The following is a 57,671-nucleotide window of genomic DNA, read 5'->3' as shown; positions in this document are numbered from 1 at the left end:
TCGAGCTGCGCTCCGCTGGAGGCCAGCACCGTCAGCCGGTGCGGAAATGATGCGCGCCCCGTCGCGGCCGTGAAGCAGACATCCGCAAGCGGAACGTCCTTGCCCGGCCCCTGCCTCCAGGTGAGGTAGCGCCGCGTGAGCTCCTGCAGCGCCTCCTCGCTTCGTGCGGACAGCGCCAGCAGCTCGGGACCGGGCACCGGTGCCTCCGGCACTCTTTGCTGTGTGACAGCGAGTGGGGCCTCCTCGATGAGGACGTGCGCGTTGACTCCAGAGAGTCCGAAGCTGCTGACTCCCGCGATGCGAGGTCGCGTGCCACGCTTCCATGGCGTGCGCTCCGTCGTCACCGCGATGCGCGCCGGGTCCCACGAGACCTGCGGGTTCGGCGTGCGGAAGTGCAGGTGCGCGGGGAGCTCCTCGTTCTGGAGCGAGAGCACCAGCTTCATGATGCCCGCGACACCGGCCGCTGCTTCCAGGTGACCGATGTTCGTCTTCACCGAGCCGATGAGGAGCGGCGCGCCCGGCGCTCGCTCGGGACCGAAGACCGCGTCGATGGCGCGGACCTCTATCGGGTCTCCCAGCGGCGTCCCCGTGCCATGGGCTTCCAGGTAGTCCACGTCGCGCGGCGACAGCCGCCCCGAGGCCAGGGCCTTGCGAAGCAGCTTCTCCTGGGCCGGGCCGCTCGGAACCGTGATTCCGCCGCTCTGCCCGTCGTGATTGACGGCCGAGCCCCGCACCAGCGCCAGCACCGGGTCTCCCGCGCGCACGGCGTCGGAGAGGCGCTTGAGCACCAACATCCCGCAGCCCTCGCCACGGCCGAACCCATCCGCCGACGCATCGAACGTCTTCGAGCGACCATCCGGCGCCGTCGCGCGCATCTTCGACAGGACGATGCTGGTGTCCGGGAACACCATCAGGCTGACCCCCCCCGAGAGCGCCAGGTCGCACTCACGAGCGCGCAGGGCCTGGCAGGCCAGGTGCGTCGTCGCCAGCGTGGAGGAGCAGGCCGTGGCGATGACCATGCTCGGGCCTTGCAGGCCGAGCACGTACGAGAGCCGACCCGCGGCGAAGCTCATGTCATTGCCCGTGCCCATGTACGGCAGGTCGGGCGGGTCGATGCGCTGGAAGGGGACTCGGCCGTAGTCGCCGGTGATGACGCCCACGTAGACGCCGGTGGCGCTGCCGCCCAGCCGGTCCGGAGCGATGCCCGCGTTCTCCAGCGCCTCCCAGCTCGTCTCCAGCAACAGGCGCTGCTGCGGGTCCAACATGGCCGCCTCGCGTGGCGACATGTTGAAGAACGGCGCGTCGAACAGGTCGATGCGCTGGTCCACGAAGCAGCCGTACCGCGTGTACATCTTCCAGAACCGGTCGGGGTCCGGGTCATAGAGCGCGTCCGCGTCCCAGCGCTCCAGCGGCACCTTGCGCGTCGCGCACTGCCCTTCGTGCAGCAGGCGCCAGTAGCTGGCGGGGTCATTGGCTCCGCCTGGATAGCGGCAGGACATGCCGACGATGGCGATGGGTTCTTCCTGGACCGCCTGGAGCGCGTCCAGCCGCGAGCGCATCTCCTTCAGGGCGATGGCGGCCTGTTGAAGCGGCGTGGGGACTTCGCGGGGAGGGGAGGAAACCGTCATGGGTCTGCCTCAACGGGAAACGAGTTGGAACTCATGGGTGATGAGCGCCTCCAGCTCCTGGTCCGACATGCCCTGAATCTCCTGGGCGTGCGGAATGGGAGGTGGGGACGAGGAGGGCGGGAGGTGCGGAGTCGCCACGGGCTCGGGTGGTGGGAGCACTCCCAGCACGTCGCGTCCCAGGTGCTCCACCAGCGCGTCGATGCGTGGGAAGTCGAAGACGAGCGTCGAGCGCAGCGGGCGCTCGAGGCTCGTGGACAGCCGGTTTTTCAGCTCGACCGCCGTGAGCGAGTCCATGCCCAGGTCGAACAGGCGGTGGTCTCCATCGACGGCGTCCAGGCTGCTCATCCCCAGCACGCGCGCGAGCTGGCTCCGGACGTGCTCGTCCAGCAGCACCCGTCGCTCGTGCACGGAGGCGACCTGGAGGCGTGCCAGCAGGCCCTCTCGCGCTGGCTGCTCCGGCTCCGCCTTCGTCTCGGCGAGCAGTCGCGACAGATAGGGACTGGCGCCGACCTTCCGTGCGAACTCCGACCAGACGATGGGCATGACACCCAGCTGCGCGGCCCCGGACGCGAGGATGCGTTCGAGCAGCTCCAGGCCTCGCTCGGGGCTGATGGTGCTCATGCCCAGCTCGCCCATGCGCGTGCCCGCCTCCGCGCGGTTCGCGGCGCCGACTCCCTCCCACGCGCCCCAGGCGATGCAGGTGCAAGGCAGTCCGAGGGCCTGGCGATGGTGGGCCAAGGCATCGAGGAAGGTGTTGGCGGCCGTGTGGTTCGCCTGTCCCCAGGCTCCCAGCAGCGACGTCGCCGAGCCGTAGATGACGAAGAGGTCGAGGGGCTTTGTCCGGGTGAGCACATGGAGGTTCCAGGCTCCGTCGACCTTCGGCGCGAGCACCGTGGCGAAGCGCTCCCAGCTCAGTCCCGAGAGGACGCCATCCTCCAGCACACCCGCGGAGTGGAAGACGCCTCGCAGCGGCGGAAGGCGCCGCTCCAGCTCGGCCAGTGCCTGTGTGAGCGACTCTTCGCGCGAGACGTCGCACGGCAGGGCCAGCACGGTGGCTCCTCGCGCCGTGAGCTCCGCCATCGCCGTCCGGGCTTCGGGTCCCGGCGGCCTGCGCGAGAGGAGCGCGAGGTGGCGTGCTCCCCGCTCAACGAGCCAGCGTGCCGTCAGCAGACCCAGTCCACCGAGCCCACCCGTGATGAGGTACGTGGCATCGGGGCGGATGGAGACGGTGTGCGTTGGCGCGAGCTGGCCGGCGCGCACGAGGCGGGCCACCCTGCGCTCCGCGCCTCTCAGCGCGAACTCCTGCTCGTCGCTCGGGTCCAGCACCGCGTCGAGCAACGCCTCGGGCTCGGAGGTCGTCGGCGTGTCTTCCAGGTCGATGATGCGGCAGCGCAGCTCCGGATGCTCACGGGCAATCACGCGGGCCAGCCCCCAGAGCGTCGACTGCGCCACCCCTGGCACCGCGCCGCCCGCGGGCTGGGCTCCTCTCGTGATGAGCGTCAGGGGTGGAGGCGGTGACTGCGTTCCCTGCGTGAGCGCCTGGACGCACTGCAAGACGCTGCCGCAGCCTGCCTTCGAGGCTTCGCGCAGTTGTTGCGTGGACAGGTGGGCGGCGGACGTTCCATCCAGCGACCACAGGTGGATGACGCCCCGAACGTTGGCGACCTTGGCTTGGAACAGGGCAAGGGAGGCGGCGGAACGAGGGTCGATGTCGGACCCCGTCTCGTGAACGAGGAAGCACTCGCCTCCCTGGGCCTGGAGCTGATGGGCCAGCGCCTGACCCACGCCCCCTCGGTCCGCGAGGATGAGCCATGCTCCGGCCGCGCGAGTCTCCTTCGGAGTTCGAGGCGTCTGCGCGACGATGACGGCCTGCTGTCCCAGGAGGGGCGGAAGAGTGTCGCTCGGAGATGCGATGTCCGCGTGAGCGAAGCCTTCTTCATCGAGCACTTCACACCAACGTGCTGGTGGCAGAAGCGGGCAGTCGGTGCGCAGGGCGGTGTCCTCGAAGCGCCACCAGCCGTCCGTGAGCCCGAAGGTGAGGTCCACCCAGCGCAGCGCGACGGTCCCTTCCAGCAGGACAAGTGTGCCTCCCGGTGCCAACAGCTCGCGAAGGTTGCGCAGGGTTCGTCGCGCATCCCGCGTCGCGTGCACCACGTTCGATGCGAGCACCAGGTCGAAGCGCTTGTTGCCGACCGGAGTCCGCTCGACGTCCAGCACCTCGTAACGGACGAAGGGAAAGTCCGTGAAGCGCTCCGCTGCCCGCTCCGTGAAGAACGCGGAGACATCCGTGAAGAGGTAGTCGCTCCGCTCGGCGGGAAGTCGCGGCAGTACCCAGGCCGTGGTTTCACCTGTCCCCGCGCCGACCTCCAGGATGCGCAGCCGACGCTCGGGTGGTGCGCCCGCGAGCGCGCGCGTGACGACCTGCTGCGCGACGGTGTTCATCATTCGGATGACCGGAGTGCCTCGGTAGAGTTCCGCCACCGCGTCTGGATTGCCATCGGGGAAGAGCAGCTCGAGCGCGTCGCGCTCTCCACGAAGCACGGCCGCGAGCTCCATTCCGCAGCGCTCCAGCATCGCGAGCTGGGCCCGTGTGGAAGACGAGTCCTCCTCGGAGATGGGCAGTTGCTCCGCTCGTGCGTGCGGGAGCTCCTGGAGGACATGCCAGCCCTCGTTGGTGCGCTCCAGGATGCCTTCCTCGGAGAGAATGGCGAGCAGTCGCCCGAGCAGTCGCTGATGGGGCGGGGCGACCCGGAGCCGCTCCGCCAGCTCGCGGGTGCTGAAGCGCTGGCCGGGCCCGAAGCCCGCTCCCAGCCGGTGGAACGCGGCGAGGATGTAGCCGAGGCTCGCGGCTTCGAGGCGCCCAAGGACCGCCGTGTACCGCGTGACGTCGTCCTCGGGGATGATGGAGCCCAAGCCCTCGCGCACGGCGTCACCGAGGATGCGCGGCGCGGGGATGAAGTCGGCTTCGGCGTCGACCTGGGGCGCAAGAGGCCAGTCGACTGTGTAGAGCCAGTCGGAGGCGGGCTGTCCTCCCAGGAAGGCCTCGCGCCGTGCGAGGCGCAGCTCCAGGCCCTCGACGACGACGAGCACCCGGCCGTCTTCCGCGCGGAGGCACGCGTCGACCTGGAGGCGACCCTTTCCGAGAGAGGGGCGCTCTTGCGTCTCGCAGAAGGCGGCTTCGCGGGGTGCCTCGTGGACCGTCAGTCGCTCCAGGCCCACGGGCAGCCACGCCTCGCCCTCCACTGCGTCACCGAAACCGACACTCAGCGCCTGGAGACAGGCATCCAGCAGGGCAGGGTGCAGGACGTAGTTCCCCGCTCGATTCGGAAGGACGACATGCGCACCCCCTCCGCGCTCGGTGCGCCAGAGCGACTGGATGGAACGGAAGAGTGGGCCGAGCGCCAGGCCATGCTCGCGGGTCCGCTGGTAATGGGACTCGACGGAGAGCAGGGCTTCTCGCGCGGGAGGAACGACGACAGTGGCCTCGGGGCGGCGCGTGTCCTCGCGACGAACCTTGCACGTGACGTGGATGCGCCACGCACCCTCGGCTCGGCTGAAGATGCGCACCCCACGACGCCCCGGACCTTCGGGCGCGAGCACGGTGTGCACCACGATGGTGCCCTCTTCGGGAAGCAAGAGCGGCTGGGAGAGCTCCAGCGCCTCCACGCGCAGGGCTCCCTCGCCAAGAGTCCTCTGTCCGGCCGCGAGCGCCAGCTCGATGAAGGCCGTGGCGGGGACCACCGCGCGCCCGAAGACGCGATGCTGTCCCAGCAGTGGTGGCGAGGCAGGTCCCAGGTGTGCCTCGAAGTGGGCGTCCTCAGGACCCTGCACGGGTGAGTGCAGCCGATGTCCCAACAGGGGATGCGTCGTCGTTGCCGCGCTGGAGGCTGGCGTGCGGCCGGACCGGAACTGGAAGGTCTCCTCCTTGAGCCAGTAGCGGCGGCGCTCGAAGGGGTACGTCGGCAGGGTGATTCGGCTCCGGGCTCCACGGGCTTCGAGCCCCGCCCACCGCACGGGCGCGCCGCGCACATGAAGCCGCGCCAGTGTCTCCATGAGTCCGCGTGAATCGGACGAGCCTTTCAGCAGGCTGGGCAGGTACAGGCCCCCGTCGTTTGGCAGGTTGCTCTTCGCCAGGTCGAGCAGCGCCGACCCCGGGCCCACCTCCAGGAAGACCTCGCAGCCGGTGGCACGAAGCGCGCGCATTCCGTCCGCGAAGCGCACCGGGCTGCGCACGTGCCCGACCCAGTGGTCAGGTCGAGTGACCTCCGAGCCCATGGCCCGGCCCGTCACGCTGGAGATGAAGGTGACCCGAGGGTCCGTCGTCCGAAGCCTCGCGGCGACGGCTCCGAGGCCCTGCAGCATCGGCTCCATCAGCGGGGAGTGGAACGCCTGAGACACGTCGAGGAGCCGGGACCCGGTGCCTTCCGCGAAGATGGCGGCCATATGCCCCTCGTCCATGAGGGACTGCATGATCCGGCCTCGCTCTGCGACGAGCGTCAGCCCGTCCTCCAGCGAGAAGACTCCGGCGGCACACGCCGCGGCGAGCTCACCGACGCTGTGACCCATGACCGCCGCGGGCTCGATGCCGAAGGACTTCCACAGCTCGACCAGCGCGTACTGGAGCGCGAAGAGCGCGGGCTGCGCGTAGGCGGTTCGGGACAGCGGCGCGGACCCCGCGTCCTCGTCGAAGAGCACCGAGAGGAGGGAGCGCTCCATGCGCGACGCGAGGACGGCGTCACAGCGCTCCAGCGCCTCGCGGAAGCGCGGCTCGGAGGCGAACAACTCCTTGCCCATTCCCGCGTACTGGGCGCCTTGGCCGCTGAAGAGGAAGGCGATGCGCGGAGGCTCGTCCGGGACGACTCCTCGGATGACGGACTCCCTGTGCTGGAGCTGGCTCGTGAACTCCCCGGTGTTCCGGGCGATGAACGCGGCACGGTGACGGAAGTGGGTGCGTCCGCTGTTCGCGGTGGCGGCCACCTGGGCGAGCGGCAGCTCAGGATGCCGAGCGAGGTGTCGGTGATACTGCTCGACCTGAGCTTCAAGGGCCTCCGGTGAGGCGCCAGACAGCGTCAGGAGCGTCCAGGGGCGCTCGGGAGCGGTGAACTGTTCATCTCGGGCGGGGGCCTGTTCCACGATGACGTGGGCGTTCGTTCCCGAGAAGCCGAAGGAGCTGACTCCACCGATGCGCCGGCCATCGATGAGCGGCCAGGGAGTCGGCTCCGTCACGACGCGCACCCCGAGGGAGTCCCAGGCAATGCGCGGGTTGGGCGTGGTGAAGTGGAGGTGGGGCGGGAGGGTGCCGTCCTCAAGCGCGAGCACCAGCTTCATCAAGCCCGCGATGCCGGCCGCTGCCTCCAGATGCCCGATGTTGGGCTTCACGGAGCCAATCAACAGAGGGGCTTCTGGCGCGCGCCCCGTCGACAGCACGGCGCCCAGGGCCTCCACCTCGATGGGGTCTCCGAGCGAGGTGCCCGTGCCATGTGCCTCGACGAAGCCGACCTGCTTCGGTGCGAGGTCGGCCTGCTCCAGGGCCCGGCGGATGACCGCCTCCTGCGCGGAGCCGTTCGGCACGGTGAGTCCCGCGCTGCGACCGTCCTGGTTGACCGCCGAGCCTCGGATGACCGCGAGGATTCGATGGCCTGCTCGCTGAGCGTCGGACAGTCGCTCGAGCACGACCACTCCGCAGCCCTCTCCCCGCACCACTCCATCCGCAGCCGCGTCGAACGTCTTGCAGCGCCCGTCCGGCGCGAGCATGCGCGTGCGCGACTCAATCATCGCGAGGATGGGTGCGAGCATCAGACTCACGCCGCCCGCGAGCGCCAGGTTGCACTCGCCCAAGCGCAGTGACTGACAGGCGAGGTGGACCGCGACCAGGGACGACGAGCAGGCTGTGTCCACCGAGAGCGCGGGCCCTCGCAAGCCAAGGACATACGAGAGTCGCCCCGCCGCCACGCTCAGCGCCGTGCCCGAGCCCGTGTAGGCGTCGATGGACTCCGGCGCGCTCGTGGACATCTCGAAGTAGTCGTGACTGGCGACGCCCACCATCACCCCGGTCGCGCTTCCCATCAGCGAGTCCGGTGCCACACCTGCTCGCTCCAGCGCCTCCCAGCTCACTTCGAGCAGCAGCCGTTGCTGCGGGTCCATCCGCGCGGCCTCGCGTGGGCTGATGCCGAAGAAGGCCGCGTCGAAATGGTCTGGCTGGTCGATGAAGCAGCCCTTGCGCGCGGTCAGGGCACCTTGCGCATCCGGATCCGGGTCATGGAGCGCTTCCGCATCCCAGCGCTCGACGGGCACGTCGCGCACGGCGTCGCGCCCCGAGGCCAGCAGCTCACGAAAGGCTTCGGGACTCGTGGCCCCTCCGGGGAAGCGGCAGCTCATTCCGATGATGGCAATGGGCTCGCGCTGGCCTCGCTCCAGGGTGCGGAGCTTGGACTCCGTTTCCTCCAGCTTGCGCAGTGCGCGCCGCAGGAGGGCTTCCTGACCGCCACTGGGAATTGATGTGCTCATCTAGCCCATGTCCTCGAGCTTTCGCTCCAACCGGCGGACCACTTCGTCGAGCGGCAACTCCTCGCCGGCTGCCTCCTGTGAGCGGGGTGTCGCCGAGGCGAGTCGCAGTACTTCGGTGGCGAGATACGTGGAGAGTTGGTCGACGCTCGGGTGTTTGAAAACCACGACGGATGGCAGCGTGCAGGGCAGCGAGGCCTGGAGGCGGTTGCGAATCTCCAACGAGCCGAGCGAGTCCAGGCCGAGGTCGAACAATCCCCGGTCGACGCCGACGGCGGACGGAGTCAGGCCCAGGACCGCGGCCACCTGCTCACGCACGTGGGCGCGCAGGAGCGGTTGTTGCTCCGACGCTGGCGCGGCCTCGATTCGCTGGCGGAAGCCTTGCTGCGCGGCGCCGCTCTTCCGGAGGGAGTCACCTCGGCTGACAAGCTCCATGAGGAACGTGGAGGACGCAGTGCCGCTGATTTGCTTCCAGTCGATGGGCACGACGGCGATGTTGGGACGAGCGTGGGCCCACAGTCGGTGCAGCGCGGTGAGGCCGTGCATGGGTGAGAGCAGGCCGAGTCCCTGTCTGCGCAGACGCTCCGCGAAGACGTCGCTCGCGGCCGTGCCCTCTCCGGACCACGGGCCCCAGGCGATGCTCAGACCCGGCAATCCGAGCGAGCGGCGGTGTCGCGCGAGGCCATCCAGGAAGGCATTCGCCGCGGCGTAGTTCGCCTGTCCCGCATTCCCGAGCAGGGAGGACACGGAGGAGAACAGGACGAAGAAGTCGAGCGCGTGTCCCCGGGTCGCGGTGTGGAGGTTCCAGGCTCCCTGGACCTTGGGAGCAAGGACCTGGGCGAAGGACTCCCACGACTGTGTCCGCAGAGGCCCATCGTGGACGGCGCCCGCCGCATGTACGACGCCTCGAAGTGGCGGAAGCAAGTGGCGCACCTCGTCGAGCGCCGCGCTCACGCTCTCCGAACGGCTCACATCCGCTTCGAGGCAGAGGATGCGCGCGCCCGCGGACCGGAGCGCGGCGATTCCCGCGTCATCATCGGAGGGCACGTGTCTGCCCAGGAGGGCCAGGGAGCGCGCGCCCCGGTCGACCATCGACTGCGCGACGAGACGACCCAGGCGCCCGAAGCCTCCGGTGATGAGGTAGGTGGCATCGGGACGCAGAGCGCCCTCCGCGCGAGATGCCTCCGCGACGCGCAGCCGTGCGACCTGTCGTGACCCACCTTCGAGCCGGACCTGCGCCTCCTGGCTCTCACAGCGAAGCTCCGCGAGGAGTTCGCGGCTCGCCTCGGGCCCTGTTGAGGGCGCGAGGTCTACCCGCCGACAGCCAAGCTCCGGATGCTCCAGGGCGATGACCTGCCCCAGTCCCCACAGCAGCGAGCCAGTGCCAGGGTTGCCTTCCTGGACTCCTCGCGTGACGAGCTGGAGGGCCGGAGGAGGTTCGTTCCGCGCGACCAACGCCTGGACGAGATGGAGCACGCCGCCACAGGTCCGGTGAAGGTCCTCACCCAGTGTCTCCGTTTGGAGTGCCTGATCGGGCGGCGCGTCGAGCGAGCCCAGGTGGATGACCTGACGCAACGGTCGCTCTTCGTGAGCCAGCTCCGCCAGCAACCTCGTCAAGTGCTCTGGGTTCGTGGGGTCGAGCTGGAAGCGATGGGCTTCCTGTCGCTCGTAGTGTGGGCCGGCGCGGGCGATGACGCAGGCGTCTCGTCCATCCTCTTCCACGCGTGCACGAAGGGCTTCGGCGACACCCTGTTCGTCCGCGATGAGGAGCCATGTCGAGGGGCGATGGGTGACCTCGCCGACGGGACGAGGTTGCTCGCGCCAGGCGGGCTCATAGAGCGCGTCCTCGAGCCCCGGCCGTGCGCCTTGGAGGAAGGCCTCTCCTCGGACGCGCTTGAGCTCGAAGCCCTCGACGCGGAGCACTTCGTCGCCTGTCTCGTCGTAGACGAAGACGTCCGTCAGGAGTGGCGAGCGGGGGATGACACGACTCACCAGCCTGTTGGGCAGTGACGCTCGGTGGACGCGCACCCGGCCGAAGCTCGCGGGCAGCATCCATTCGCCTTCCTTCAGCTCCGGGCCCACCGCGCCGATGAGCTGGAGGCATGCATCGAGCACGGCGGGATGGACGTGATGGGGCTTGGGCTCGTCGCGCAGTTGCTCCGGGACTTCGATGCGTGCGCAGGCTCCGGCGTCGTCACTCCACAGCTCGACGAGGCCTCGGAACGACTCTCCGAACTCCGCCCCGAGCTTTCGGGCCCGCGTGTAGTGCGCTTCTCCAGGCTGCGTCCCGAGGCCGGAAGGCTGAAGGAGTGAGGCTTCGAGCCGTGTCGGCACCAGGGTCTCGGCGCCTGTCGGCCGGACCTTGCCGGAGGCATGGCGTATCCACCGCGACTCTCCCTCATGGGTCTCCTCGCGTCGGAAGACCTCGATGGAGAGCACCTGCTCGCTCGTGGTTCGCACCACGGTCTGGAGGGTGACTTCACCTTGCTCCGGCAGGATGAGGGCCTGTTCGAGCGCCAGGTCCTCGACGACGAGGGCTTGATTCGGAAGGGCGACCGCGCCGGCCGCGAGGGCCAGCTCCAGATACGCCGTGCCGGGTAGCAGGGCCGTTCCGAGCGCGCGGTGGTCGCCCAGATAGGAGGGCGAGGTGGCACCGACTCGCGACTCGAACAACAGCTCTCCCGGCTGCAGGGTCGCCGCCGCCACGCGTGCTCCGAGCAGCGGATGTGTGGTCCGGGTGTCGTCGCGGCGCGCGGTGCTGCGGGGACCGGCCTCGTCGGACCAGAACCGCTGTCGCTCGAACGGGTACGTGGGAAGCGCCACGCGTCGGCGTGCCTCCGCCTGCTCGTAGCCGCGCCAGCTCACCGGTGCGCCGTGCGTGTAGAGCGCCGCCAGGCACTCCAGCAACTGGTGCCAGTCTTCATGTCCCTTGCGCAGGCTCGACAACCACTGTGCCTGGGCCACGGGCAGACACTCGCGCCCCATCCAGACCAGGGTCGGCTTCGGGCCGATCTCCAGGAACACCTGCGTCCCCTGTTCGGCCAGGGTCCGCATCCCCTCCGCGAGTTGCACGGGCTCACGCAGGTGCCGCACCCAGTACTCGGGCGTCGCGACCTCTGCTCCCGCGAGCCGGCCCGTCAGGTTCGAGATGAGGGCCCGCGTGGGCGAACGGTAGGTGACCGTCCGCGCGACCTTCTCGAAGGCCGGCAGCATGGGGTCCATCAGGTGCGAGTGGGCCGCACGCGAGGCCTCCAGCTTCTTGACCTCGATGCCCTGCGCCACCAGCTCGTCCGTGAGCTGCCGCACGGCGGGTCCTTCACCGGAAACGACCACGTTCTGGGGCGCGTTGATAGAGCCGATGGACGCGCGTCCACCATGCTTCGTCAGGGCTTCGCGGACGCGAGCCTCATCCGCGAGGACGACGATGGTCTCGCCCTCCAGCGCGAGCTGCTCCATGAGCCGTCCGCGCGCTGAGACCAGTCGCACGGCATCTTCCAGCGAGAAGACACCCGCGTTCATCGCGGCGACGTACTCGCCCAGGCTGTGTCCCAGGACGGCGTCAGGCTCGATGCCCCACGAGCGCCACAGCTCCGTCAGCGCGTACTCCACCGCGAAGATGGCGGGCTGGGCGTAGGCCAGCTCCGTGAGTCGGTGGGACTCGCTCCCGTACAGCACCGCGAGCAGAGGTGTTTCGAGTTCCGTGCGAAGCAGCGCCGCCACTCGCTCCAGGGCCTCGCGGAACACGGGACTCGCGTCATGGAGCGCTCGCCCCATGCCCTCGTACTGCGCTCCGTGGCCGGTGAAGAGGAACGCGACGCGAGGGGGTTGCTCGGCCTGGGCCTGACCTCGGGACACACCCGGTGCCAGGGCCCCATCGAGGCTCGCTCGCAGTCGCTCCCGCAGCTCCTCGGCGGTGCGTCCCACGACGGCCAGTCGATGGGAGAAGTGCGACCGGACCAGGCCCGCCGTGTAGCAGATATCCGCGAGCTCGGAGTCCGAGGCGCTCGCGAGGAAGCTCTCGAAGCGTCTGCCCAGGGCTTCGAGTGCGCGAGGACTGCGCGCTGAAAGCGGCAGCACATGGACGGGGCGTCGGGACGGCGAGGTGTCACGCCTGGGCGCTGCTTCAAGCACGACGTGCGCGTTCGTCCCGCCCACGCCGAATGAACTCACACCCGCGCGACGCGGATGCGGACCCTCCGGCCACGGCTGGAGCCGCGCGTTGACGTAGAACGGGGTCTGCTCGAAGCCGATGGCGGGATTCGGGCGCTCGAAGTGGAGGGTGGGCGGGATGAGCCCTCGCTCCACGGTCAGCGCGGCCTTGATGAGCCCCGCCACACCCGCCGCGGTGTCCAGGTGGCCGAAGTTGGACTTGGCCGAGCCCACCACGCAGAAGCCCTTCGCCGGAGTTCCCAGCCGGAAGGCCTGGGTGAGCGCGGCGATCTCCATCGGGTCTCCGAGCGGCGTCCCCGTGCCGTGCGCCTCGATGTAGCCGACCGTCTCCGGAGGGATGCCCGCCATCGCCTGGGCGCGAGCAATCACCTCCGCCTGTCCGTCGCGATTCGGCGCGGAGAAGCCGACCTTGTCTCCGCCGTCGTTGTTCACCGCCGCGCCGAGGATGACGGCGTGGATGGCGTCACCGTCGGCGAGCGCCTCGTCGAGCCGCTTGAGCACCACGACCCCCGCGCCACTCGCGGGGAGGATGCCTTGCGCCTGGGAGTCGAAGGGGCGGCAGTGGCCGTCAGGGGAGAACATCCCCGAGCCGGGCTCCGCGAGATATCCCAGGTGGTGGGGCACCTTGATGGAGACGCCGCCCGCGAGGGCCATCTCGCAGTCACGGTTCCACAGGGACTGGCAGGCGAGCGTCACCGCGACGAGCGACGTCGAGCAGGCCGTCTGCAGCGTGATGCTGGGGCCCGTGAGGTTGAGCTTGTAGGAGACCTGTGTGGCGACGAAGTCCTTGTCGTTGCCGAACAGCCGCTGGAAGTAGGGCAGGGGCTGGGTGAGGTCGAGCTCGGGATAGATGTAATTGCTCAGGCTCTTGCCGGCGAAGACGCCGACCTTCTTCCCTGTCGCGTCAGGGCGGTAGCCCGCGCGCTCCAGTGACTCCCACACGCATTCGAGGAACAGCCGTTGCTGCGGGTCGGTGAGCAGCGCCTCGCGAGCGGTGAGCCCGAAGAAGTCCGCGTCGAAGCCGGCGATGTCGTCGAGGACGGCGCCCGCCTTCACGTAGTGCGGATTGCCAATCATCTCCCGGGCAAGGCCCTGCGCCCGCAACTCCTCGTCCGTGAAGAAGCGCACCGACTCGACGCCCTCGACGAGGTTCTTCCAGTACGCCTCCACATCAGGCGCGCCCGGGAGCCGTGCGCTCATGCCGATGATGGCGATGGGGCTTCGCTCGAGGGTGTCCGCGCGGGCCTGGGTCACCCGCTCGGAGGGGGCGCCGGAGTCTCCGCGTCGCACCCGTCCCAGGTGCGCGGCCAGCGCGGCGAGGTTCGCGTTCTGGAACAGCTCCACGGTGGGGATGTCGGCGCCCAGCTCCTGTCGGATGCGGGCGTTGATGCGGACCAGGTGGACGGAGTTGGCGCCCAGCTCGAAGAAGTTCTTCCTCCGCTCCACCTCTGGGAGTTGAAGGACGTCGCGGACGATGGCGGCCAGTGCGGCCTCGGCTTCGTGCGCGGGCGCTCCGTCATCGATACGCGATTCGGTGAGGACTCGCAGGGCCTCCGGCCTGGGCAGTGCGGCGCGGTCCACCTTGCCCGTGGGGCCGAGTGGGAGCTGCTCCAGGAACACCACGATGGAGGGGACCATGTGGTCCGCGAGGCGCTCCCCGAGGAAGCGTCGCAACGGCTCCTGAGACAGCATGGCCCCTGCGCGCCGCACCACGTAGGCGAGGAGGCGAGGCGCGTGGCGGTCTCCATCCGCCACGACGACAGCGGCGGAGACTTCCGGGTGGAGTCGGAGCGCGGCCTCGATTTCACCGGGCTCGACGCGATGGCCGAGGATGGAGAGCTGGAAGTCCACGCGGCCCAGAATCTCGACGGTGCCGTCTGGCAGCAGGCGTCCCAGGTCGCCCGTGCGGTACAGGCGCTCGCCCGTCACGGGGTGGGTGACGAACCGCTCTCTCGTGCGGGCCTCGTTGCGCCAGTAGCCCTGGGCCACGCCGACGCCCGAGCAGCACAGCTCTCCGGGGACCCACAGGGGACGCTCCCTGAGCGTCTCGTCCATGACGTGGTAGCGAGTGTCCGCGATGGGCCGGCCGTAGGGGATGCTCTTCCAGTCGGGGTCGACCTTCCCGATGGGGAACCAGATGTTCCAGAGGCTCGTCTCGGTGGGCCCACCCACGCTGACGGGTTGCACACCCGGCACGAGCGCGCGGAGTCGCTCGGGCAGGCCCAGGGGAATCCAATCGCCGCCCATGAAGGCGAGGCGCAGCGCGGGAGCGAGCGGCTCGGGACGCCCGCTGGCGTGCGCCAGGAGCATCTCCATCATTCCAGGGACGGAGTTCCAGACGGTGATGCGCTCGGTGCGCAGAAGCTCTGCCCAGCGCGCGGGCTCCTTCCGCGCCGTGGCCTCGCAGAAGACGATGGCGCCGCCCGCCGACAGCATCCCGAACACGTCGAACATCGACATGTCGTGGTGCAGGGCCGTCAGCGCCAGGACCCGGTCCTCTGGACCGATGGAGAACTCGCGCAGCGTCTCATCGAGCGCATGCACGAGCCCTCGGTGCGCGAGCATCACTCCACCGGGGCGGCCCGTGGAGCCGGACGTGTAGATGATAACCGCGAGGTCATCCGCGCCCTGAACCGGAGCCTCTGGCAACGCAAGGCCGGAGGTCGGCTCCAGGGGCTCCACCGTGAAGCGTCGTGGGGTGGAGGGCCATTCGAGGCGCGGCTCCAGCCATGGCTGGGTGACGAGGTGCTCACAGGTGCTGTCCTCGAGGAGTTGCTTCAGTCGCTCCCCGGGAACACCCGCGTCGATGGGGAGATAGGGCGCGCCGGCGATGGAGCAGGCGAGGGCGGCCACCACCTGCTCCCAGCCCTTCTCCATCACCACGGCCACGGGGTGGTTCTTCCGCGCGCCCGCCTGGGTGAGCGCGTGGGCGAGCGCGGTGCTCCTCTGCAGCAGCTCGCCGTAGCTCAGTGTGCGCCCGGGGGCGATGACCGCGGGCCGGTCGGGTTGTGCGGTGGCCTGCTCCACGAAGCGCGAGTGCAACAGGCGTTCGGAGCGTTCGCCGTCACGCCGTGGTCCGGCCGCGACCTGGGGCGTGGACAGGCGAAGGGGCTTTTCGTGGACGACGTCGGGCTCGTCCACGAGCCGGTCGATGAGCCGCTGGTAGGACGCGAACATCGCGTCGAGGAGGCCCGGAGCGAACAGCTCATCCGCGGCGTCCCAGTTGTAGAACACGCCGCCGTCCTGGAAGACGAGCTGGTGGTCAATCCACACCTGCGGCGTCTGCGTGACGGAGTGGACGACACGGCCGAAGGCGCGGCCCAGGTGGTCCACCCAGCAGGAGTCCCAGCCCTCGACGCCGCTGGCGAAGCTGGTGAGCACCACGGGCATCAACGCGCCGCTGATCTTCCCGCGCTCGCGGAACATCTGGCGGAGGATCTCCACCCCGCCGATGTAGCGGTGCTCCAAGTCCCTGAAGAGCTGCTCCTGGAGCGCTCGGGCCCGCTGCTGGAAGGTGCCGCCCGCGCGGTGGTCCACCTCGACGAGCAGGAACGAGGAGAAGGTCCCCACCATCTTCCCCACGTCCTCGTGCAGGGGAAGTCGGTTGTAGAGCGGCACGTTGAGCGTGAAGTGCGGGCTCTTGCTGAAGTGGGCGATGACCTCCGCGTAGCAGGCGAGCAGCAGCCCCGTGGGCGTGAGCTGAAGCTCGCGTGCGCGCTCCACCAGGCGCTCCCAACGTGCTCGCTCGATGCGGGCTTCACGGCGCACGAAGTGCGGATGACGGGGCGCACCCACCTGCTGGACCCTGGGCAGGTCGGGCGCGGGGGGCAGGGTGGCAATCCTTCCGCGCCAGTAATCCACCGAGCGACGGTAGAGCTCCGTCTCCTGGAGGGCGCGGGTGGCCAGGACGTAGTCGCGGAACGACTGGCCATGCTCGCGCGGGTCCAGCGTCGCGTCCGGGTCGGCATAGAGTTGGATGAGCTCCCGGAAGAGGACCTGTACGCTCCACGAGTCGACGAAGGTGCAGTCGATGCTGAAGTAGAGCCGGTGGCCCTCCTCCAGCCGCACCGCGCGAATCTCGAACAGGGGCCAGGTGTCGAGCGGCAGGATTTGCTGCGCCAGCCGCTCTCGGTGGGCGTCCAGGCGGCGCTGACGTTCCTCCGGGGACAGCGCGCGGTAGTCCTCGACGGCCACTTCGTAGTCGGGGACGTCGCGGAGGATGCGCTGCGTCCCGTCGGGCAGGGCGACGGCGCGGAGCATCTCGTGGCGTTGGATGAGGCGTCGCCACGCTTCACCGAAGCGCGCGGGGTCCAGCGTCTCGCTGTCTATCTCGACGTAGACGTGGATGGCCGCGCCCAGCTCGAAGTCGCCGCCACGGCCGACCCAGTAGGCCTGCTGGATGTCGGTGAGCGGGAAGGGCTCGTTCCGTTCCTCGGGGCGGCAGATGAGCGCGGGCAGCTCCGCCGCGCGTGCATCCCCCATGCTGTCGTCGAGCAGCGCGATGAGCTCCGCCTTGCGTGCGGAGAGTTCCGCGCGCAGGTCGGCGGTGAGCGCGCCTTCCGGTGCATCCACCGCGAGCCTTCCGCCCTCCACCCAGAGACGAATCCCCAGGTCGAAGAGGCGCGTGAGCAGTGCCGTCACCCCGCTGTCCCGACTCAAGTCTTCCCCTCCTCGTTGATGGTGAAGCAGGGGAAGTAGTTGGTGTGACCGGCGCGGTACGCCTCCGCCAGCTCGGGCAGCTCGTCGAAGGTGTGGATGCGCGGGCCGACGTCGGGCATCCAGCCGTGGGCCTCTCCGAAGGCCACCGCGTCCACGCCCTCCTGATAGCGCGCGTAGTGGGTGTGGACGTGCTGATGCCGGGTGATGCACTCGCGGGCGCGCAAGAGGGAGATGGACATGCCTTCCTTCCAGCCGGCGGTGGCAATCACACCCTGTCGGGCCAGGGCCTTGATGGTGGCCCGGTAGACGGGCGTGCCGATGTAGTCGAGGAACAGGTGGACCATCTCTCCGTCGGTGCGACGAGAGACCTCCGCGAGGAACCCGGCCTCCGCGGCCTGATAGCGGGCGCGGTAATCCGGGTCGGAATCCCAGCGCTCCGGCTCGTAGCTCAAGCCGCTGAAGGCGCGCCGGTCGATGACCTCCAGGCCCGCTCCTCGAATCTCATCCAGGTGCCGGTGCGCGCCGGACAGCATGACGACGCGGCAGCCCTGGAGTCTGGCGAGCGCCAGCTCCGCGAGCGTCGTTCCTCCGCCCCAACCCCAGACATGCGGCGACGGGCACTCCTGCTCCGTCATCTGGGTTCGGAAGACCGCCGAAGCGACGCGCCAGTTCGCCCACGCGGTGACATAGCGGACGCTGAACGCCGCCCACTGCGCCAGCGAGTGCCGTGTGTTCTCCGGAATGGGAATGACCTGCCGGCCCTTGAGCTTCATCAGCATGGCCATGCAGCCCATCTGTCGCGGGGCCTCGTAGCCCAGGGCCTTCACGGTGTAGCCGTAGGCATCCGTCTCCCCGCTCGGGAACATCATCGCGAGCTGGCCGCCCTGGACCTGGGTGACACCCCTGCCTGTCTCGAGCACCCGGACGACGCCCGCGTTGCCGAGCACGATCTCCTGCTCCTGGCGGACCTTGCAGATGTCGATGGGCTTTCGTTCGAGTGCGTGCTCGTTGTTTCCCTCCCAGCAGCCGTAGAGCGGCGCCGCGAGGACCTCGTCTTCCTGGATGGCGTCGACGGTGACGCGCGTGCGCGTCAGTCGGGCGCGCCGTGGCTCATCGGTGCCACCCTCGCGGATGACCCAGGCGTCGGCTTGATAGCTCATGTTTGGAATCCCCCTGTGCGCGTGGTGTGGCTACAGCGTGAGAAGCTCTCGTCGCCCACCGACCGCGGGGGCTCGGGGCTCCGTCAACTGCGCGCGCAGCCACCGCGTGAGCAGCTCATCCGCCAGCACGTCCACGCTCGTCGCCTCGAAGAAGTGGGAGACGGGCATGTCGATGGACAGCTCGGTGCGGATTCGTCCCGTCAGCTCGATGAGCCGGAGCGAGTCGAGCGCGAGCTCCTGGAGGGATTGGAACGCGACGTCCGGCGTCTGTCCCCGGAGCGCGACGCGGATGACCGTGCCCCGCAGGTAATCCCTCATCAGGGCCCGGCGCTGCTCCGGCCTGGCCGCCCCCAGCGCCGCGAGCACGTCCGTGGACGGTGGCGGAAGCGGGGCCCGTGAGGGCTCCGGGGTGATGGGCTCCGGCGGCGCGTCGGCGCGGGGCACGACGAGGTCGGGAAGGAAGGCCGAGAGCGCCTGCCCCGGCGCGGACACGGCCCGGCTCAGGATGGTCTCGAAGTCGCGGAGCAGCCTCGCCGCCTCGTCGGTCTCGAAGCGCTGGCGAGAGAACTTGAGCGTGCCCGAGATGACGCCTTTCTCCTCGTGAAGCGCGAGGAACAGGTCGAAGTCACATGTGCCGCCCTCGAACTCGACGGGAGCGACGTCGAGCTTCGTGAGCTGGAGCGGGTAGCGAGGGGTGTTCTCGAAGGCGAAGAGGGCCTGGGACAATGGCTCTCCGCCCAGGTCGACTCCGTCGAGGAGCTGCACGGGGAGGTCCTGGTGCGCCAGCGCGCCCGCCACGACACCGCGCACCTGCTCCAGCAGTTGCTGGAAGCTCGGGTCCCCGCGCAGGTCCGCCGGCAACACCAGCAGGTTGACGAAGTAGCCGATGAGGCGCTCGGTCTCCGCCTGTGGCCGATTGGCGATGGGGCTGCACACGAAGTGCCGCTCCTGCCCACCGGAGTGCCGATGCAGCAGGACGTGGAACGCGGCGAGCAGCACCATGTAGATGGTGGCGCCCGCTTCCCGGGTGAACTGGAGGATGGCGTTGGAGAGCTCCGGGGAGAGCGTGATGGGCAGTCGTCCCAGCTCGCGCAGGCCCGGTGCGGTCACGTTGCCAGCCCGCGTCCGCGAGGCGAGGCGGGGGCCGTGCAGCCGTTCGTTCAGGTGCTCCCGCCAGTACGCCTGAAGCGCTTCGCGAGCGCTGCCCTGGAGCCACTTGCGCTGCCAGAGCGCATGGTCCGTGCAACGCACGTCCAGCTCCGGCAGGGGCGCGGGGCCCCCTTCGTGGAAGGCCGTGTACAGCTCCGAGAGGTCCCGGAAGAGCACGTCCTGGGACCAGCCGTCGTAGATGATGTGGTGGAAGTTGAGCAGGAGGACATGCTCCCGCGCGCCCAGGACGAACAGCGTCGCGCGGAACAGGGCCTCCCGGTGGAGGTCGAACGGGCGCCAGGCCTCCCGACTCAGCGCCTCTCTCAGCCGGGCCTCTTGTTGCTCGGGCCGTTGTGCCTCGTCGCGCAGGCTGACGGTGGGGAGCACGAAGGCGCCGGGCGCGCGGACGCGCTGGACGACCTTGCCACGGCTGGAGTCGAACGAGGTTCGCAGGGACTCGTGCCGGTGTTCGAGCGCCTCCAGGGCCAGACGCAGCGCTCGCCAGTCCAGCGGACCGGAGAGACGGAAGGCCACGGGCAGGTGGTACGCCGAGCCGCCCGGGTTCGCCTGGTCCAGGTACCACAGGCGCTCCTGCTGAAAGGACGCGGGCGGGTCCTCGATGTGCTCGCGCAGAACCAGCGGTGGAGCTTCCGAGCGCAGCGCATGCAGCTGCTGGAAGGCCCTCCAGATGTCCGGATGCATCAGTCGGTCTCCTGCCCGTCACGGCCGCGAAGCCGCGTGACGGTGAACGCCCGGATGGCCTGGAGGCTGCGGAAGTTCTCCATCACGATGTCGGGCGGACTGACGGAAATCTCGAACCGCTGCTCCAGGAAGTTGACGAGGCGGAAGATGCCCATCGAGTCGATGACTCCGCGCGCGATGAGGCTGTCGTCATCAGCCAGTCCGGAGTCCTTGGTCCGGAAGAGGAACTCCTGGTCGATGTGGGCGCGGATGATTTGCGCGACCTGCTCTTCGGTGTAGCTCGCCACTGTCTCGTTCACGGACGCTCACTCCGGCTTCAGGGAATACGAATCCCCTCGGGTCGGTGACCCGATGAGGCAAACACTGTCTTCGAGAGAGGGCTCACACGAGCTGTCGTGCCTGCTCCTGGAGCCGGACCTTGTCTTTCTTTCCTGTCGTCGTCTTCGGCAGGGCGTCACACGCGTCGATGCGCGTGGGGACCATGTAGCGGGGAAGGTAGTTGGCGCAGTGCTGTCGCAGGTCCTGCGGGCTGGTGCTCGCGTTGTCGCGCAGCACGACGAACGCGCGCAGCTCATTGCCCGTGAGATCGTCCGGGAGTGTCAGCGCCGCGCTCTCCTCGACATCCGGATGGCGCAGGAGCACCTCTTCCACGGCGCTCAGTTCGATGCGGTGACCCCGGACCTTGACCATGTCATCCCTGCGGCCCAGGAAGCACAGCGCGCCGCCGCTCTCCCGGATGACGCGGTCTCCGGTCCGATAGGCGAAGGCGTGGCCCGGAATGGGCCCGAGCACCTGACGTGTGCGCTCCTCCATGCCCCAGTACCCGCTCATCAGCGTGGGGCCCGCGACGCACAGCTCTCCTTCTTCTCCATCTCCCGCGAGGATGCCGTCATCGCGGATGACGAAGACCTCGTCCCCACAGCAGACCTGGCCAATGGGCAGGGGCTCGGAGCGCGCGAGGTCCGCGGGGGTGACGAGGTGGAATGTGCAGACGTTCGTCTCGGTGGGGCCGTAGAGGTTGAGGTAGCGCGGCCTGGGCAGGGTGAGGACGAGCTGGCGCAGATACTTGAGCGGGAAGACCTCACCGGCGAAGAGCACGGTGCGCAGGTTCGGAAAGCCGTGCCGCGACAGCTCGCCCCGGGCCACCAACTGCGTGAGCACCGAGGGCACCGAGTACCAGATGGCGATGTGCTTGTACGCGATGAAGTCCGCCAGCTCGCGAGGGAAGACGGAGAGCGAGGTGGGGACGAGCACGAGTGTCGCGGCGCCCTTCGCGGTCGCGAAGACGTCGAAGACCGACAGGTCGAAGTGGAGGGGTGCGTGGCTGGAGACGCGGTCCCCGGGGCGCACTCCCGCGACGTTGAAGGCCCAGTCGACGAAGGCGTGCCCGGCGCGGTGGCTGAGCATGACCCCCTTGGGCTGCCCCGTGGAGCCGGAGGTGTAGAGGATGTACGCGAGGTCCTCGGGGGAGGACTCGGCGAGCGGCTCCACCGGGGCGCTGGACTGGGCTCGCACGTCGGCCCAGGTGAGCGTCACCGGGGCGCCCGGTTCCTGGGGGAGGCGGAGCGTGTTCGTCGGGCGGGCCTCCACCAGGATGATGCAGCGCAGACTCTCCACGGCGCGCAGGGAGGCATGCCAGGTGGGGATGGTAATGACGCCCGAGAGCGCGCAGTCCCGGGCGATGAAATTCAGCCGCCACTCGGGCGAGGCGGGGTCGATGGGGACGTAGGCGGCACCGGCCTTCAGGATGCCGAAGAGACCGATGATGGCTTCGAGGGACTTGTCGAGGTGCAGGCCCACGCGGTCGCCCCGGCCGATGCCCTGGTTCCTGAGCGTGCGGGCCATCTGATTCGACGCCGCCTCGAGCTCTTCGTAGGAGTAGGTCCGCTCTCCGTCGATGACGGCGATCCGGGCGGAGTGGGCCCTGGCGCTGTCTTCAAGATACTGGAACAACATGGCTGTGGTTCTCCGTCACAGGCCCATGGAGCGGGCCACGAGCTCTCGCTGGAGCTCCGAGGTGCCGGAGAAAATCCGGCTCCCCAATGCGTCACGCACTTCCCGCTCCAACTCCGTCTCGGTGAGGTAGCCCAGCCCGCCGTGGAGCTGCACCGCCTCCATGCTCGTCTGGACCCAGGACTCGCTGACGTGGAGCTTGACGAGGGAGGCCTCGAACATGGCCGAGCGGCCCTGCTGCTTGAGCCAGGCGAAGCGGTACAAGAGGCCCCGCGCCGTCTCCAGCCGCAGCTTCATCTCCACCAGCTTGCTGGAGATGGCCTGGAAGCCACCGATGGGCCTGCCGAACTGCTGGCGCTCACGGGCGCGGCGGATGCAACGCTCCAGCGTGCGCTCCATCGCCCCCAGCGCGGGCGCGAGGATGAGGCCGCGCTCGTACTCCATCATCTGCGAGAAGAGGGCAAGCCCGCCGCCCTCTTCACCCAGGCGGTTGCTCGCGGGGACCTCGCAGTCGTCGAGCCGCAGCTCGCCCATGCTCGCCGTGCGCAGGCCCATCTTCGGGACGGTGCGCTCCACGTGGAGCCCGGGCTGGCCCTTCTCCACGAGGAAGGCCGTCAGGCCGTCGCGTCCCCGTGAGGCGTCCACGGTGGCGAAGACGAGCAGGAGGTCCGCCACGGGGCCGTTGGTGACGAAGACCTTGCGCCCCTGGAGGACGTAGCCTTCGCCCTTGCGCGTGGCGGTGGTCTGCAGGGCGGCGACGTCGGAGCCGGCCTCGGGCTCCGTCATGGCGTGGCCCCCCAGCATCTCTCCGCGCGCGAGCGCCGGCAGGTAGCGCTCCTTCTGCGCCTCCGTGCCGAAGAGCAGGATGGGGAGCGCACAGGCCCACAGGTGGGCGCCCAGCGCGAAGAGCAGCCCGTTGTCGGCGCAGCCGTACCCGAGCCCCTCCAGCGCCTGGGCGGTGATGGGCACCGGGTGCTCCGCGCCGCCATACCGGCGCGGAATGGGAAAGCCCGCGGCGCCGAAGCTGGCGAGCCGGTGCCACCCTTCGCGGTTGAAGGTGCCCTCGGCGTCGAGGGTGACGACGTCGAAGTCGAGGCGCTCGCGGCCGAAGGCGACCGCCGCGGCCTTCATCCGACGCTCGTCGGGTGTCCACGCGAAGTCCATGACGGCTCAGCCTCCGCTTCCCGTGAGCGCGGGCACGGGAGCCCGTGGACGCGGTGACATGACCTGGGCGAGCAGCTCCGGGGGGACGGTGAAGTCGTCGAACCAGCGGCCTCCGAAGGGGCGCTGGATGGGGATGATTTGATCGCTGGAGTAGGAGAGGACGCGGCGGTTGTAGGAGCGGATGACGTCGCGCAGGGACGAGGGCAGGGCGCCATCCAGGGTGATGGCGCGCTCCATGTCCGCGAGCAGCTCCTGGGTGTCGGAGATGGCGGTGAGGATGCTCTGGCTGATGGCGCGAGGGAGGACTCCCGCCTGGCCCTTGGCGCGAACGAGCGCGGCGACGGCGCTGTACGTCGTGTCCTGGAGCTGCTTGCGGGACAGCCAGCGCGTCTCGTAGTTGAGGCGCCGGTGCCAGAGCGGCTCCACCATGGCCTGACGGTGCTCTTCCAGGGTGCGGTGGAAGATTCGGTAGCCGTGCTGCTCGGGCTCGACGAAGAAGCGCGAGCCCGGGTCGAGGAAGGGGACCATGGGGCACAAAAGCGGCAGGACGCGCTGGCCCTGGAACTTCTCCATCAGCCGGATGCTGTAGTCCACCGTGTCGAAGATGGACTGCGGCGTCTGCTGGGGCATGCCGATGAAGAACCAGATCATGACGCCGGCGATGCCCGCGTCGAGGGCGCGAGGAATCCACGCCTCCATCTGCTCCATGGTGTACGTGCCGCGCCCGGCGAGCTTGCTGATGACCGGGTCATGCGACTCGGGGGACAGCATGATGTACGACTGGCTCGACTCCCCCATCTTCTTCAGCGTCTCGTCCGGGGTGAGGTGGAACTGCTCGACGAAGAGCTGGCGGTAGCCGCTCTGCTTCACGGCGTCGAGGTACTCGTGGAATCGCGGACGCGTCTCCGAGTAGCACTGGAGCGCGTAGATGCCCGTGGTCGCCGCTGCGGGGCCCATGGACTTCAGCTCGTCGACGATGCGCGAGTGGTCCTTGGAGATGAGCGTCTTCTTGACGCCCATGATGTTGCGATAGGCGGACCGCGAGCCGCCGCACCAGGGACAGTCATAGGCGCAGCCGGTGTTGGGCAGCGTCATGATGAGCTTGGTGGTCGCGACGTCGTCCACGGCGTCGCGGTAGTAGGACCAGTCGACCGTGGCGTCGTTGTAGTTCGTCGCGGGCTTGTGGCTGAAGCCGGTGCGTTCCACCTGCTGGGTGCGGCGCTTGTAGAGGAGGTTGGGGATGTCCACGAGGCGCCGCTCGCCGGACTTGATGGTCTCCACCAGGCGTCGGACGGGTTCCAGCGTGTCGTAGCCCTGCACGACGATGTCGATCTCCGGATACTGGATGAGCTGCTCCGCGTAGAACGTCGCGGAGATGCCACCGCAGATGATGACCGCGTCGGGGTGGACGAGCTTGATGCGCTTGGCCAGCTCGATGGTGCCGTGGCACTGCGCCATCCAGTGCAGGTCCAACCCGAAGACCGGGGCCTCGAGCCGCCCGAGCAACTGGTCCACGTCGAGCTCGGGGTGCTTGAGCATGAGCGCCGCGACGTTGACGATCTTCACCGACAGGTCGTGCTTGCGCAGGTGCTCCTGCATGGAGAAGAACCCGATGGGGTACATCTCGTAGATGGACGTGACGTTGACGCTGTCCGAGTCGCTGAGATAGGCGAACAGCAGGTCGTCGCGCTCACGAAAGTCATACACGCTGGGCGCGTGCAGGAGAAAGAGGTCTGCTCGTAGCGTACTGGACGACGTGCTCATGAGCAGCGTTCTCCGGGGGTGGAGCTGCGATGAAGCCTGTCTTTGAACGCCGCCGAGAATGGACGGGTGACCGGTGAAAGTCGTTCGTCCCCGGGTCTGGGACGTGCGCTTCCTTCAGGACAGTGAATTCCGGAATTCTCGCTGAATCTGAGAGCGAGGCGGCGCGCGTGAGTTGTGAGGAGGACGTGGCGTGTGCGGGGAGGGCAGGAGTGTCCGAGCGCTCACAGGTGGGATGCGGGGTCCATCGGGAGTGCGGGCCGGGGAGCGGTGGATGGCCGCGGCGCCGCCCGCCCCTGTCCGACCTGCCGGGTCGACGTGCCTTGACGTGTCAGGCGCTGGCTTTGACACGTCAAAACATCTGGCTGACGCGTCAGCTTTCGGGAGGCAGTGATTGCGCTGGGGTTTCGTGTGGATGGGATGGATTTCGATAGGTCTCGATGTGAGCCATTGGTATAGGCCGTGTTCCCTCGAAAGGAGCCGCATGAATCGATACCTGCGTCGAGAGTTGCTCGTTGACTCTCATGTCCTTGCACGTGCCGTGGTGTCCGCCATGGCGCTCGCCCTCCTGGCTTCCTGCGCGACGAAGGGAGGCGGCGGCACTGGCGGTGCTGGCATTACCGTCTTCGTCGGGAAGATTGTCACCCTGGATGCGCAGGGGACGGTCGCCGAGGCGGTCTCCGTGGATGGGCTCGGACGCATCTTGAAGGTGGGGACGGAAGAGGCGGTGACGGACGGGCTCGGCTCCGGGGTGGAGTGGGTCCGCCTGCAGCCGGAGCAGGTGCTGATGCCGGGGTTCATCGATCCGCACATGCACCTGTTGCCGACGCTGGCCCAGAACCTCCTGGGGACCCACAACCTGGCGCCCTGCCTGCCTCCGCCGTACAGGCTGGACACGCCGAAGGACTGCTCCACACATGCGGATCTGCTGAGCGCGCTCCAGTCGATGCAGGTGAAGTCCGCCGGCGCGAACGCGGGCAAGGAGTTCGTCCTGGGCATGAACCTGGACCCGTCGCGGCAGCAGTTCGTTCGGGGCAAGTGCTGCGTGAGCGGCGAAGTGCCCTTCATGAATCAGCCGAAGCTCTACCTCGATGCGTGTGTGAGCAAGGACCGTCCGGTCCTCATCCTGGACCAGTCGGGGCACCTGGCGTACGTGAACGAGAAGGCCTTCGAGGTCGTCTGCAAGGGGGCACGGAAGTGCAAGCCCCCTGAGTCCGTCACGGCCAACGGTGGACGGTGGGTGGAGGACGACAATGGGAACTACACGGGGTTGCTCCAGGAGTCCGCGGCCTTCGCGCCCTTCATGGCGGCGATGGAGAAGGGGCTGGGGCTGGCGCACTCGAATCCGCGCCAGCTCGTCGAGGAGTACGAGAAGGACATCGCGCGAGGGATTCAGGACCTGCGCCGGGCCGGGCTGACGACCATCGCGGATGGAGGACTGGCGAGCGCGTCACAGGTCCAGGCCGTGAAGTTCCTCGCGGAGCAGAAGGACTTCCCGCTGCGTGTCACGGCCCTGGTGACTCACGATGCGGCGACGCAGGGGAACATCCAGGCGACGGGGCCTTCTTGCGACCCGAGCAGGGACTCACAGTGCAAGCTGCCGAAGTGGCTGGGCGCTGGGGGCATCAAGCTCTGGGTGGATGGCTCGACGCAGGGCTGCACGGCGCTGCTGGGGCCTCCCTATGTGTACCTGGCGGATGGGGGCCACTGCTCGGACGCGAAGGAGGGGGAGGCCGACTTCGCGAACGTGCAGGCCATCGTCGACGTCTTGAGCCCGCTCTGGGCGACGAAGTCCTGGCGGTTCCAGCTGCATGCGAATGGCAACCTGGCCAATCAGTGGGCCCTCGATGCGTTCGCGCAGCTCCAGCAGCAGCAGGTGAGCCCGCATCGGGTGCTGCTCATCCACAACACGGTGGGGCAGGAGCAGCTCTCCAAGAACATCGGCGATATGCGCAAGGGAGCCTACGTGGCTGCCGATGGGAAGCCGGTGCCGAGCCTGGACGTCCGCGTGACGCACCTCATCGGACATGTGGCGTATTGGGGTGCTGCGTTCAAGGGCATGCTGGGCGAGGAGGGGGCGCGCAACCTCGACCCGATGGCGTTTGATCGCCGGTATGGAATCCCGTTCTCGATCCACAGTGACTCGATGGTGACGCCGGCTCGCCCGCTCTGGTTCGTGGAGCAGGCTGTCACTCGGCGCACGTGGGCCTATCCTGACTTCACGGAGACCTTCGTGCTCGGGCCCGAGCATGCGGTGACGGTCGAAGAGGCGCTGCGCGCGGTGACCGTGGAGCCGGCCCGGCAGCATGAGATCGACCAGTGGGTGGGCAGCATCGAGCCGGGCAAGGTGGCGGACTTCGTCGTGCTGGGGGCCAATCCACTGGACTACGACAAGGCCCGAGGCGGAGACCCCACGCAGATCAGCCGGATTCCGGTGATTCAGACGTACCTGAATGGCAGGGCGACGGTGGGAGGGAACTGACCCTGCTTCCGTGGTGCTCCTCCCGGGTTGCAGGGAGGAGTGGCTGCACTGGGAATGATCTGCTTCACCTTGCTGGGGAATTTGGGTAGCAAGGGGTTCAGGGCGCCTGCACCGGGATGCAAAGCGGGGTGGGGCGAGGTAAGGTGCCGGAACTCCTGGCGCACGAGTGGCGGAACTGGCAGACGCAGCGGACTTAAAATCCGCTGGCCCGAAAGGGCCGTCCGGGTTCGATTCCCGGCTCGTGCACTTCTTTGCTCAGTCTTTACAGGTGGTTATCAAGGGCAACCGCCTGTGTCGCACGTATGTCGCACGCCAGTGCAATGGGCCGGTCCAGGACGTTGACCGCGTCTCTCCTGGCATCGGGGCTCAGGTGGGCGTAGCGCATCGTCATTTCGATGGTCGCGTGCCCCATCAACTCCTGAATCACTTTCAGCGGGACACCTCTCATTGCGAGGTGGCTGCCGTAAGTGTGGCGCAGGTCGTGCCAACCGATTTGGCCCACTGCCCGGGTGATGCCTGCTGCCCGAAGTGCACGAAGAAGCGGTGCCGACATCTTGCCTTTGGTGAGCGGTTGTCCGTCCTCTTGGCAGAAAACGAATCGACCCCGAAGGTGTCGGTGGGCCTTGAGTGCATCCACCACGGACGCAGGCAGCTCGACCGACCGCTCGCGACCGCCCTTCGGCAAGCCTTCCACCCCTCGCCAGATGCTTCGGCGGACGTGGAGCATGCTGCGCGGCAAGTCCAAGTCGTTCCACTGGAGCCCAATAAGCTCTCCCTGCCGAAGCCCTGCCTTGATCGCGACGAACAGCACGGCGCGCCATTCCGGCTCAGCAACGGCGAGAAGATGTTCGGCTTCCTCAAACGACAGGAAGTCGAAAGGAGGCTTCGGTAGCTTCCTGAAGAGCTTCACGCGCGTCGCCTGCCGGATTGCTCCTTGCTCTTCCGCGAGTGCCAGCAGCGTTTGAAGCACGGCCAGAACATTGTTGATGGTCTTCAAGCTCAGGGGCTTGGGCGCTCTGTTCAGCCGCTTCTGGATAGCTCGCTTTGACGAGGACTCCTTCAGCTTGTGAGCCGCCGACTTCTTCTTGCGCATGAGCGCCTTGAAGTCCTCAGTCTCCGCTGAACCAATGCGCTCAAGAGCCATCTTCCCGAAGAATGGGAGGATATGGTCTCTAAGAATTTGTCGCTTGCTGTCGACGCTTGAGTGTTTGTTGTTGTTCTCACTGTAGGTGAGGAAGCGTGGCGTGAATTGCTCGAACGTGAGCGGGCTATCCTCCCCTGGCTTCTCCTTTCCGAAAATCCCGTTGAGTAGGGCGTTGCGCAGGTCGCGTTCGTATGCCTCAGCACCCCGACGGGTCTGAACGGGCGAGAACTTCACGACTCGCTGTTTCTGTCCGTCCGCGTGCTGATACACGAAGTCCACTTGCCACGCCTCCTCTGACTTCCCTTCCTTCGTCGTCCACTTCCGCAATCTGACGCTCATCGTCTACTCCCAAGCGCAGAATCACGGCCCTTACCCGAGGGCCACGTTACCAGGGCATCCCGCCGAATACGGAGTGCTTTTCCGATGCGTACGACTCCCGGCACCTGACCGAGCCGGATGGCCTCGTAGAGCGTCTTCCGGTTTACGCGCAGCAAAGCGGCGGCCTCGTCCACGGTGAGAAACGTAGGTGTGTCCTCCGAGCTGTTGGAGATGGGCTCGGACATGGCTACCTCGGGTAGACGCGGCGGGGAGCGAGGCGACCGAGGGTGTGAAGCCCGATGCCGATGGCGTCCCAGACGTTGTGATGGAGGGTGGCGGCGCTGGGCAGCTCGACGCACAGGTGCTCGGCGGCGTCGAGTCGCTGTTTGATGCGCTCGATGAACGCGTCCGCGTCGACGGTGCCCTTCCAGTCGCGCGGGTAGACGCTGCGACGGCTGGCGACGTTCGGCAGGAAGCCACCGAGCATGCCGACGACGCCCGCTAGCTGGATGAGGTCGTTCTGGTCGCCCTTCTGGTGCGCGGCGGCGTAGACGCGGGGCACCTCGAGGATGAGCTGGAAAGGCTCGTCGCCCACGCGGGAACGGAGCCACTCACGGACCGCGAAGGCCATGGACGCCCACGATGCCAGCGACAGCTCTCCGCCCTGGTGCTCGGGGTTCTTAGGCAAGCCGGCGGCCAGGAGGGTGGCGCGCTCGTGAAGCGGCGCATCGAACACGGCGACACCGCAATGACGGAGGCCGGGGTCGATGGAAACGAGCTTCGCGGCGCGGTGCTCGGGCGGACTTTCGGAAGGAGGTGTTGTGCTCACTCCTTCTTGAATGGGGACACTTTCCGCGACTGGTTCACGCGGCCTTCTTCGCGTCCGGCTCCCACACCAGTAGACGCCCCGTGCTGTCCCTAACCGTGGCCGCGTCCTTCGAGAGCACGCGCGAGAGGGCGGGTTCGGCTTCGATGGCACCCGCGAGGTCGGGCGTCACCTCGCGCATGGCCTGTCGCATGAGTTCCGCCATACGCTCGGCGGCATCATGGAGCCGGTTGGGGCAGTCCGCGCGCAGCTCGGCCACCAGCTCGTCATGCACCATGAGGACGAGGCGTGAGCCCCAGAGAGGAGAGCGACGGTCCGCGTACATCTCCCGGGACACGCGCCAGGTCGCCAGCTTCGCGCCCACGGCACCGAGTCCCTGGAAGGGCGTATTGAGCCACTGGGTATAGCCGCAGCTTCCCCGGAGGATGTTGGCGCCCGGAATCATGACGTCCACGAGCTGGTCGTTGCGCGTGAGAGCGCTGGCGCGGCCGAAGAGGACGCGCTGCTCGGGCCACGCATCGAGCCACCTTTCGCCGTAGCGGCGCGACACCTCGACGCACGCGGCGCAGACCATCTTCACCTTGCCTTGGACGCGCACCGGGACGCGCTCCACGCCGCATGTGTCCGCCACCTTCGCCAGCAGGCAGAACCGGACGCCGTCCTTGGCGCGCGCGTGGTACGCCATGCCGCCGGCCCCGAGGCCCCCTCCCTTGCCGAAGTTGAAAATCTTGGCGAGGGAGCGGAATGCCGTGGCCGTTGCCTCCTTGGCCTTCACGCGCGGCAGGAGGGCCTCGTAGCTCTCGCCCAGGAAGGTAGCCGCCGCCGAGGTGTGGACGTCCTCCTTGGCCAGCAGCGCCTCGGCCATTCGCGAGTAGCCCACGTCCCAGATGGCACGCTGGGCCATGGTGCGCAGCTCCAGGCCGCCGTAGTCCACGGAGCAGAAGACGAAGCCAGGACGGGCCTCGTGGCACTCGCGCACGCCCCCGCGCTGAGGAAGCTGCTGGTAGTCGCTGGAGACGCGCGTCGTGGACACCAGCACGTTGAAGCGCGGGTTGAGGGGCGTAGCGGTGCCGGCCTCCAGCTTGCCCAGGTAGGTGGAGCGGTACTTGTCCACCTTGCCGGCCTTGCCCAACTCCTCCAGTACCGTGTCGCCTGAGTCGAGGAGGGTGTCCCGGTCCGTGGCCACCTGTCCCTCGGGGAAGCGGGAGGATGGCGGGGTGACGGGCGGCGTGCCGTTGTAGGCGGTGGTGACGAGTTGGGCGAGGCGCTTGGAGTCCTTGGTGCCGTTGGGGCGGAAGATGCCGGCGGCCTGGAAGTGAGCGCGGTTGGCCTTCCACTCCTGCTCGACGCGGCGGCGCAGCTCCTCGACGCGTCCGGCATTGGTGCGCAGTCCCCACACGGAGGCGAAGTGGAGGGCGAGGGCGGCGCGGACCTGGTCCCCTTCGGCGTGGAGGTTGCCGCCGTTGGGGATGCCGGACGCGGCGCGCTCTTGGGACAGGTGGACGTCCAGCGTGAAGCGCGCGTCGCGGAGCGGGTACTTCACGGCGCCCTCGGGCCACTGCTCCAGCGGCACGCCGTCCAGCTCTCCGTAGCGCAGGCGCCACGCGTCGGGGGCGTGTTTGTCCGCGCTGATGTCGAGGCCGAGGTGGCGCCGCACCAGAAGGGCCAGCGGATATCGGGCGCCCTCATCGTCCCCCAGCGGGCGGCCCGTCTCCGGGTCCACACCATGGAGTCCGCGGGCTATGTCCAAGAGGGCCTCGCGGATGGCCACGTCATGGAAGCGGCCCGCCTCGGCGGCAGCAAAGACGGCGTCCACAAGTCGCGGGTCATCCGCGCACATGACGCCCAGGTCGTACGGGAGATTGGCGCCCGTCAGTTCGACGTCCGGCGCGCGGAGGGCCTCACGAAACCATGCGCGGGCTTGGGCGGCGGAAAGGAGCTGCTCGCTACCAGCTGCTTTCAGGGCGATGGAGGCGCAGACGAGCGGCGGCGCCAGGAGGCCGGGTTGAATCGGGTACGTCTCGGTGTCGAAGCTGAAGAGGACGGGCACAACACCGAAAGGCCCGTGACGTGGGCCAGCCGTGGCGCCCTTGGGAGAGCGCCAAGAAGTCCAGAGGTGGAGGGGACGTCAGCCGAGGGCGTCAGCGAGCGGCGGCAGCTTCGCGGCGGCGCGCTTGGCCTCGATGGCGACCAGCTCCGCGTCCGTGGGGCTCACGTTGCTCCAGCGGTAGCCCTCGATGACCTTGCCGGGCCTGCCGTCCTTCTCCGGGAGCGTCTTGGGGAAGACGTCGCAGTCCACGAGGAGGAAGGCGCCGGCCTGCTTCGCCTCAGTGAACTTGGCGATGAAGTCCGGAGAGACTTCGTGCTCCTCGGCACCGGCCAGGGCCATGAGGAAAGCCTTGAAGCGCCCGCCGCCGTTCTTCTTCGCGTCGGAGAGGTTCTCCACGTAGCTGGTGACGAGGCCGGGCCGCGTGGGCTCGGTGTTGGGCTGGGTCCGCTCCGACGTCACCACCTTCACTTCAGCGATGGCGGACAGGCCCTTGAAGCCGTCCTTGGTGCGGATGGACTGCACTTCCAGGCGGTAGCGGCCGGCCTTGAGGTACTGCGCGCCGAGGGCGGCCTGGGCAGTGGCGATTCGTGCGAGTGCTGCGTTGCTCATATCCCGTGATCCCAGTCAGGTGGCGGGACGTCAAAAGGACGTCCTAATCTTCCTTTATGGGGACGCTTTCCGGGAGTGGCCCAACCAATATGCCGAACGGGGATTTCGGGATGCGAATGATTCAGTCGAACTCCACGTCATGCTCCGTTGGCGTCAAGATAGTGTCGACGTTGTCGAGGCTGTACGAGAGGCTTTTTACGAATAGCACCTTGCCAAGAGCGGGGAGTTCATCAAAATGGCTGGGATTGAATATGCAGATATTTACGCCTTTGCCCACTGAGCTTCGGAATCTAATCCCATCGAAGCCCTGGCGTCGTGCGAGATCGGCGATTAACTGGGTTGTAATGTATTGACTGCGCTCTTCGGGGGTGATGGGCATGCTCATGGATTTGTCGATTGAGTATGCGAGATGGAAGAGGCGTAGGTCTTCTTCGCTATGGACGTACTTGGAAATGTCGATATGCCCGAAGTCGGCAACTCGTAGTCTTTTGTTAGCCTTGAATCCTGCGATTGAGATGTGATGCCCCGGATGAGGCCTTACTTCCACTGCCGCAGTGGTTTCGTCAGACGAGAGATAGAAAAATGAGACGCCTGCTCGATTGACTCGTCCCGCCGTGGCAACTGGTGGAGGTGGCGCGGCAATTTGTGCGCCCTGAAGAGGGCGTCGTCTGATTTTGGCGGCCCAGCCCATGCCCTCAAGGCTTTGATACGATTTCGATATTCCAATTCGCGCCCGGTATAGTATTGTGCCTTTGGCGACATATCCCTTGATGTCGGGCCCTAACCTCTTGATGAGTTTGTTTAATGTGGGTTCGACCGCAAAATGGTTCTCTTTTTTGAGGACTAATATTATTCCTGCCAGCATCGTAGATTGGTGGGTTGTGAGTGCGATTTTTGGGGCGGCGCGCACTCCATCATAATAACCTCCGAAAATTGAGATACCTTTGCCTGGATTTGGATAGGTGTCGGTGGAGAGGAGCTCGTCCATGAATGTTTCAGCGTTATCTCTCTCTGCTGAATCTGGTTTGCCCGTCTGGGTGTTTATGATGGGGTTCTCCTCTAGGAGAAGCTCAGTGATGCTGTCGCCTCCCCAATGGGGATTGTATTCCCACTCTGAGTAGTGGAGGCGGATTAGTCCGCGAATCGTCATTGCAAGCTTTCGGGTGTGCCTCCGCATGGATGCCACTGTGGTGGTTTGTCCGCAGGTGTCGCATCGAAGTCCTAGCTGTCCATGGGATTCTATGAAGCGCTTAAGGCGTGGGTGCTTGGCGCAATTGAGGCATATCGAGCCGAGTTTGAACTTCGAGGCTAAGGAAGTCGGCTTGAGGCTGGTGGGTCGTTTGGGCATTGTTTAGAGTTGAGAGAGTGTTGGGCCGCGATAGTGCTGCGCGGTTATGCTAGGATGAGTGAGGGGGTGGTGCAACGAGAAGCTTTTGTTGCTGTCCTTCGGTCTCTTGGATGAACCTTGCTCGCTCTTGTGCCGTGATGAACGCAGCGGCGTAGTCCTGAGTGTGGAGGCACACGTCCAGTTCGACGCATGATGCCTGTTGGCCAGGGCGGTGCGTGCGTGCGAGTAGCTGCTCCCACGTTGCCCCGTCCGAGGGCGGCATCACCACGAGGTTTCGGGAGAATTGTTGGAGGTTCTTCCCCGTGGCGTGGGCCTTGATGCTCGCCACGATGGATCGTCTTCCCGTCTCTCGGAGGATGGCCTCGGACGCCGCCTTGCCCTCCGCAGGGCGTCCACACGTCGCTTTGGCGATGCGGTCGCCCAGCTCTGGGTACTCGACACAGACGATTCCAACGTGGGCGCGGGCCTGTTCTGCCGCGTCCTTGAGAAAGTACGACACCCAGGCGCACTGAAGTTCGGGCTACCCTACTTCCAGCTTCACGGGTGCAGGTAGCGACCGGCCTTAATGCGCGCCGAGAGCGGCGTGGGCGGTGGCGATTCTTGCGAGTACTGCGTTGCTCATGTCCCGTGTTGCCAGTCAGGTGGCGGGACGCCGAAAGGACGTCCTCACCTCCCTTTATGAGGACGCTTTCCGGGAGTGGCTCGTCTGCCGGTCGATTCAGCCAACAGGAAATAGTAGATGAAATTTGGTCTACCTCCCATGGGATACCTATGATCTTGTGGAAACTGTTGGTTGACCTGCTGAATCGGGGGTTTGCATGGGACAGGAGAAGTCAAAGGTCTGGTATAAAAACTACGATGCTCTTAATGACGAGGTGGATAAACTCAGGACGATGTTCAAAGAACGCTGTTCTGCGCTCGGAAGGAACCCTGATCAGGTTCTGTCGGATTATAATCGCGACGCGGTTGCGAGGATTGTGTTCGAAAGCAACTGGCAGGAAGGTATCTATCTGGAGCAAGGCCGAACGGCAGTGCTTGCCGTTGAGGCGTTTGACAAGATCGACCATTCGACTGGACCCCACTTGGATATGGATTCCATGTTGAGGAATCATCGAGTGGCGGTGGCTGGGGTGAGGAGGGCTGGAGTCTCGCCAGAGGAGTTGGCCGCATACAATCTATCTGTGATGCATTATCACATGGGCTTGGTGCGCGAAGAGATTGGGACATGGCTACTGGCGTTGTTGTTTAAATTCTTCCAAGAACTTCGCGATGGCTGGAGGGGGAAGTCTGGCCCGAGTCCCTCTCGGGAGGTGATTGATGAGTTGAATGCAATGGCGGCGGAGGCGCTTCGGAGTAGGGATAGGATTGAGGCACCGATGACAGGTGGCGTTGAGGAACTTGGTGAGTATTTGCGTGTATTGATGAAGGACAAGGTTGGTGTTCTCGGTAGACCTATGAAGATTGAGCATATTCATTTCCTTCATCGAACTTTGATGATGGGAGTGCTTCCGTTAAGAAAGTGTGGTGTCTTCAGGCGGGTTCCTGTTCATGTGGGGAATCCGGAGATTGTCTTTCCTCCGTCGTCTATGGTTCCCGACTTGATGGCTGAGTTTTGTGGGGAGTTCCCAAGGTTGGCTGAGGTGTTGGCTTCGTATGATTCCATGCTGATGGCTGCGAGATTTTCGCACAGGTTTACGAAGGTTCATCCGTATGAGGATGGGAATGGAAGAATTTCCCGGGCTGTGATGAATCTAATTCTGTCGGTAAGGCATCCGATTGTATATTTGAAGGCCGATGCAAAGGGGCGTCATCGATATAGCCAGTCGCTGCGCAGGGCCGATAGGGGCAATATTGAGCCTCTCGCTTCATTGATTGCCATGGCAGTTAGGGATGCGTACTTGAAAATACTCAGGTCTTTGAGTGGGGCGTGAAGCGTGTTGGAGAGAGTAGTAGTTTTTGAGGCTGTCCGTCCGTCTGTTTGATGAACCGTGCTCGTTCTTGTGCAGTCGCGAATGCCTCAACATAGTCCTGCGTGTGGAGGCACACCTCTACCTCGACGCATGGCTCCAACTGGCCGGGCCGGTGAGTACGTGCGAGTAGCTGCTCCCAGGTGGCTCCGTCCGAGGGCGGTGTCACCACGAGGTTTCGGGAAAACTGTTGAAGGTTCTTCCCCGTGGCGTGTGCCTTGATACTCGCCACCACGGAGCGCTTTCCCGTCTCACGGAGGATGGCCTCGGACGCTGCCTTCCCCCCGCCATAGAATGGGACGCCCGCTGCCTTGGCGATGCGCTCGCCCAGCTCCGGGTACTCAACCCAGACGATTCCCACCTGCGAACGCGCCCATTCGGCCGCGTCCTTCACGAGAAAGTCCGACACCCAAATGGCCTGGGGCTCGGGCTGTACGGAGGCATGAATCTCCGCCCACTCCGACCACGTCCCCGCGTGCCAGACGGGCTTGTCGCCCTCATAGGGCGGCGTCATGTGCGCGCGGATGGCGGCCTTGGTGAGCAGCCCCGGTGAGTCCAGGTGCTCGCGGCGCTCGCCCTTGAGTTCCTCCCAGACTTCCTTGTTCCACGCCTTGCGCCGCGCGAACCACTTCTCAATCAGCTCCGGCGGCTCGCCCCTCGGGTAGCGCCAGCGGTGGAAGAAGCCGGCGGACAGCTGGTGAGCGCAGGCCACGGACTGGAGCTGCTCCTGGAACTGCTCCCCGTCCGGACGCTCTCCCGCGTGCGCTAGCTCGATGAAGGCGAGGAGTTGCGCGGGCACGGGCCCAGGGTAGCGCGGGCGGATGATGAGCGGCTTGTCCAGGGCGCTCTCTTCCGTGGCCACCACGCCGCGCGTCGCGTTGCGGCGGCGCTGGAAGCCCTCGCGCACGTGCTCTCCCGGCTCGCAAAGCCGCTCCAGTGCGCCCGGATGCGCCACCACTTTGCCTGGGTCCAGGGCCGTTCCCCACTCCTCGACGACGCGGTGTGCGAGAGGCAAGGGTGAGCCCTCACCGAGCGCCAGGCGCGACAGGTGCGCGTAGTCCTTGATGCTCTTGGACGCGAAGGTGCCAGACAGCGCCACGAGACGCGTCCGTGGGTGCTCCTCGAAGTAGCGGAGGAATCGGCCCGTGCGCGTGGACTTCGGGTCCTTGAGGTTGTGCGCCTCATTGAGAATGACGAGGTCCGGGCGGATGCGCTCCAGGAGGCTCGTCGCTTCCTGGCTGGAGAGCTTGTTGTACGAAACGACGTGGAGCACCGGCAGACCCACGCGGAACCACCTACCGCCCGCGAGGTTGGGCAGCCTCCAGTGCGCGCCGTAGTAGCTCCACTCGTCGTGGAACTGAGGCAGCAAGTTGGAGGGGATGAAGAGGACGGCCACCCGGCAGCCCGGCATCACCATGGGCATGAGGAAGGTTGTCAGCTCCTTACCGTGGCCCGTGCCGATGGGCGCGAGGAGCCCGCCGACGCGCGGTGCCTCCAGCAGTGCTTGCGCCTGCACTCGTCGCAGTCGCGTAGGGCAGGGGCGCGGCGGGGACATGCTCGCGCAGCTACACGGGCCGGGTGGCGCGCGTAGCTGGGTCTCCATCGCCTCGATGTCCGACGCTGTGTACGCGGTGGCGAGGCTGCGCCGAGGCAGGGCGAGAATGCGGCCGAGGTCCGCCGAGTAGCCTACGGGAGAGCGCCCGTAGACCGGAGCGCGCTCCTCGGGCGGCGTGGGGCTGGAGGGCGTGGGCGTGACGCCCAGTCGTTCAAGTAGCCGCATCTCGAGCCCCTTCAGCGAGCGCCGCGCACGAAGTCACCAGGGCCGCACAAGGGCTCCAGGGCCTCGACGGCGAGTTGCAGCAGCTCCGAGTGGGCAAGGCCGAGGGCGGCGTAGGCGCCCGGCGCGGGCGGCGCGTTGCGGATGGCCATGGAGAGAGCGCCCTTCCACCTGCCGAAGCCCAGCGTGCTCTCCGCTCCAGCGAAGCGCAGGTCCGCCACTCCTCCGGCCTCGCTCACCTGGGCGGCCACCTTCGCGACGTACTCGGACAGCGATGCGGCGGGCATGTTGGGCACGCAGTCCACGAAGAGGCACAGGCGTTCTCCCTGGGGGCTCGGCGCGGACGGTGAGCTGTCGGAGGGCGCCTGGTGCTCGACGTGTGGCGTGGTGACCGGGACGTCCAGGACCTTCGGCTTGCGTCCACGGCGCTTCGGCGCGGCGTCTGTGGCCATGGTGGGCGATGCGGGCGGCGCGTCCGGAGGCAGTACGGCGGCCACCTCGGCACCAGGGCAGGACACATGCAGCACCTCGCCCGAACGGAGCTTGCTGGTGTTCTCCGGCGTCAGGGTCTCGCCGCACCTGTCGCACGTCCCGAGCGGCTGGGGGATGACCTGGTGGGGCACGGTGAGCGGGAGCTGCGCGGCAGTGTCGGGGGACTGGGGCTTGGGAATGAAGCGGTTCAACAGGGACATGGTGCGTTCTCCGGAGATGCACTGCGCTTTGAAGGGGCACCCGCCGTACTTCTCGCAGGCGCTGAAGTTGGGCGGCGCGTCAGCGGTGCGCATGGCGCGGGCCACCTCGCGCATGCGGCGCACCATGGGGACGACCTTCTCTGTCCACTCTCGCGTGACGTGCTCGACGCTCACCGAGGCCAGCACACTCGCCGCACGCTTCGCGCCGCGCGTCTGGAAGTAGAGGTGCTCCAGCTCCAGCACGCGGACACCTGGGAAGCGCGCGTCGGAGAGGGCCGCCCAGACGCCGTAGCCCACCATCTGCAAGCCGGCCTCGGTGCTTGCGTCCACCAGTTGCGCGGGCGTCGCCCCGTAGCGCGCCACGTTGGACGAGAACTTGTGGTCCGTGACGCGCAGCACGCCTTCCGCAAGTCGGCGCGGGTTGATGAGGTCGATGTGCCCGATGAACGGGACACCGTCCGCCGACAGGGGCGAAGGCGTGCCGAAGGACTCTTCAACCAGGAGGTCCGCGCCCGGAGCTGGAATGAGATGGCGCCCCGCCCGCGCGACGTCGCCCAGGACGTCCTCGCCCGTGCGGAGGTAGTGCTCCAACTGCGCGTGCCCCTCGACGCCCAGGGCTTGCGCCTTCGTCTCGGGCTCGGGCAGACGCAGCACCTTGGCGAAGTACCAGCGGCGCGTACACAGGTTGAACTGCTTCAACTGAGAGACAGAGAGGAAATTGAGGACGCCCCCGTCCACGGCGCGACGACGGGGGCTCTCGGTCGGTTTGCTGGCACAGGTGCTCACCCCAGTTCAATGGGGGCAGCATTAGCGTGATGGGCCTTGAATGGCGCCACGTATATACCTCTGCGGAGGTATAGGCCGTGTCCACCATCTGAGTTAGGGGTTGAAGTGCAAACCCGAACTCAAGAGGCGGTGAACATGTCCACGGTTCCTGATGTGCAGATAACGTGCATTACCCTGGGGCAGTCAAAGAGCGGCAACGAGGCAATCACTCATGTCGGAGGGGCTTCTTGGAAGTGGCCCACTGCCGATGTCATTGCTTCGATTCGCGCCAAGACAAATACCTTCTACACACTTGTGAACGGGAACCGAGCTGACGTGGGGGTGGTGGATGGTCCGACAGGTTCGTATCTCCGGACTTACGCAGATGGTAAGTGGAACGACAACCTGCTCGCGTTGGGGCAATGCTCGTAAACGTTCCACAGGGGCTCCCAATCCTTGGTGGAGGATGGGGAGCCAGAAGGGAGGCGCTCCGGATCAAGCTGACGGACGGGCCCCACTCACAGGGGGCTTTTCTTCGGGGAGTGTGCGCAGCATCTCCGGCACGACCCAGACGCGCCGCCGCACACCTGCCACGCTCTGAACCCGGTTGCGGAAGCCCAGGTCTCTCAGGACGCCCGCAATCTCTCTGTCCGTTGCCGCGTTGAGCTGCCCCTTGGCGAGATTGAGAGCCTCCTCGGCCACCTGGAGCAGTGGCACCTCCACGGGGCGCCGGGCCGGCGGCATCCGCATGAGCCACTGGACGATGGCATCCCGCTTCCCGTCGTTGGGCGTCTCGCTGCGCTCCTTGGCCTGGACTTCGGCGCGCTCGGCCTGCTCCTCGGTGAGCCACCATTGCTCGCCCTGGTGGAAGCGCACCACGGCTTCCGCCCAAAGCTGCGCGCGGTCCTGCTTCAGTGCCGCGATGTCGATGGAGGTGCAGCGCACCGGCCACCAGCGACGGTAACCGCTGGGGTCATTGCGCAGGTACTCCTCGCTGTTGGTGGTGCCCACGAGGACGCAGCGGCGCGGCGTGCGCACCGTCACCCGGCCATAAGGAGGCCGATAGATGTCCTCGCTGCGCGAAACATAGGCTTTGAGTCCCTGGACGTCGGCGGCGCGCCGCACCGTCTCCAGTTCGGCCAACTCCTGAATCCAGAACTGGGAGGCGAGCGCGGCCGAGTCCTTGTTGCCGATGTCGAGCGGCGCATCGCTGAACCACTCGCCCGCGAGGATGCGGAAGGCCGTGGACTTCTGGAGTCCCTGGGGACCTTCGAGGATAAGCACCGTGTCCACCTTGCAGCCCGGACGCAGTGCGCGGGCCACCGCGCTGATGAGCCACTTGGGGCCAATGGTGCGGAGGTGCTCGGTGTCTCCCGTTGCGCCGAGGTAGCGCTCCAGGAAGGTGTCGATTCGCGGCTTGCCGTCCCAGACGAGACCCTCCAGGTAGTCACGCAGCGGGTCGTAGGCGTTCTGCCGCCCGACAATCCGCAGGACTTCGCGCACATGGGAGGGTTTGGGGTTGAGGCCGAGGCGGCCGTATTCGCTGTTCTGGAACCAGACGGCGATTTCGCTGTCCAGCTCATCAGTGCGGACATCCGCGCGCAGCGGGCCACCTGACAGCTCAAGCTCCTTCGTCACCTCGTTGAAGCGCAGCGCGCCGCGCCACTCGGGGGCGTAGAGCAGGACGGTGTAGATGTTCGCCTCCAGGTTGCGCAGTCGTGTCTCCTCGCGCGTCTCATAGGTGACGAGCTGCTTCATCCATTCATCCGGGTCCGCTTGTCCTTCATCGGTAGGAGTCAGCTCGGCGGTGGAGGTGATGGCGCGAGTTGCGATGCCAAGGCGCCCCCAGAGTGCCTGGTGCTCGACGAGGCGCTTCGCGTCGCGTTCCAACCTCCGGGCACGGGCGCGGTGCAGCTTCTTCAGTGCCTCCGAGATGAGGTGCTCGGTGCCCTGTTCCCAGTCCGTAGCGGCGAAGCAGGGCCGCAGAAGCTCGACAATGGCTTCGTCCTGCGTGTCAGTGGGCAGGCAGAAGGCCACGGTGCTCATGAGCTGCTGGAGGGTGGTGTCCTGGCTTCCTCGCAGCGCGAGGGGCTGGCCTCGAAGCACGCGACCGATGAGCGCCTTGTTCTCGGGGCGTGCGTGGCGCCGCAGCAGCGTGCCGAGGTGGTGCATGTCCGTGGAGCTGGAGGCCGTGTCCACCGGCGCGGACGGTGCCGCAGGAAGGGGCGTGACGGGCAGCCCAGCGCGCGCAGAGGCAAGCAACTCGTCGACGTCGAGGGGGCGCCCGTCCATGCTCTCCGCGAAGGGCTCGGAGCCTTCGGGTGCGTCCGGCAGGTAGTAGAGGCGTGACAAGTCCTTCGTCGCGGGGTCGGCGGGGACGCGCAGATGGGCCAGGGCGGCGGCTCGCACCGCAGGCCACTCGCGCGGCAGCACGGGCCTGCTCAACGGCAGGATGAGGCGCAGGCAGTAATCCGGGGGGCGGTGGCTGTGCGTGGAGTGAAGGGCGAAGGCGTAGCCGTCGCGCTCCAGCTCATCCAGCGGAGAGAGCTGCTCGGCGGTGAGGTGGTCCAAGTCGAAAACGGCCAGCGTCACCGCGCGCACGTTCTCGTTGCGCCGTCTCTCCGAGATGTCGACGGGGCTCCAGGCGGGGCCGTTCTTGGCGGGGCACCGGCTCGGGCAGGGCGACTGAGGGCATTGGCTCCGGCGGTGGGTGGTGAGGAGGGCACGGAGCTGCGGCCAGCTGATGTCCTCGACACGCGGCACGTTGTCCTGGGAAGACTCATAGAAGGCGACTTTCACGGGTGAAGCGTCCTTTCGTGGAGGTGTGAGCCGTGTCGCCGTGTTGCTGCACGGGCGTCATGGGGCCTCCCTCCACGTTTATGGGGACGCTTTCTGCGCGTGGTTCAGAAGCCGGCGTGCATGCGTGACATGCCGACACACATGCACCACACGAACGGCTCCAGCTCCTATAACCCTATACAGGATACGCGCGCACGCGCGGCTTCTAGTCTTCTCTTTCTCTCTATGAAGAGAAGGATAAGAGGAGTGATGAGTGTGTGAGGACTGGGCTTGAGCCGGTGAGGGCCGAGCCCATGCCGACGGGAGTCATCGGCGGCATTGTTTCGTGAGCCACGTGCGGAAAGCGTCCCCATTGAAGTAGGTGATGGCACTCCGCTCCGCCGCGCCCCTTTGCCCGGGCCATTATGTCAGCCCCTCGTTGTTTCATGCGACAGATGCAGCTCGCCTTTCGTCCGCGCCCTCCGCGTCGAGGTGTCGCGCGCTGACGCGTCTCGGGGATGTTTCAGTCTTACCCGGCGTGAGCCCGCTCTGGGCGAAGTCATCCGCGCTGGTGGTGAAATGGCAGGCATCTTGCTCAACCTCGCCGCTTCCCTTGCTTCAGTGTCGCGTCGTTTCGCGCCTGTCGCATGTCGAAAGGGGAGTCTATGCAGTGCCGTGGTAAGCACCCATGGCAGCGGCCCGAGGAAGGCCGCAGCGCCAAGGCAAGTCGCACGCTGAATTCGTCTCACGGGCGAGACGAACCGTCCTCTGTGACGGTCGTGGTGGAGGGGTTGGCGCTGGAGATACTCCGGCTGCGGGAAGAGGGCGCGCACTTCTCGGCGCGGCGTCTGTCCGGCGAGTTGTTGCTCCGCATGGAGCCAGTGCTGCGCACGTTGGCGCGGCGCTTCGCGAAGTCCCGGGGCTCGGTGGGCGTGGATGACCTCGTCCAGGTGGCGAGCATCGAAGTCCTTAAGGCTCTGGGCACGTACCTGCCCGAGAAGAAGGGAAGCCAGTGCTTCGTGTCGTGGGCCACGTGGCGCGCGCGGCGTGTCCTCCGCGAGCACGTCCGTCTTCATGCGGCGGATGTCCGTCCCTCGGGCGCGGCCCAGCGCGGGCGCACTCGGAGCGGCAAGGCAGTGATGCCGGTGGAGGTCATCAGCCGCGACGAGCCGGACGAAGCGTTGCCGGGCTCGGTGATGGAAGCCCATGACGTGGCGCAAGCGAGGGAGTTCATGTCCGTGGATGAGCTTCTCTCCACGTGCGAGCAAGTGGCGCGCCTGTACTTCGCGCTGGCCGAGATGGAGCCGGAGCTGCGCGAAGTGGTGGTGCGCGTCCATGGCCTCGGGCGTCCCAAGCAGAGCGTGAGGGAGTTGGCGCGCGAGTGGGGTGCGCCACGTTGGCGCCTCGATGCGTTGCTGGTTCGCGCCCGTGGGCAGCTGCGCCGCCGGCTGGTGGAGGAGGAGGACTGATGCCGGTGCTCGTCGCCAGGAAGGGCGGGCCGTGCGCGGCGTGTGGTGCGCCCATCCTGGAGGGCGAGCGCATCGCCTATGAGCTGGCGACAGGCCCGCGTCACCTCGCGTGTGCGGACAGGGCACCGGAGCTGCGCCGCAACAGGTACGCGGCCCGGTGTTCGCTCTGTGGCTTCGTGGTGCGCAAGGGCAGGGGATGGCTCGACGTCACCGAAACGTGCGAGGGCGGGGCCTTCTCGCGCGTCTGGCGGGTGTCCTGCGCGGATGTCGCGGCGTGCAACGCGCGGCTCGCCCAGGTCGCTCGGTGAGATCTTGTCCCACATGCAAAACCTGTAGCTGGACTTAGCGAGCCCCCCGGGTCCGGATTTTGGACGGTGGGCCCGTTCCTGCCTTGCTCGGCGGACCCCCACGCTTGAAAAACTTCAAGAAAACGCCAGGGCCCCTCTCGGGTTTTGTTCGGCTCGACGAACAAAAGTTTGAAGAGAACTTCGGACCAGTCGCGGAAAGCGTCCCCATTGAAGGGGATGAATGGCTCGTCCAACAAAGCTCACCCCCGAGTTGCAGGCTGACATCTGCGCCCACCTGGAGCGCGGTCTGTTCCGTCGTGCCGTTGCCGGCCTCGTGGGCGTCGAGGAGCACACCCTCTCGCGCTGGTATCACCGAGGCGCCGGAGAACAACGCGGCCTGTACCGAGACTTCTTCCTCTCGGTGAACGAGGCGGAAGCGAAGTTCATGGCGGGGGCAACGGACATGCTCCAGGCCGCCGCGTCTCACAACCCCAAGCACGTCCAGTGGCTTCTCTCGCGTCGATTCCCCGACCTCTACGGGAGGCGCGACAACGTCGAGGTGCAGGCGCCAGAGGACAAGGCCGCCGACGAGAAGGCCCTCCGCGAGCTGTTGATGGAGCGCCTGGGCCGCTTCCTGCCGGACGCGCCCGAGCCCGACGCGAGCGCCTTCAGCTCCACCGACACGGACGAAGGGGCCGGCCATGTCTCGTGACACTCGGTGCTCGCGCTTCTCGGTGCTGGTGGACCACCTCGCCCCCGACGAGTCCCCGGCCGCGTTCCTGGTGAAACAGGCTCGCACCCGCCAGGGTATCGCGCGTCTCTTCGGTCGGCTCACCCATCCCGAAGTGGAGACGCTCGTTCATGACCTGGACTTCTGGGCGCGCCGCGAGCAGATGCCGCCGGCCTCGTTCACCACGTGTTTCATCCTGGCCGGGCGCGGCTTCGGCAAGACATGGTCGGGCGCGCGGTGGGTGATTCAGAAGGCCCGCGAGGCGAAGACGATTGGAGCGCTCATCGGCCCCACGGCGGCGGACGTGCGCGACACCATGATTCGCGGCTCCAGCGGCATCCTCGCCCTGTCGCCTCCGTGGTTCATGCCGGTGTACGAGCCCAGCAAACGGCGCGTCACGTGGCCCAATGGCGTCTATGCCATCTGCTACTCGGCGGATAAGCCGGACCGGTTGCGCGGCCCTAACTGCGGCTGGGCCTGGGGCGATGAGCCCGCGAGCTGGAAGCATGAGATGGCGGCGCTGGACCAGCTCCCCATGGTGCTGCGGATTGGCACCGCTGCGAACCCGCCCCAGCTGCTCCTGACGGGGACTCCACGCCCGCTGAAGAAGCTGGAGGAGCTTCTCTTCTCCGATGCGGAGACGAAGGCGCTTCGGCCTGGCGTGGTGCTGCGGACGGGTTCCTCGTTGGCCAACCGCGCCAACCTGGCGCCCAGTGCCGTGGCCACCATGAAGGCCCTCATGCACACGCGCTGGGGCCAACAGGAAGTCCTCGGCAAGCTGCTGATGGACGTGCCAGGGGCCATCTTCGGCTCGGCACGGTGGGGCCGCGTGGAGGCGGATGCTCACGAGTACGCGCATGCGTTGGACAGGCGCATCGTTTCCGTGGACCCCGCGCCCACAAGCGAGACGGGCTCGGACGAGACAGGCATCATCGTCCAGGGCGTGAGAAACAGTCCGCTTGTCGGGACGGACGGCGCGTCACTCAAGCGCGTCTCGGTGCTCAAGGACGCCAGCCTCCGGGGCTCGCCGCGCGAGTGGGCCGCCGCCGCGATTCGCGAGTACCTCGCCTTCGGCTGCGACGCCCTGGTGGCCGAGGTGAACTCGGGCGGGGAGATGGTGGAGACGACGATTCAGACGGTGGCCTCCGAGATGGGCGTCCACGTCAACGTGAAGCCCGTCCGCGCCCGCGAGGCTAAGTCCAAGCGCGCCGAGCCGGTGAGCGCGCTGGCTGAGACGGGGCGCATCGAATTGGTGGGCACCTTCCCGAAGCTCGAGGCCCAGTTGTCCAAGTTCAGCGGCATCAACGGTCGTCGCGATGACCGCGTAGATGCACTTCTCTGGGGTGTGCATGACTTGGTCTTTGCCGACAGCTTCTTCTGTTTGTGAGGTTGGCTATGGGCATCTGGGAACGGATGAAGGCGGCGGTGAGTCGCGAGCCGCGCAAGGGGACGGGGCTGGAGCTGGCGCGCTGGCAGCAGGCGCCGCCGCGTCGAGGGACGGCGCAGCTCCTCGCCGCGTATCGGGAAATGCCATGGCTCCGCGCGTGTGTGGACGTCGTGGCCGATTCGGTGGCGGGCGTGCAGTGGCGTGTCTACCGCCGCGTGCAGAAGGACGGGCAGCCCGTGAAGGACTACGCGCTGCGAAGTGCGACGCGCGAGGTCCGCGCCGGGCGGCTGAAAGCGATGCTGGAGGCGGGCGAGGCCCAGGAGGTTCCGGACCATCCCGTCCTAAAACTGCTTTCGGACCCCAACGACCACCTGACGGGCCGCTCCGTGACGAAGCTTGTTCAGGTGTACTTGGACTTGGTGGGCGAGGCGTTCCTGGTGCTGGAGCGCGTGGGAGGGGTGCCGGTGGGCTTCTGGCCGGTGCCGCCGAGCACTGTCACGCGACTGCCAGCGCTGGATCTGCCTCGTGAGCAACGCACGTACACGGTGACGGTGGGGAAGGTGTCGCGGGAGATTCCGGCCAGCGACGTGTTGCACCTGCGCAGCTTGGATCCGGAGGACCCGCTGGGGCGCGGCATCGGTCCGGCCTACGCGCTGGGAGACGAACTGGACACCGACGAGTACGTGGCGCGGTTCCTCAAGACGTCCTTCTGGAACAACATGCTGCCGCCGGCCATCGCCTCGATTGAGGGCCTGTCCGATGCGAACAGCGCGGGCGCGAAAGCTTTCAAGGAGTCGCTGGCGCGCGAGCACCAGGGTCCGGACAAGGCAGGGAAGCTGCTCATCACCAGCGGGAAGGTGACGTTTGCTCGCCTCGACACCAGCTTCAAGGACATGCAGCTCGTGGAGCTGCGCCGCTTCCTGATGGACTTCGTACGGATGACCTTCCGGGTGCCCCCTGAAATCGTCGGAGACATCTCTAGCTCCAACAAGGCTACGGCCTTCGCGGCGCGGGAGAACCTTGCCGAGCAGGCGACGTTGCCGCGCATGGAGTTCCTGCGCACCGAGTACCAGATGCGACTGATGCCGCTCCTAGCCGACGAAGGGGCCATCCTCGACTACGACAGCCCTGTCCCGGCGGACCGCGAGCACCAACTCCGCGTCATGGGGACCATGCCGGAAGCCTTCAGTTACGACGAATGGCGAGAGTTGGCAGGTCTTCGGCCTGACCCGAGTCGGCAGGGTTATCCGCTGCCGCTGCCGGGACAGGAAAGTGAGGCCCGGTAGGCTTCACTCAAGCAAAACCAATCCACATGGATCGTAACGTTGCGTTAGTTGAATGGGCTTGCTTAGGGGAGACGAACACTCAATCCGCTTCCGGGTTCAGGAATGCCGAACCGCGTTGAGTCGCCGATGTTGTCCCGCAGATCATCGAGAAGAGCTTTGGCCGCGATTGCTCTCCCGATTTTTCGCTCGCTCTCGGGCCTTGGCCTCTCAACGACCTTGGCTCGAAATATGACTACGTCGATGAGGTCGTCCTCAATAGCGCGTCGACACAGGGCGCGAATATAGAACCGATTGAACTCTCCTTCCGCCAACATCTCAGCCGCATTGGAGTTCATCGTCGGAATGGAGAATCCTCCGCGATTCATTCGGGGCACCTGACGGGTGTTTAGTTGACCCGCTTGACTAAGGCGGCTTGTAAGTGTGGCTTCATTTCCGGATTGGACTGCCTCACGAAGAAAATGTGGGTAGTTCTGTCTGCCGTGAGGGGAGAGTTTGGAGCTGAAATAGAGCTTTCCTGCTCGCTCATCTGCTTCGATCTCGTCCAGCATTAGCTGGCGAGTGCGGCTGTCGAGATGCGGCCAAGTGAACATGGGTCCTCCGGATGCAAGGGAGAAGTCCCGCAGGTCCTCGCAGGTGTGCTTTGCCGTTCATGCCCGCCCCCTTGCAGGTAAATATCTGTAGCACTCATTGTGAAGCTCCACAACCAACCGAGTTCCTTGCTTCTGCTGTTGCCAGAGGTAGTGATGAGTCAGGGGTGGGGATGACCCCAGGGGTTTTCGTGGTGTGCGTGAATTTCAATGTTTGGGCAATGGTCTCTGACTGATGCCGAGTAGCCCTCTGTCCGGCTTCGCCGTTGATGGGCCACGCGCGGAAAGCGTCCCCATAAAGAGAGGTGAATGCCCTGTCCTCTCTCCAGAGCCCGCCTCTTCACCGTCCAGAAGGACGCCCCTGCGCCCGCCGAGGGCGCGCCGAGGCTCCACACCTTCCGCGCCAACGACGGCGACTTCGACCGCTACAACGACCGGTTGAGCGTCCAGGGCTGGATGCTCGACGCCTTCAACGCCAACCCCGTCGTCCTCTACAACCACGACGACGGTTCCGGCGGCCTCTTCGGCACGGGTCGCAAGGACATACTGCCCATCGGCAAGGGGCGGGCCTACGTCCAGGGCGATGCCCTGCTGGTGGACATCGAGTTCGACCAGGAAGACGACTTCGCTCGGAAAGTGGAGAGCAAGGTCGCGCGCGGCATCCTGAATGCCGTGTCGGTGCGCTACCTCATGCACCGCTACCACGAGAACGAGCGCGGTGGATTCGACTGCGAGCAACAGGAGTTGCTCGAAATCTCCGTCGTCACCATTCCTGGCAACCAGCGCGCGGTGCGCGTGAAGGAGCTGGCCGACGAGCGCGCCGCCTTCATCCAGGACGTGGCGAAGGCCGTGGTCGCCACCCTCGATGAGCGCGAGCGGAGCAAGGCCGCGCCCCCTCCAGCCCCCGACGTCAACGCCCTGGCCAAGCACACGGCCGATGCCCTCTTGCAGCACTTCAAGGAGATGCGATGACCCCCGAGCAGATGCAGGAAATGGCGAAGTCCTTGGGCCCGCTTGTGGCCGCGCAGCTGATGGAGCAGGCCAAGGGCCAGCGTGACGGACTGGCGGGCCTCATGGGCGCGAAGTCCAAGCCCGAGGACAGCCAGGTCCCCGGCATCCTGAAGAGTCTGAGCGGCTTCGGCGCGTACCTGAAGGCCGTGGTGAACGCGGGCCGCAACCCGACGCGCGAGGCGGTGCTGGAGCAGGCCAAGCGCTTCGGTGGCGCTGACGTCCAGAAGGCAGTGCAGGAGAGCGTCTTCAGCTCGGCGGGCGTGCTGGTTCCGGTTCAGGAGGCAGGGGAGATGATTGAGTTCCTCCGGCCTGACTCCGTCGTCCTCGCCCTGGGGGCTCGCACCGTGCCCTTCAAAGGCGAGCTGCATTTCGGCAAGAAGACCGGGAGCGTCACCTTCAAGTGGATTGGCGAGGGCGAGAAGGTGGAGAAGACGCAGCCCTCCCACGGGAAGGTGGTGCTCAAGGCCCACAAGGCGATGATTCTCGCGGACATCTCCAACGACCTTCTGCGCAACCCTGCGGTGGGCGACGCGGGCGTGGCCGAGGACTTCCGCGAGGCGGCGGCGGACGGCATGGACGAGGCGGCTCTCAACGGCGACGGACAGGGCCCCAATCCCAAGGGCGTCCTCGCGCAAATGGACGCCTCGCACTCGAAGGCCCGGAGCGGGACGAGCGCGGACCACTACCTCGCGGACGTGGACGGCATGGTGGAGGACGTCCTCAAGGCGAACATCAAGCTGCGGCGTCCGGGCTTCCTGCTGCATCCGACGCGTGAGACGGCACTGCTCGGCCTGAAGGACGGCGGCACGTGGATTTTCCGGGACGAGATGCTCAACCGGGGCACGCTGCGCGGCTTCCCCTACAAGGCGTCCACGCGGATTGCGCCGAGCCGCATCCTCTTCGGCACGTGGGACCAACTGCTCTATGGCGTGGACACGGAGCTGGTGTTGTCCGAGCACGACGTGCGCGCCGAGTACGACGAGACGACGCTCCGGGGAATCTGCCGAGGGGACTTCAAGCTGCGGCACGACAAGGCGTTCTCGGAGCGCAAGGGCTACTGAGTCTGCGGAATCACCAGGAGACACGACATGCACGCGAATACGCAGGACTTCCAAGTCTTCTACAAGGCCGTCGGTGTGGCAGGTGGAGCGCTCACGGCCGGCGGGACGGGTGACGCCGCCGAGGTGACGAGCAGCGCAGTGGACCGCAACGGATTCGACTCCGCGCAGCTCCTCTTCACGGGGAACACCAACTGCGCGGCGGGCCAGACGCTCAAGGCCACGGTGAAGCTGGCCGAATCCGAGGACGGGGTGACGTTCGGCGCGGATGAGACGCTGGCCAATGCCGTGACGGTGGTGGCCGGTGGCGCCGCGCCTCAAGCCTTCTGCCTCCGGGTGGACCTGCGCGTCGCCAACCGCAAGCGCTTCCTCCGTATGAAGGTGACGCCCGGCTTGTCGGCGGTGAGCACGGACACCGCGCAATGGGGCGCGGCCCTTGTTCTCGGCGGCGCCGACGAATTCCCTGTGCGGTGAGCCATGCCTTCAGCTGCGGACCTCTGTCTTGCCTCCACGGTCGCGGATGACTTGGGCATCCCCGTGTCTCCGCGCGTGGAGGTGCTCGTCACAGCGGCAAGTCGCGCTGTGGCGGGCTACTGCTGTCGGGTCTTCGAGCGGGGCCTATGCCTCGTGGAGTACCCGGCCGGTTATGGGCGCCCCTTGCTTCTTCTGGAGCGCCCTCCCGTCCTGACTGTCTCCGGCGTCTGGGAAGGCGGCCGCCAGGTCCCCGCCGACGAGTACGAGATTGCCGGCGGGCAGGCCGCGTCCGGCATGTTGAGGCGCAAACGCGGCGTGTGGAGGGCCACGGTGCATGCGGGTGGTGGGATAACGGGGATGCTCGGGGACTTCCATGGGGACGGTGGCGAGGATGGACTCCGCGTCGTCTACGACGGGGGCTATGTCACCCCGGGACAGCAGGCGCTCGACAGTGCCTTGGTGTTGACGCTTCCCGAGGATGTGCAAGAGGCCGCTGTCCTCACGGCAGTACAGCTCTACCGCTCGCGAGGTGTCGACGCCATGGTGGCCAATGAGTCGATTGGCGACTGGTCCGTCAGCTACTTCGCGGCGAAGGCCGAGGGGAAGAGTCCCATTCCGGGGGCGGCGCAGGCGCTCCTCGCGCCCTACGCTCTCCATCGGGTGATCTGATGGCGTCGCCTTCGGACAGGTTCCGTCAGATCATCTTCTACTCCCTGGTGACGGGGAGGGACGCACACGGCAAGCCCATGCTGGGGCCGGTGTCCTCGGCGCGAGCGCGCGTGCAACCGAGTCGCAGGCTCATCCGCGACGCGGGCGGTAACGAGCACCTTGCCTCCCATGTCATCTACACAGACGCGGCGCTGACCCTGCTCCACCGGCTCTGGTTGCCGGGAGAGGACACGTCCGACTTCAACCGGGCTCGGCGGCCAGTGGCGGTGGACGAACTGGTGGATGGCGCGGGCGTCGTGATTTTCCGCAAGGTGTGGCTGTGAGTCGCGACATTGCAGCGGAGCTAGCGACAGTGTTGGAAGAAGCGGGGCTTGGGCTGGTGCGCCCGCCTGCTCCGAGGGCCAACCTCTTCACGTGCCCTATGCCCGAGGTTGATGGTTGCGTACCCGATAGAGCCGTGGCTCTAGTCGTGACGGGAGGCGCAGGACCACTACCGTACCTAGGTATGGGACGGGCGACGTATTCGTCCCCGGGATGTCAAGTGCGCATCCGCTCCGAACGCGAGGACTTCCGGGGCGGCCAGTCGCTCGCGTTTGCCATTTTTGCCTTGCTCAACCAGACGCCAGACCTGCCGGGTGTTGCGGTGCGTGGGGAAGAGAGTGCGCCAGTGTACGTTGGCGTCGACGGGGCGGATAGGTGTTGCTGGATTCTTAATCTTGCTCTTGGCCTTGTCGTGTGAGGGCGGAGTTGGGGCTATTCTCGTATGTCGGCCGAGCCGTCACTGTTGATTATGATTCTGCTGATCCTGATCTTCCATATCCCGTCTGCGTTCTTCCAGACGTATTTGATGATGTCTATGGGGAGGACTACGATTTGTGTGCCGGAGCCCATGAACCATTCGATGGTGAAGGTGCTTTCCCTGTGGTTTATCTCGACGAGTCTTACCTTGAGTACATCTATCCCGCTGGAGAGATTAATGAGTCTGCGCGCATCGACCGGTATGGATTCGAGCATGATTGCTCGTCTGCGAGCCTCGGGAAGCATGAACATAGGAAGTTGGTCTGGTCGTATGAAATTGGTGTCAACTCCCGAGCGCACGGGGAAGACGTATGAGTCACCGCGAAATCCATCTGCGCCGTCCCCGCGAACTTTGACCCCTACCGGCTGACTTGGAAATGCCCATATGTTTATGGCCACGACATGGCCGATGTCGAGTGGTATGGATTTGGGATCGATAAATGGCGTGGGATAGCATCTTTGTATTGCGGTTTCGCTGTAGGCTTTGACTGTTTTGGCTGCGTCGGATTCGGATAGTGGCCGGTATGCTTGAAGTGTTCCACTGGATGGGTCTTCTATTGCTCCGATTAGAAGAGTCCCACCTATGTTGTTGGCGAAGGCTGCCATGTCTTTCGCCATCTCGAACCTCTTCGAGAGATCTATTGCCGACTTTAGGTCAAGGGAATAGTGCTCTCTGGTGGTTCCGGTTGGTAGTAGATCACTTGGTGTCAGTATCGGTTTGAACATGGGCACTCAAGGCGCGCTGTTTGCTGGGCGGCCACTGTCTAAAGGACTTCACTTTCTGGGTAACCAGTCACGGGAAGTGCCCCCATTGACGTGGTGGAATGCCTGTTCGAGTCAAAACCGATGCGGTAAATCTGGAGCGCCTGCGCCGCGCCCCTTCTGAGCTGCTGCATGCCCTTGACGTGCCATGTCGGGACATCGCGCGCCTCGCACTCGACTACTCGCTGTTTCTGGTGCCGGTGGGGAAGGGCGGACTGGAAGGCCACCTGAGGGACACGGGCTTCCTCGATGGCCCGCGTCACAACCTCGGACCTCCCCTCTCCACCACGTGGACAGCAGGCTACGCGCACCCGTCCGCCGGCCCCATTCACGAGGGTTGGCACTGGGGGGCGCCCATCTTCAACCCGCCTTCTCACTTCCTCCGGAAGTCCTTCCGGCGTGCCCGAGGAAGTGCACGGCGCCGCGTCGCCGCCGTCCTCCAGGACTTCCTCGCTCGTCGTTTCCCCGCCCGCTGAGAGGTTCCCCATGGCCTACCCCCGAGAAGCCTTCTTCGACAAACTCTACATCCGCGCGACGGAGACCGCACCCACCGAGGTGGATGCGTTGGATGGTGTCACGGAGGCCCCGGTTAACCGCGCCAAAGACACCGTCGACACCAACTACTTCGGAGGCGACGGGTACAAGCGCAGCAAGGGCACCCTCAAGTCCTTCACCATTCCCCTGGCGGGCCACATACTCAAAGGCAGCGCGCCTCAGAAGGTGCTCCTTGACGCCTTCGAGTCCGACGCCACGGTGTTCTTCACCATCATCGAGGATGAAGAGTCGCCTGTAGGCAGCCAGGGCTACCGCTACCCCGTGACGGTGACGTCCTACGAGGAAGGGCGCAGCTCGACGGACGTCGTCACCTTCTCAGTCACCCTCAACGGCCAGGGCGCTCCTGTTGCCGTATAGCCGGCCACTGCATTCCACCTTCGAGGAGACACCCATGTCCGCACCCGCCATGCACCGCAAGCCCCTGGGCACCCGCCGAGCCCTCCACAAGCGCGTCGCTCTCGACGGCGCCGACTACGACATCTGCCGCCCCACGCTGGGCGAGAAGATGGACGTGCTGTCCGCGTCGCGCGCCGCCAGGGAGATGGGCGATAACCGCCAGCCCGTGGACGAGGCGGCGGGGATGATGATGATGGCTCGCATTGCCGTCTGCTGCCTGTACTTCCCGGGCACCGCGACGCGCGTCTTCACCGAGGCGGAAGTAGCGGCGGTGAAGAACGAGCCCTGGCTGGAGGAAGTGCAGAGCGAGCTGGCCTCGGCCTTCGCGGGCCCGACGCTGGAGAGCGCGAAGGGAAACTCCGAGACCACCCCGAGCTGAAGGCCCTGCATGGGGTGGTGAAGCTGACGGGCCAGTCTCCAGACGCGGTGCGCGGGTGGGCCTGGGACGACGTCGTCCACCTGCTCGCCTACTGCGACTTGGAGGCCGACGAACTGCGCGCGGGACGTCCCCAGACTGGGGCCGGGAGCGGCGGCCACGAGGTGACAACGGTTTTCCGGAAGCGTCCGAAGAGGTGAGGCATGTCTGGCGGCGGGCTGAAGGTGGGCGACCTCTACGTGGCGGTGACGGCCTCCATTGGCGAGGCCATGGCCAACCTCGCCAAGCTGGTGAAGGGCGTGGAGAAGGCCGCCAAGGAAGTGAAAGAGAAGGCCGGGGACCTCGGGGACATTGGCGCGGTGGTGGCGGCGGGACTCGCGGGCGCGGTGGCGGCCGCGTCCCAGTCCAATGAGGCCATGTCCCAGGAGGTGGAGCGGATTACCTCGCTGCTCTACACGCTCGCCTCCGACATTGGCGATGCGTTGATGCCGGTGGTGAGGCAGCTAGCGGACGGGTTGGAGAAGATGGTGGCGAGCTTCCAGTCCCTCTCGCCCGAGGTGAAGGCCAGCGCCCTGGATTTGGCCGTCTGGGTGGCGGGGGCGGGCCTTGCCTTGGGTGCCATCGGGAAGGTGGCGGGTGTTGTCGAGGCGTTGGCCGCCGGGACGGGCCTGTTGCTGTCGGCCTTCAACGCGTTGAGCAAGTCCACGGCGCTGGCCTCGCTCGCGGGCAACATGGACAAGGTGACGCAGTCCATGGGCGGCATGGTGGCCACCGCGCCCTCGGTGAAGAGCAGCCTCTCTCGGCTGGCCCTGTCCTTCGGGACGCTGCTGGTGCCGCTTGCCGCTGCTGCCGCTGCCATGGCCGGCATTGTGCTGCTCGCGGGCGCCGTCTACGCGGCCTGGGAGGACTCCAGCACGGGCCTCGCGGAGTTCTTCCGGGGCCTGGGCGAGAAGCTGGGGCAACTGGCGGCGCGGATTGCGGACGCCTTCGCCCGTGCCTTCGCGTCCCTCGGGGACTTCCTCGGGCGTGTCGCCGCGTCCATGCTGGAGCGGGTGGCCGCCCTGGTGCGCGGCGTCTCGCGCTTGCTGGAGCCGGTGGCGAGGGCGGCGGGCTTCTCTCAACTCGCGGACACCTTCGCGGCTGTCTCCACCCTCACGGGCCAACAGCTCCTCGAGACGCTGGGGCAAGGCGCCCAGTTGCTTTGGACGGGAGCGAAGGAGACGGCGGAAACGGTGGGCGCGGCGGTGGCGGGTGCTGGCCGCACGTTGGCCGAGGGCGCTTCCTTCGGGTTGGCCTCCAGCGCGGCCGGGGCCAGGCGCCTGGGGACGGACATCGCTCGCGCGCTCAACCTGGAGCACTTCACCGAGGCGATTCAAGCCCTCGTCGCGCAGCTGACGGGCGTCACGGCCTCCACCGGCAAGGCCCGCATCCGCCAGCCCACGGACAAGGCCGCCCTGGCGGCATCGGCCAAGGAAGAAGCCGCGAGGGCGCGTGAGCTGGGCAAGCTCCAGGAGCAGGCCGCCGAGGAGTCGCACCGCGAGTTCATCGCCAGCATCCGAGCCGAGGAGGCCGCTGGGGCTGCTGCCTTCCGCGAGGTGCGCCGCGAGGCCGAGGCCCTTGCCGCCGCCGCCGAGGCCGCCATGCAGAGCGCCCGCGAGGGCCTCATGAATCGCCTCATTGGCGGACTGGGCGCCTTGGGGGACCTCATCAATGCGGGCCTGCAAGGACTCCAGGCGGGCGGCGTGTACGGCGCCATCATCGCCGTGGTGTCGGAGCTGCTCATGCAGTCCGAGGGCTTCAAGGGCGTCATCGAAGCCACCAACGGCATCATTCAGCAGGTGGCCGACGCGCTGGGGACGCTCCTGGAGCCGCTCCAGCCCTTGCTGGGTGCCATCTCCCTCGTCGTCGACGGCTTCTTCTCCGCGCTGACTCCTGTCTTCGAGATGCTGGGGAACGCGATTCGGCCCCTCGCGCCGCTGCTCGTCGTCGTCGGGCAGCTGCTGGAGGGTCTCGCGCCGCTCTTCGAGCAGATGGGCAAGTTCTTCGTCATGCTGATGGACCCGCTGGGCCAGTTGGTTGGGCCCGTTCTGAAGGCCCTCTTCGGCGTGCTCAAGTTCGTCGCCACTGTCATTCTGGCCGTGGCGCGGGCGATTGGCTGGGTGTGGAACCTCATCGTCGGTGCAGTCCAGAAGGTCATCCACGCGTTGAGCAGCCTCATTTCCTGGACGGGCTTTGACGGACTGGCGCGCTTCGCTCGCAGCCTCGACGGGTTGAAGGTGGACACGGACGCCATGCGTGCCTCACAGGACGCCCTGGAGGGGACGACGTGGGAGTCGGCCATGGCGCGCGCCGAGGAGACGGCTCGGGTGCGCGAGCACACGCAAGCGGTGTCGCGTGCCACCGAGGCGCTCACCAATGTCCCATCCGCATGGCGGCGCGCGCTTCGCACCTTCGAGTCGGAGGACGCCCAGGAGGGGCCGACGCGTCCGCCCACCCCGACGACGCCCACGTCTCCCGTGCCCGAAGAGGAACCCGGGGATGGCGAGCATCCGGCAACGCCCATTCAGGGAGGTGCGGCGCCGCAAGTCCTGCCCGTCGTACTGGAGCACTACGAGCGGATGCGGCGGATGTTCGGCTTGGGCGTGGGAGCGACGTCCCAGTCCGCCCCCGTCACCTACAACATCGTCGGCTACGACATTGACGCCGCCATGGAAGAGACGCGCCGCGATGAGGACCTGCGCCAGCAACGCGCGGGTGTGCGCACCAGTGGCAGCCGCATCCGTCTGGCGTCCCGCTTCTCGCCCGTCTGAGGACTCCCACCGTGCCCGCGCTCGCCCTGTCCGGAATCCCCTTGCCGGTGCTCACCGAGCGGGGTCTCACGTACACACCCACCCTGCTGGGGGAGCACCGCCGCGCCTTCTCCGGGTGGATGCGCACCAGCGAGCGGCGGGAAGTCCTCTCCTACGCGGGCAACACCGGGCCTCTCTCCCAAGAGGATGCTCGCGCGTACCGGGGCCTGGTCAAAGGCGAGGGCCACGTGTGGAGCTTCGAGGCGGGCATGCGGAGCAACTCGTTCCTTCTGCCGAGCGCCACCACGGGGACGGTGACGGCAGGTGTCGCGGGTGGGCGCTATGGCGCGGGACTGCGCATGGCCGCCAACTCCAGCGTCACGTTCCTGACGGGCATGGGGACGAAGTGGACGGTGGCCTACTGGTGGAAGCTGGAGGGGCAAGAGACGTGGACGCACTTCATCCACCGCTCCGGGCACTTCATCTCCAGTGGAGGGCTCGTTGACTCCACCACGCCCAATAGCGGCGCGCTCGTCGTGGACGGGGCTGGAGTCCTGGCTGGGGGAGACGTGACGCTGCGAATCCTTGGCGGCTTTGGTGGCGGCATCGTCAACCCCACCAACTCGGCGTTGCTGGTGGATGACCTCGTCATCCTCCCGTGGGTGGCGCCTTCCTCGTGGGTAGCGCCCTGGTACGCGGCTGGCCAGCCCTTCGGCGCGCCGTACCCGTACCATGTGGCCTCCGGCTCGGCGCTGTACGAGCCGCGCGTGGTGCTGGGCAAGGTGGGCCAGGGGCGCGCCGTGGAGTGGTGGCAGGGCGGTGCGCGCGTGCTGGGCCAGGAGTTCGACTACGAGTTGCAGGAGCGCTGACGACACATGCGTCCTCTGTCTTCCTTCCAGGCAGCTCTCCTCACCAGCCCCACGGGCTACTCGACGCATCCGCGCGTCTGGGTCCGCGACGCCCAAGGCGTCTGGCTCAACCTGCAAACCCTCTTCGGCGCCGACTGGGTGCTGGGGGTCCGCATCAACGAGCAGCTCGACGCGCCCGTGGCCGAAGCCGAGGTGGCCCTCGCGCGCAACGGGGCCGGTGGTGGGCGCATGTCTCTCTCGCCCCTGGTGGTGCAGTCGCTTGCTAACACCACTCAAGGCAGCTTCGCGCCGCTGCTTGCGTGTACCGGAGCATGGTGAGCACCGATTCCGGTCCATGCTGAGCACCGATTCCGGCCCGAGGTGAGCACCCGTTCCGGGCATGGTGAGCACCCGTTCCGGGCATGGTGAGCACCCGTTCCGGGCATGGTGAGCAGAGGCGGAACACGGAGCGTTGACGGCACTGGGCAGCAGGGTCTCGCCTCCATCTCCTTCGAGGAGGTGGAGATGGCCCAAGAGAGGCTGGCGGTGCGCAAGTTGAGAGAGGTGTTGCGATTGCGGTTCG

Annotated in this window: 39 protein-coding genes and 1 tRNA gene (1 of these 40 running past the window's edge); 20 read left to right on the top strand and 20 right to left on the bottom strand. The window is 66.8% G+C overall.

Annotated features, from left to right (window positions below; translation table 11 throughout):
• The 9 genes from HUA78_RS00200 to HUA78_RS00160 form a co-directional block, all read right to left on the bottom strand.
• Window positions 1-1,628 carry the 5' end (the start) of a type I polyketide synthase gene (locus tag HUA78_RS00200; RefSeq protein WP_174475423.1) on the bottom strand. The gene continues 3,940 nt to the left of window position 1, outside the view, so only the first 1,628 of its 5,568 coding nucleotides appear in the window; the start codon lies at window positions 1,626-1,628; the stop codon falls past the left edge of the window.
• 9 nt (window positions 1,629-1,637) lie between these two features.
• Window positions 1,638-8,135 (bottom strand): type I polyketide synthase, encoded by a 6,498-nt coding sequence (locus tag HUA78_RS00195; RefSeq protein ID WP_174475422.1) that lies wholly within the window; start codon window positions 8,133-8,135, stop codon window positions 1,638-1,640.
• Window positions 8,136-16,961: a non-ribosomal peptide synthetase/type I polyketide synthase gene (locus tag HUA78_RS00190; RefSeq protein WP_174475421.1), complete on the bottom strand. Its 8,826-nt coding sequence runs from the start codon at window positions 16,959-16,961 to the stop codon at window positions 8,136-8,138. It abuts the gene before it with no gap.
• Window positions 16,958-18,121 (bottom strand): zinc-binding alcohol dehydrogenase family protein, encoded by a 1,164-nt coding sequence (locus HUA78_RS00185; RefSeq protein WP_174475420.1) that lies wholly within the window; start codon window positions 18,119-18,121, stop codon window positions 16,958-16,960. Before HUA78_RS00185 ends, HUA78_RS00190 begins: the two co-directional genes overlap by 4 nt.
• A 30-nt stretch (window positions 18,122-18,151) precedes the next feature.
• The gene (locus HUA78_RS00180) at window positions 18,152-19,972 is read right to left on the bottom strand and encodes a condensation domain-containing protein (protein WP_174475419.1); all 1,821 of its coding nucleotides are present in this window, start codon (window positions 19,970-19,972) and stop codon (window positions 18,152-18,154) included.
• A complete protein-coding gene (locus HUA78_RS46100; protein ID WP_141642387.1) occupies window positions 19,972-20,271 on the bottom strand; it encodes an acyl carrier protein in 300 nt (99 codons plus the stop codon). Before HUA78_RS46100 ends, HUA78_RS00180 begins: the two co-directional genes overlap by 1 nt.
• An 82-nt stretch (window positions 20,272-20,353) precedes the next feature.
• Complete coding sequence (locus HUA78_RS00170; RefSeq protein WP_174453632.1) at window positions 20,354-21,928, bottom strand: amino acid adenylation domain-containing protein; 1,575 nt, start codon at window positions 21,926-21,928, stop codon at window positions 20,354-20,356.
• 15 nt (window positions 21,929-21,943) lie between these two features.
• Window positions 21,944-23,089 carry an acyl-CoA dehydrogenase family protein gene (locus HUA78_RS00165; RefSeq protein WP_174453633.1) on the bottom strand — a complete coding sequence of 382 codons (1,146 nt, stop codon included), beginning with the start codon at window positions 23,087-23,089 and terminating at the stop codon, window positions 21,944-21,946.
• Between the two features lie 6 nt (window positions 23,090-23,095).
• The gene (locus HUA78_RS00160; RefSeq protein ID WP_141642384.1) at window positions 23,096-24,853 is read right to left on the bottom strand and encodes a B12-binding domain-containing radical SAM protein; all 1,758 of its coding nucleotides are present in this window, start codon (window positions 24,851-24,853) and stop codon (window positions 23,096-23,098) included.
• Window positions 24,854-25,403: 550 nt separating this feature from the next.
• Here HUA78_RS00160 and HUA78_RS00155 point away from each other — a divergent pair.
• Window positions 25,404-27,332 carry an amidohydrolase gene (locus HUA78_RS00155; protein ID WP_254623510.1) on the top strand — a complete coding sequence of 643 codons (1,929 nt, stop codon included), beginning with the start codon at window positions 25,404-25,406 and terminating at the stop codon, window positions 27,330-27,332.
• Between the two features lie 160 nt (window positions 27,333-27,492).
• Window positions 27,493-27,578, top strand: a tRNA-Leu gene (locus tag HUA78_RS00150).
• 16 nt (window positions 27,579-27,594) lie between these two features.
• Here the strand turns inward: HUA78_RS00150 and HUA78_RS00145 are convergent.
• From HUA78_RS00145 to HUA78_RS00120, 6 genes are all read right to left on the bottom strand, one after another.
• A complete protein-coding gene (locus HUA78_RS00145; protein WP_174475417.1) occupies window positions 27,595-28,815 on the bottom strand; it encodes a site-specific integrase in 1,221 nt (406 codons plus the stop codon).
• Window positions 28,812-29,039, bottom strand: coding sequence for a helix-turn-helix domain-containing protein (locus HUA78_RS00140; RefSeq protein WP_174463043.1), 228 nt, complete (start codon window positions 29,037-29,039; stop codon window positions 28,812-28,814). Before HUA78_RS00140 ends, HUA78_RS00145 begins: the two co-directional genes overlap by 4 nt.
• Window positions 29,040-29,041: 2 nt before the next feature.
• Window positions 29,042-29,623 carry a hypothetical protein gene (locus HUA78_RS00135; protein ID WP_174475416.1) on the bottom strand — a complete coding sequence of 194 codons (582 nt, stop codon included), beginning with the start codon at window positions 29,621-29,623 and terminating at the stop codon, window positions 29,042-29,044.
• A 34-nt stretch (window positions 29,624-29,657) separates the two neighbouring features.
• Window positions 29,658-31,670, bottom strand: a complete 2,013-nt coding sequence (locus tag HUA78_RS00130) for a DNA polymerase (protein WP_174475415.1) — start codon at window positions 31,668-31,670, stop codon at window positions 29,658-29,660.
• Between the two features lie 78 nt (window positions 31,671-31,748).
• The gene (locus tag HUA78_RS00125; RefSeq protein ID WP_174475414.1) at window positions 31,749-32,279 is read right to left on the bottom strand and encodes a hypothetical protein; all 531 of its coding nucleotides are present in this window, start codon (window positions 32,277-32,279) and stop codon (window positions 31,749-31,751) included.
• A 121-nt stretch (window positions 32,280-32,400) separates the two neighbouring features.
• Window positions 32,401-33,456 (bottom strand): RES family NAD+ phosphorylase, encoded by a 1,056-nt coding sequence (locus HUA78_RS00120; RefSeq protein ID WP_217442311.1) that lies wholly within the window; start codon window positions 33,454-33,456, stop codon window positions 32,401-32,403.
• Between the two features lie 989 nt (window positions 33,457-34,445).
• On the opposite strand from HUA78_RS00120, the gene HUA78_RS00115 reads away from it, so the two are divergent.
• On the top strand, window positions 34,446-35,558 hold the full coding sequence (locus HUA78_RS00115) for a Fic family protein (protein WP_174475412.1): 1,113 nt from the start codon (window positions 34,446-34,448) through the stop codon (window positions 35,556-35,558).
• Here HUA78_RS00115 and HUA78_RS00110 read toward each other — a convergent pair.
• Complete coding sequence (locus HUA78_RS00110) at window positions 35,536-37,374, bottom strand: DEAD/DEAH box helicase family protein (RefSeq protein ID WP_174475411.1); 1,839 nt, start codon at window positions 37,372-37,374, stop codon at window positions 35,536-35,538. The genes HUA78_RS00115 and HUA78_RS00110 overlap by 23 nt on opposite strands.
• 11 nt (window positions 37,375-37,385) lie before the next feature.
• Window positions 37,386-38,801: a PD-(D/E)XK nuclease family protein gene (locus HUA78_RS00105; RefSeq protein WP_371745504.1), complete on the bottom strand. Its 1,416-nt coding sequence runs from the start codon at window positions 38,799-38,801 to the stop codon at window positions 37,386-37,388.
• A gap of 183 nt (window positions 38,802-38,984) precedes the next feature.
• On the opposite strand from HUA78_RS00105, the gene HUA78_RS00100 reads away from it, so the two are divergent.
• On the top strand, window positions 38,985-39,260 hold the full coding sequence (locus tag HUA78_RS00100) for a DUF3892 domain-containing protein (protein ID WP_174475409.1): 276 nt from the start codon (window positions 38,985-38,987) through the stop codon (window positions 39,258-39,260).
• Window positions 39,261-39,323: 63 nt separating this feature from the next.
• Here the strand turns inward: HUA78_RS00100 and HUA78_RS47615 are convergent, their stop codons facing one another.
• Window positions 39,324-41,627: a virulence-associated E family protein gene (locus HUA78_RS47615; protein ID WP_174475408.1), complete on the bottom strand. Its 2,304-nt coding sequence runs from the start codon at window positions 41,625-41,627 to the stop codon at window positions 39,324-39,326.
• A gap of 749 nt (window positions 41,628-42,376) precedes the next feature.
• On the opposite strand from HUA78_RS47615, the gene HUA78_RS00090 reads away from it, so the two are divergent.
• The 5 genes from HUA78_RS00090 to HUA78_RS00070 all read left to right on the top strand — a co-directional run bounded on the left by HUA78_RS00090 (window position 42,377) and on the right by HUA78_RS00070 (window position 46,765).
• On the top strand, window positions 42,377-43,075 hold the full coding sequence (locus HUA78_RS00090) for a sigma-70 family RNA polymerase sigma factor (protein ID WP_174475407.1): 699 nt from the start codon (window positions 42,377-42,379) through the stop codon (window positions 43,073-43,075).
• Window positions 43,075-43,383: a hypothetical protein gene (locus HUA78_RS00085; RefSeq protein ID WP_174475406.1), complete on the top strand. Its 309-nt coding sequence runs from the start codon at window positions 43,075-43,077 to the stop codon at window positions 43,381-43,383. The genes HUA78_RS00090 and HUA78_RS00085 overlap by 1 nt, the downstream gene beginning before the upstream one ends.
• Window positions 43,384-43,603: 220 nt before the next feature.
• Window positions 43,604-44,074 (top strand): hypothetical protein, encoded by a 471-nt coding sequence (locus HUA78_RS00080; RefSeq protein ID WP_254623509.1) that lies wholly within the window; start codon window positions 43,604-43,606, stop codon window positions 44,072-44,074.
• Window positions 44,064-45,479: a terminase large subunit domain-containing protein gene (locus HUA78_RS00075; RefSeq protein WP_174475405.1), complete on the top strand. Its 1,416-nt coding sequence runs from the start codon at window positions 44,064-44,066 to the stop codon at window positions 45,477-45,479. Before HUA78_RS00080 ends, HUA78_RS00075 begins: the two co-directional genes overlap by 11 nt.
• A gap of 8 nt (window positions 45,480-45,487) precedes the next feature.
• Complete coding sequence (locus HUA78_RS00070) at window positions 45,488-46,765, top strand: phage portal protein (protein WP_174475404.1); 1,278 nt, start codon at window positions 45,488-45,490, stop codon at window positions 46,763-46,765.
• Between the two features lie 62 nt (window positions 46,766-46,827).
• On the opposite strand, the gene HUA78_RS00065 is transcribed toward HUA78_RS00070, so the two are convergent.
• A complete protein-coding gene (locus HUA78_RS00065; RefSeq protein WP_174475403.1) occupies window positions 46,828-47,355 on the bottom strand; it encodes a hypothetical protein in 528 nt (175 codons plus the stop codon).
• 306 nt (window positions 47,356-47,661) lie between these two features.
• Between HUA78_RS00065 and HUA78_RS00060 the strand changes: the two genes are divergently transcribed.
• Genes HUA78_RS00060 through HUA78_RS00040 form a run of 5 tightly spaced genes read left to right on the top strand, consistent with a single transcriptional unit; the run spans window position 47,662 to window position 50,887 of the window.
• The gene (locus HUA78_RS00060; RefSeq protein ID WP_174475402.1) at window positions 47,662-48,324 is read left to right on the top strand and encodes an HK97 family phage prohead protease; all 663 of its coding nucleotides are present in this window, start codon (window positions 47,662-47,664) and stop codon (window positions 48,322-48,324) included.
• On the top strand, window positions 48,321-49,424 hold the full coding sequence (locus HUA78_RS00055) for a phage major capsid protein (RefSeq protein WP_174475401.1): 1,104 nt from the start codon (window positions 48,321-48,323) through the stop codon (window positions 49,422-49,424). Before HUA78_RS00060 ends, HUA78_RS00055 begins: the two co-directional genes overlap by 4 nt.
• Window positions 49,425-49,451: 27 nt before the next feature.
• On the top strand, window positions 49,452-49,895 hold the full coding sequence (locus HUA78_RS00050) for a hypothetical protein (RefSeq protein ID WP_174475400.1): 444 nt from the start codon (window positions 49,452-49,454) through the stop codon (window positions 49,893-49,895).
• A 3-nt stretch (window positions 49,896-49,898) separates the two neighbouring features.
• A complete protein-coding gene (locus tag HUA78_RS00045) occupies window positions 49,899-50,564 on the top strand; it encodes a hypothetical protein (RefSeq protein ID WP_174475399.1) in 666 nt (221 codons plus the stop codon).
• Complete coding sequence (locus HUA78_RS00040) at window positions 50,564-50,887, top strand: hypothetical protein (protein WP_174475398.1); 324 nt, start codon at window positions 50,564-50,566, stop codon at window positions 50,885-50,887. The genes HUA78_RS00045 and HUA78_RS00040 overlap by 1 nt, the downstream gene beginning before the upstream one ends.
• 430 nt (window positions 50,888-51,317) lie before the next feature.
• Here HUA78_RS00040 and HUA78_RS00035 read toward each other — a convergent pair whose 3' ends face one another.
• Window positions 51,318-52,088: a helix-turn-helix domain-containing protein gene (locus HUA78_RS00035; RefSeq protein WP_174475397.1), complete on the bottom strand. Its 771-nt coding sequence runs from the start codon at window positions 52,086-52,088 to the stop codon at window positions 51,318-51,320.
• A 179-nt stretch (window positions 52,089-52,267) separates the two neighbouring features.
• Between HUA78_RS00035 and HUA78_RS00030 the strand changes: the two genes are divergently transcribed.
• From HUA78_RS00030 to HUA78_RS00005, 6 genes are all read left to right on the top strand, one after another.
• The gene (locus HUA78_RS00030) at window positions 52,268-52,600 is read left to right on the top strand and encodes a hypothetical protein (RefSeq protein ID WP_371745461.1); all 333 of its coding nucleotides are present in this window, start codon (window positions 52,268-52,270) and stop codon (window positions 52,598-52,600) included.
• A 10-nt stretch (window positions 52,601-52,610) separates the two neighbouring features.
• Window positions 52,611-53,036: a phage tail tube protein gene (locus HUA78_RS00025; protein WP_174475395.1), complete on the top strand. Its 426-nt coding sequence runs from the start codon at window positions 52,611-52,613 to the stop codon at window positions 53,034-53,036.
• A 34-nt stretch (window positions 53,037-53,070) separates the two neighbouring features.
• Window positions 53,071-53,454, top strand: a complete 384-nt coding sequence (locus HUA78_RS00020) for a phage tail protein (protein ID WP_174475394.1) — start codon at window positions 53,071-53,073, stop codon at window positions 53,452-53,454.
• 200 nt (window positions 53,455-53,654) lie between these two features.
• A complete protein-coding gene (locus HUA78_RS00015; protein ID WP_174475393.1) occupies window positions 53,655-56,261 on the top strand; it encodes a hypothetical protein in 2,607 nt (868 codons plus the stop codon).
• 11 nt (window positions 56,262-56,272) lie between these two features.
• The gene (locus tag HUA78_RS00010; RefSeq protein ID WP_174475392.1) at window positions 56,273-57,109 is read left to right on the top strand and encodes a hypothetical protein; all 837 of its coding nucleotides are present in this window, start codon (window positions 56,273-56,275) and stop codon (window positions 57,107-57,109) included.
• Window positions 57,110-57,115: 6 nt separating this feature from the next.
• Window positions 57,116-57,427 carry a hypothetical protein gene (locus HUA78_RS00005; RefSeq protein WP_174475391.1) on the top strand — a complete coding sequence of 104 codons (312 nt, stop codon included), beginning with the start codon at window positions 57,116-57,118 and terminating at the stop codon, window positions 57,425-57,427.
• Window positions 57,428-57,671 lie beyond the last annotated feature (244 nt).

This window comes from Myxococcus sp. CA033 (assembly GCF_013336625.1).
Classification (GTDB): domain Bacteria; phylum Myxococcota; class Myxococcia; order Myxococcales; family Myxococcaceae; genus Myxococcus; species Myxococcus llanfairpwllgwyngyllgogerychwyrndrobwllllantysiliogogogochensis.
The sequence above is the reverse complement of the archived record's forward strand: the minus strand, read 5'-3'. Positions and strand labels throughout refer to the sequence as shown.

Excerpts from the sequence above, each read along its gene's own strand:
- HUA78_RS00195 (WP_174475422.1), bottom strand. The coding sequence starts at position 8,135 with ATGAGCACATCAATTCCCAGTGGCGGTCAGGAAGCCCTCCTGCGGCGC.
- HUA78_RS00075 (WP_174475405.1), top strand. The coding sequence starts at position 44,064 with ATGTCTCGTGACACTCGGTGCTCGCGCTTCTCGGTGCTGGTGGACCAC.
- HUA78_RS00025 (WP_174475395.1), top strand. The coding sequence starts at position 52,611 with ATGGCCTACCCCCGAGAAGCCTTCTTCGACAAACTCTACATCCGCGCG.
- HUA78_RS00045 (WP_174475399.1), top strand. The coding sequence starts at position 49,899 with ATGCCTTCAGCTGCGGACCTCTGTCTTGCCTCCACGGTCGCGGATGAC.
- HUA78_RS00100 (WP_174475409.1), top strand. The coding sequence starts at position 38,985 with ATGTCCACGGTTCCTGATGTGCAGATAACGTGCATTACCCTGGGGCAG.
- HUA78_RS00180 (WP_174475419.1), bottom strand. The coding sequence starts at position 19,972 with ATGCATCCGGACATCTGGAGGGCCTTCCAGCAGCTGCATGCGCTGCGC.
- HUA78_RS00125 (WP_174475414.1), bottom strand. The coding sequence starts at position 32,279 with ATGAGCAACGCAGCACTCGCACGAATCGCCACTGCCCAGGCCGCCCTC.
- HUA78_RS00160 (WP_141642384.1), bottom strand. The coding sequence starts at position 24,853 with ATGAGCACGTCGTCCAGTACGCTACGAGCAGACCTCTTTCTCCTGCAC.
- HUA78_RS00015 (WP_174475393.1), top strand. The coding sequence starts at position 53,655 with ATGTCTGGCGGCGGGCTGAAGGTGGGCGACCTCTACGTGGCGGTGACG.
- HUA78_RS00035 (WP_174475397.1), bottom strand. The coding sequence starts at position 52,088 with ATGTTCAAACCGATACTGACACCAAGTGATCTACTACCAACCGGAACC.
- HUA78_RS00185 (WP_174475420.1), bottom strand. The coding sequence starts at position 18,121 with ATGAGCTATCAAGCCGACGCCTGGGTCATCCGCGAGGGTGGCACCGAT.
- HUA78_RS00115 (WP_174475412.1), top strand. The coding sequence starts at position 34,446 with ATGGGACAGGAGAAGTCAAAGGTCTGGTATAAAAACTACGATGCTCTT.
- HUA78_RS00085 (WP_174475406.1), top strand. The coding sequence starts at position 43,075 with ATGCCGGTGCTCGTCGCCAGGAAGGGCGGGCCGTGCGCGGCGTGTGGT.
- HUA78_RS00005 (WP_174475391.1), top strand. The coding sequence starts at position 57,116 with ATGCGTCCTCTGTCTTCCTTCCAGGCAGCTCTCCTCACCAGCCCCACG.
- HUA78_RS00060 (WP_174475402.1), top strand. The coding sequence starts at position 47,662 with ATGCCCTGTCCTCTCTCCAGAGCCCGCCTCTTCACCGTCCAGAAGGAC.
- HUA78_RS00050 (WP_174475400.1), top strand. The coding sequence starts at position 49,452 with ATGCACGCGAATACGCAGGACTTCCAAGTCTTCTACAAGGCCGTCGGT.
- HUA78_RS00110 (WP_174475411.1), bottom strand. The coding sequence starts at position 37,374 with ATGCGGCTACTTGAACGACTGGGCGTCACGCCCACGCCCTCCAGCCCC.
- HUA78_RS00170 (WP_174453632.1), bottom strand. The coding sequence starts at position 21,928 with ATGTTGTTCCAGTATCTTGAAGACAGCGCCAGGGCCCACTCCGCCCGG.
- HUA78_RS00055 (WP_174475401.1), top strand. The coding sequence starts at position 48,321 with ATGACCCCCGAGCAGATGCAGGAAATGGCGAAGTCCTTGGGCCCGCTT.
- HUA78_RS00145 (WP_174475417.1), bottom strand. The coding sequence starts at position 28,815 with ATGAGCGTCAGATTGCGGAAGTGGACGACGAAGGAAGGGAAGTCAGAG.
- HUA78_RS00080 (WP_254623509.1), top strand. The coding sequence starts at position 43,604 with ATGGCTCGTCCAACAAAGCTCACCCCCGAGTTGCAGGCTGACATCTGC.
- HUA78_RS00165 (WP_174453633.1), bottom strand. The coding sequence starts at position 23,089 with ATGGACTTCGCGTGGACACCCGACGAGCGTCGGATGAAGGCCGCGGCG.
- HUA78_RS00040 (WP_174475398.1), top strand. The coding sequence starts at position 50,564 with ATGGCGTCGCCTTCGGACAGGTTCCGTCAGATCATCTTCTACTCCCTG.
- HUA78_RS00140 (WP_174463043.1), bottom strand. The coding sequence starts at position 29,039 with ATGTCCGAGCCCATCTCCAACAGCTCGGAGGACACACCTACGTTTCTC.
- HUA78_RS00070 (WP_174475404.1), top strand. The coding sequence starts at position 45,488 with ATGGGCATCTGGGAACGGATGAAGGCGGCGGTGAGTCGCGAGCCGCGC.
- HUA78_RS00155 (WP_254623510.1), top strand. The coding sequence starts at position 25,404 with ATGGCGCTCGCCCTCCTGGCTTCCTGCGCGACGAAGGGAGGCGGCGGC.
- HUA78_RS00020 (WP_174475394.1), top strand. The coding sequence starts at position 53,071 with ATGTCCGCACCCGCCATGCACCGCAAGCCCCTGGGCACCCGCCGAGCC.
- HUA78_RS00120 (WP_217442311.1), bottom strand. The coding sequence starts at position 33,456 with ATGCGGAGGCACACCCGAAAGCTTGCAATGACGATTCGCGGACTAATC.
- HUA78_RS00065 (WP_174475403.1), bottom strand. The coding sequence starts at position 47,355 with ATGTTCACTTGGCCGCATCTCGACAGCCGCACTCGCCAGCTAATGCTG.